The organism is Streptococcus oralis (assembly GCF_021497885.1).
In the GTDB taxonomy this organism is placed as follows: Bacteria; Bacillota; Bacilli; order Lactobacillales; family Streptococcaceae; genus Streptococcus; species Streptococcus oralis_BQ.
This window is the reverse complement of record NZ_CP046523.1, coordinates 115,344-165,000: the sequence shown is the minus strand read 5'-3', so window position 1 is coordinate 165,000 and position 49,657 is coordinate 115,344. Positions and strand designations below refer to the sequence as shown.

Annotated in this window: 36 protein-coding genes, 2 tRNA genes, 2 rRNA genes and 1 CRISPR repeat array (2 of these 41 only partly in view); of the genes, 16 read left to right on the top strand and 24 right to left on the bottom strand. The window is 41.7% G+C overall.

All coding sequences use genetic code 11. From position 1 onward, the window contains the following. From GOM48_RS00790 to GOM48_RS00745, 10 genes are all read right to left on the bottom strand, one after another. Positions 1–1,227 (bottom strand): 23S ribosomal RNA (locus tag GOM48_RS00790) (it extends 1,676 nt beyond the left edge of the window). Positions 1,228–1,348: 121 nt separating this feature from the next. Beyond that, a tRNA-Ala gene (locus GOM48_RS00785) sits at positions 1,349–1,421 on the bottom strand. 51 nt (positions 1,422–1,472) lie between these two features. Next, a 16S ribosomal RNA gene (locus GOM48_RS00780) occupies positions 1,473–3,019 on the bottom strand. The 16S and 23S rRNA genes sit together here with 2 tRNA genes alongside, the layout of an rRNA operon. Before the next feature lie 242 nt (positions 3,020–3,261). Further along, positions 3,262–3,333 (bottom strand) — tRNA-Glu (locus GOM48_RS00775). 117 nt (positions 3,334–3,450) lie between these two features. Further along, a complete protein-coding gene (locus tag GOM48_RS00770; protein WP_235097776.1) occupies positions 3,451–3,885 on the bottom strand; it encodes a cytidine deaminase family protein in 435 nt (144 codons plus the stop codon). Positions 3,886–3,897: 12 nt separating this feature from the next. Beyond that, a complete protein-coding gene (gene gltX, locus GOM48_RS00765) occupies positions 3,898–5,358 on the bottom strand; it encodes a glutamate--tRNA ligase (protein WP_235097773.1) in 1,461 nt (486 codons plus the stop codon). A 127-nt stretch (positions 5,359–5,485) separates the two neighbouring features. Then, complete coding sequence (locus GOM48_RS00760; RefSeq protein ID WP_000018244.1) at positions 5,486–6,835, bottom strand: glucose-6-phosphate isomerase; 1,350 nt, start codon at positions 6,833–6,835, stop codon at positions 5,486–5,488. A gap of 168 nt (positions 6,836–7,003) precedes the next feature. Continuing rightward, positions 7,004–7,693 (bottom strand): gamma-glutamyl-gamma-aminobutyrate hydrolase family protein, encoded by a 690-nt coding sequence (locus tag GOM48_RS00755; RefSeq protein ID WP_173259629.1) that lies wholly within the window; start codon positions 7,691–7,693, stop codon positions 7,004–7,006. Positions 7,694–7,828: 135 nt separating this feature from the next. Then, complete coding sequence (locus GOM48_RS00750; RefSeq protein ID WP_084925293.1) at positions 7,829–9,595, bottom strand: ABC transporter ATP-binding protein; 1,767 nt, start codon at positions 9,593–9,595, stop codon at positions 7,829–7,831. Between the two features lies 1 nt (position 9,596). Next, a complete protein-coding gene (locus tag GOM48_RS00745) occupies positions 9,597–11,303 on the bottom strand; it encodes an ABC transporter ATP-binding protein (protein WP_235097771.1) in 1,707 nt (568 codons plus the stop codon). A gap of 206 nt (positions 11,304–11,509) precedes the next feature. On the opposite strand from GOM48_RS00745, the gene GOM48_RS00740 reads away from it, so the two are divergent. The 6 genes from GOM48_RS00740 (at position 11,510) to csn2 (ending at position 19,822) form a co-directional block, all read left to right on the top strand. Beyond that, entirely contained in the window at positions 11,510–12,526 is a 1,017-nt protein-coding gene (locus GOM48_RS00740) for an NAD(P)H-dependent glycerol-3-phosphate dehydrogenase (RefSeq protein ID WP_084973552.1), read from the top strand. A 21-nt stretch (positions 12,527–12,547) separates the two neighbouring features. Next, on the top strand, positions 12,548–13,447 hold the full coding sequence (galU, locus tag GOM48_RS00735; protein WP_235097769.1) for a UTP--glucose-1-phosphate uridylyltransferase GalU: 900 nt from the start codon (positions 12,548–12,550) through the stop codon (positions 13,445–13,447). Between the two features lie 385 nt (positions 13,448–13,832). Beyond that, positions 13,833–17,963 carry a type II CRISPR RNA-guided endonuclease Cas9 gene (gene cas9 / locus GOM48_RS00730; RefSeq protein ID WP_235097768.1) on the top strand — a complete coding sequence of 1,377 codons (4,131 nt, stop codon included), beginning with the start codon at positions 13,833–13,835 and terminating at the stop codon, positions 17,961–17,963. Beyond that, the gene (gene cas1 / locus GOM48_RS00725) at positions 17,963–18,829 is read left to right on the top strand and encodes a type II CRISPR-associated endonuclease Cas1 (RefSeq protein ID WP_235097766.1); all 867 of its coding nucleotides are present in this window, start codon (positions 17,963–17,965) and stop codon (positions 18,827–18,829) included. Before cas9 ends, cas1 begins: the two co-directional genes overlap by 1 nt. Next, the gene (gene cas2, locus GOM48_RS00720; RefSeq protein ID WP_061587800.1) at positions 18,826–19,170 is read left to right on the top strand and encodes a CRISPR-associated endonuclease Cas2; all 345 of its coding nucleotides are present in this window, start codon (positions 18,826–18,828) and stop codon (positions 19,168–19,170) included. Before cas1 ends, cas2 begins: the two co-directional genes overlap by 4 nt. Then, entirely contained in the window at positions 19,160–19,822 is a 663-nt protein-coding gene (csn2, locus tag GOM48_RS00715; protein ID WP_235097764.1) for a type II-A CRISPR-associated protein Csn2, read from the top strand. Before cas2 ends, csn2 begins: the two co-directional genes overlap by 11 nt. Positions 19,823–19,912: 90 nt before the next feature. Beyond that, positions 19,913–22,655: a CRISPR direct-repeat array (repeat unit 36 nt; unit sequence GTTTTAGAGCTGTGTTGTTTCGAATGGTTCCAAAAC). 46 nt (positions 22,656–22,701) lie between these two features. Here csn2 and GOM48_RS00710 read toward each other — a convergent pair. The 6 genes from GOM48_RS00710 to pbp1b all read right to left on the bottom strand — a co-directional run bounded on the left by GOM48_RS00710 (position 22,702) and on the right by pbp1b (position 29,344). Next, a complete protein-coding gene (locus tag GOM48_RS00710) occupies positions 22,702–23,382 on the bottom strand; it encodes a rhomboid family intramembrane serine protease (protein ID WP_235097762.1) in 681 nt (226 codons plus the stop codon). Beyond that, positions 23,366–23,905 (bottom strand): 5-formyltetrahydrofolate cyclo-ligase, encoded by a 540-nt coding sequence (locus tag GOM48_RS00705; protein WP_235097760.1) that lies wholly within the window; start codon positions 23,903–23,905, stop codon positions 23,366–23,368. The genes GOM48_RS00710 and GOM48_RS00705 overlap by 17 nt, the downstream gene beginning before the upstream one ends. An 11-nt stretch (positions 23,906–23,916) precedes the next feature. Continuing rightward, the gene (locus tag GOM48_RS00700; protein ID WP_235097758.1) at positions 23,917–25,047 is read right to left on the bottom strand and encodes an N-acetyldiaminopimelate deacetylase; all 1,131 of its coding nucleotides are present in this window, start codon (positions 25,045–25,047) and stop codon (positions 23,917–23,919) included. 61 nt (positions 25,048–25,108) lie between these two features. After that, positions 25,109–25,807 (bottom strand): 2,3,4,5-tetrahydropyridine-2,6-dicarboxylate N-acetyltransferase, encoded by a 699-nt coding sequence (gene dapD, locus GOM48_RS00695; RefSeq protein ID WP_235097756.1) that lies wholly within the window; start codon positions 25,805–25,807, stop codon positions 25,109–25,111. An 85-nt stretch (positions 25,808–25,892) separates the two neighbouring features. Next, positions 25,893–26,801 carry a DMT family transporter gene (locus tag GOM48_RS00690; protein WP_235097754.1) on the bottom strand — a complete coding sequence of 303 codons (909 nt, stop codon included), beginning with the start codon at positions 26,799–26,801 and terminating at the stop codon, positions 25,893–25,895. A gap of 80 nt (positions 26,802–26,881) precedes the next feature. Then, positions 26,882–29,344: a penicillin-binding protein PBP1B gene (gene pbp1b / locus GOM48_RS00685; RefSeq protein WP_235097752.1), complete on the bottom strand. Its 2,463-nt coding sequence runs from the start codon at positions 29,342–29,344 to the stop codon at positions 26,882–26,884. Between the two features lie 140 nt (positions 29,345–29,484). Between pbp1b and tyrS the strand changes: the two genes are divergently transcribed. Beyond that, positions 29,485–30,741 (top strand): tyrosine--tRNA ligase, encoded by a 1,257-nt coding sequence (tyrS, locus tag GOM48_RS00680; RefSeq protein WP_235097750.1) that lies wholly within the window; start codon positions 29,485–29,487, stop codon positions 30,739–30,741. A 77-nt stretch (positions 30,742–30,818) separates the two neighbouring features. On the opposite strand, the gene GOM48_RS00675 is transcribed toward tyrS, so the two are convergent. Both GOM48_RS00675 and GOM48_RS00670 read right to left on the bottom strand, forming a co-directional pair. Further along, entirely contained in the window at positions 30,819–32,882 is a 2,064-nt protein-coding gene (locus tag GOM48_RS00675) for a heavy metal translocating P-type ATPase (protein ID WP_235097748.1), read from the bottom strand. 1 nt (position 32,883) lies between these two features. Continuing rightward, positions 32,884–33,162 carry a DUF6110 family protein gene (locus tag GOM48_RS00670; RefSeq protein WP_000910908.1) on the bottom strand — a complete coding sequence of 93 codons (279 nt, stop codon included), beginning with the start codon at positions 33,160–33,162 and terminating at the stop codon, positions 32,884–32,886. A gap of 151 nt (positions 33,163–33,313) precedes the next feature. Between GOM48_RS00670 and GOM48_RS00665 the strand changes: the two genes are divergently transcribed. Then, positions 33,314–34,162: a putative RNA methyltransferase gene (locus tag GOM48_RS00665; protein WP_235097746.1), complete on the top strand. Its 849-nt coding sequence runs from the start codon at positions 33,314–33,316 to the stop codon at positions 34,160–34,162. 62 nt (positions 34,163–34,224) lie between these two features. On the opposite strand, the gene glgP is transcribed toward GOM48_RS00665, so the two are convergent. Then, positions 34,225–36,483 (bottom strand): glycogen/starch/alpha-glucan family phosphorylase, encoded by a 2,259-nt coding sequence (gene glgP / locus GOM48_RS00660; RefSeq protein WP_235097744.1) that lies wholly within the window; start codon positions 36,481–36,483, stop codon positions 34,225–34,227. 24 nt (positions 36,484–36,507) lie between these two features. Beyond that, entirely contained in the window at positions 36,508–38,025 is a 1,518-nt protein-coding gene (malQ, locus tag GOM48_RS00655) for a 4-alpha-glucanotransferase (RefSeq protein ID WP_235097742.1), read from the bottom strand. A gap of 475 nt (positions 38,026–38,500) precedes the next feature. Between malQ and GOM48_RS00650 the strand changes: the two genes are divergently transcribed. The 8 genes from GOM48_RS00650 (at position 38,501) to GOM48_RS00615 (ending at position 46,161) form a co-directional block, all read left to right on the top strand. Continuing rightward, positions 38,501–39,772 carry an extracellular solute-binding protein gene (locus GOM48_RS00650; protein ID WP_084973527.1) on the top strand — a complete coding sequence of 424 codons (1,272 nt, stop codon included), beginning with the start codon at positions 38,501–38,503 and terminating at the stop codon, positions 39,770–39,772. Positions 39,773–39,896: 124 nt separating this feature from the next. Then, on the top strand, positions 39,897–41,189 hold the full coding sequence (locus tag GOM48_RS00645) for a sugar ABC transporter permease (protein WP_235097740.1): 1,293 nt from the start codon (positions 39,897–39,899) through the stop codon (positions 41,187–41,189). A 1-nt stretch (position 41,190) separates the two neighbouring features. Next, positions 41,191–42,033, top strand: a complete 843-nt coding sequence (locus tag GOM48_RS00640) for a sugar ABC transporter permease (protein WP_001065641.1) — start codon at positions 41,191–41,193, stop codon at positions 42,031–42,033. Between the two features lie 180 nt (positions 42,034–42,213). Then, on the top strand, positions 42,214–43,014 hold the full coding sequence (locus tag GOM48_RS00635) for a DUF1189 domain-containing protein (RefSeq protein ID WP_235097738.1): 801 nt from the start codon (positions 42,214–42,216) through the stop codon (positions 43,012–43,014). 9 nt (positions 43,015–43,023) lie between these two features. After that, positions 43,024–44,010, top strand: coding sequence for a LacI family DNA-binding transcriptional regulator (locus GOM48_RS00630; protein ID WP_084925290.1), 987 nt, complete (start codon positions 43,024–43,026; stop codon positions 44,008–44,010). A gap of 223 nt (positions 44,011–44,233) precedes the next feature. Continuing rightward, a complete protein-coding gene (locus tag GOM48_RS00625; protein ID WP_235097737.1) occupies positions 44,234–45,277 on the top strand; it encodes a hypothetical protein in 1,044 nt (347 codons plus the stop codon). Then, on the top strand, positions 45,255–45,638 hold the full coding sequence (locus GOM48_RS00620; RefSeq protein ID WP_235097735.1) for an ASCH domain-containing protein: 384 nt from the start codon (positions 45,255–45,257) through the stop codon (positions 45,636–45,638). The genes GOM48_RS00625 and GOM48_RS00620 overlap by 23 nt, the downstream gene beginning before the upstream one ends. A gap of 1 nt (position 45,639) precedes the next feature. After that, complete coding sequence (locus tag GOM48_RS00615) at positions 45,640–46,161, top strand: ATP-binding protein (RefSeq protein WP_235097733.1); 522 nt, start codon at positions 45,640–45,642, stop codon at positions 46,159–46,161. 88 nt (positions 46,162–46,249) lie between these two features. On the opposite strand, the gene GOM48_RS00610 is transcribed toward GOM48_RS00615, so the two are convergent. The 4 genes from GOM48_RS00610 to GOM48_RS00595 form a co-directional block, all read right to left on the bottom strand. After that, positions 46,250–47,191, bottom strand: coding sequence for a YitT family protein (locus GOM48_RS00610; protein ID WP_235097731.1), 942 nt, complete (start codon positions 47,189–47,191; stop codon positions 46,250–46,252). Next, the gene (gene aspS, locus GOM48_RS00605) at positions 47,169–48,932 is read right to left on the bottom strand and encodes an aspartate--tRNA ligase (protein ID WP_235097729.1); all 1,764 of its coding nucleotides are present in this window, start codon (positions 48,930–48,932) and stop codon (positions 47,169–47,171) included. Before aspS ends, GOM48_RS00610 begins: the two co-directional genes overlap by 23 nt. 151 nt (positions 48,933–49,083) lie before the next feature. Next, on the bottom strand, positions 49,084–49,302 hold the full coding sequence (locus GOM48_RS00600) for a hypothetical protein (protein ID WP_000832174.1): 219 nt from the start codon (positions 49,300–49,302) through the stop codon (positions 49,084–49,086). Positions 49,303–49,319: 17 nt separating this feature from the next. Beyond that, positions 49,320–49,657: the 3' portion of a CPBP family intramembrane glutamic endopeptidase gene (locus GOM48_RS00595; RefSeq protein WP_235097727.1), read on the bottom strand. 304 nt of this gene lie beyond the right edge of the window; 338 of the gene's 642 nt are visible here — the last part of the coding sequence; its start codon lies off the right edge, out of view; it ends in the stop codon at positions 49,320–49,322.

Below are 49,657 nucleotides of genomic sequence, written 5' to 3'. Positions count from 1 at the left end.
ACGCTCTCCTACCATACCTATAAAGGTATCCACAGCTTCGGTAAATTGTTTTAGCCCCGGTACATTTTCGGCGCAGGGTCACTCGACTAGTGAGCTATTACGCACTCTTTGAATGAATAGCTGCTTCTAAGCTAACATCCTAGTTGTCTGTGCAACCCCACATCCTTTTCCACTTAACAATTATTTTGGGACCTTAGCTGGTGGTCTGGGCTGTTTCCCTTTCGACTACGGATCTTAGCACTCGCAGTCTGACTGCCGACCATAATTCTTTGGCATTCGGAGTTTATCTGAGATTGGTAATCCGGGATGGACCCCTCACCCAAACAGTGCTCTACCTCCAAGAATCTCTAATGTCGACGCTAGCCCTAAAGCTATTTCGGAGAGAACCAGCTATCTCCAAGTTCGTTTGGAATTTCTCCGCTACCCACAAGTCATCCAAGCACTTTTCAACGTGCCCTGGTTCGGTCCTCCAGTGCGTCTTACCGCACCTTCAACCTGCTCATGGGTAGGTCACATGGTTTCGGGTCTACGACATGATACTAATGCGCCCTATTCAGACTCGGTTTCCCTGCGGCTCCGTCTCTTCAACTTAACCTCGCATCATATCGTAACTCGCCGGTTCATTCTACAAAAGGCACGCTCTCACCCATTAACGGGCTCGAACTTGTTGTAGGCACACGGTTTCAGGTTCTATTTCACTCCCCTCCCGGGGTGCTTTTCACCTTTCCCTCACGGTACTGGTTCACTATCGGTCACTAGGGAGTATTTAGGGTTGGGAGATGGTCCTCCCAGATTCCGACGGGATTTCTCGTGTCCCGCCGTACTCAGGATACTGCTAGGTACAAAGACTATTTTAAATACGAGGCTATTACTCTCTTTGGCTGATCTTCCCAAATCATTCTTCTATAATCTTTGAGTCCACATTGCAGTCCTACAACCCCGAAGAGTAAACTCTTCGGTTTGCCCTCCTGCCGTTTCGCTCGCCGCTACTAAGGCAATCGCTTTTGCTTTCTCTTCCTGCAGCTACTTAGATGTTTCAGTTCACTGCGTCTTCCTCCTCATATCCTTAACAGATATGGGTAACAGGTAGTACCTGTTGGGTTCCCCCATTCGGAAATCCCTGGATCATCGCTCACTTACAGCTACCCAAGGCATATCGTCGTTTGTCACGTCCTTCTTCGGCTCCTAGTGCCAAGGCATCCACCGTGCGCCCTTATTAACTTAACCTTATTTTTGACCTTTCAGTCATAAACTCTTTTAATACTACAGCGTTTCGGTTTATTTTCTTGTTACTATTTGATATAGATATTCAATTTTCAATGTGCATTACTTGGTGATCTCTCACCAATGGAGCCTAGCGGGATCGAACCGCTGACCTCCTGCGTGCAAAGCAGGCGCTCTCCCAGCTGAGCTAAGGCCCCACAAGACCTCTCAAGACTAAACAAGACCAATGCGCAGTTCCTTATCCTTAGAAAGGAGGTGATCCAGCCGCACCTTCCGATACGGCTACCTTGTTACGACTTCACCCCAATCATCTATCCCACCTTAGGCGGCTGGCTCCTAAAAGGTTACCTCACCGACTTCGGGTGTTACAAACTCTCGTGGTGTGACGGGCGGTGTGTACAAGGCCCGGGAACGTATTCACCGCGGCGTGCTGATCCGCGATTACTAGCGATTCCGACTTCATGTAGGCGAGTTGCAGCCTACAATCCGAACTGAGACTGGCTTTAAGAGATTAGCTTGCCGTCACCGACTTGCGACTCGTTGTACCAGCCATTGTAGCACGTGTGTAGCCCAGGTCATAAGGGGCATGATGATTTGACGTCATCCCCACCTTCCTCCGGTTTATTACCGGCAGTCTCGCTAGAGTGCCCAACTAAATGATGGCAACTAACAATAGGGGTTGCGCTCGTTGCGGGACTTAACCCAACATCTCACGACACGAGCTGACGACAACCATGCACCACCTGTCACCTCTGTCCCGAAGGAAAACTCTATCTCTAGAGCGGTCAGAGGGATGTCAAGACCTGGTAAGGTTCTTCGCGTTGCTTCGAATTAAACCACATGCTCCACCGCTTGTGCGGGCCCCCGTCAATTCCTTTGAGTTTCAACCTTGCGGTCGTACTCCCCAGGCGGAGTGCTTAATGCGTTAGCTGCGGCACTAAACCCCGGAAAGGGTCTAACACCTAGCACTCATCGTTTACGGCGTGGACTACCAGGGTATCTAATCCTGTTTGCTCCCCACGCTTTCGAGCCTCAGCGTCAGTTACAAGCCAGAGAGCCGCTTTCGCCACCGGTGTTCCTCCATATATCTACGCATTTCACCGCTACACATGGAATTCCACTCTCCCCTCTTGCACTCAAGTTAAACAGTTTCCAAAGCGTACTATGGTTAAGCCACAGCCTTTAACTTCAGACTTATCTAACCGCCTGCGCTCGCTTTACGCCCAATAAATCCGGACAACGCTCGGGACCTACGTATTACCGCGGCTGCTGGCACGTAGTTAGCCGTCCCTTTCTGGTAAGATACCGTCACAGTGTGAACTTTCCACTCTCACACTCGTTCTTCTCTTACAACAGAGCTTTACGATCCGAAAACCTTCTTCACTCACGCGGCGTTGCTCGGTCAGACTTCCGTCCATTGCCGAAGATTCCCTACTGCTGCCTCCCGTAGGAGTCTGGGCCGTGTCTCAGTCCCAGTGTGGCCGATCACCCTCTCAGGTCGGCTATGTATCGTCGCCTTGGTGAGCCGTTACCCCACCAACTAGCTAATACAACGCAGGTCCATCTGGTAGTGATGCAATTGCACCTTTCAAACAGTTATCATGCAATAACTGCTATTATGCGGTATTAGCTATCGTTTCCAATAGTTATCCCCCGCTACCAGGCAGGTTACCTACGCGTTACTCACCCGTTCGCAACTCATCCAGAGAAGCAAGCTCCTCCTTCAGCGTTCTACTTGCATGTATTAGGCACGCCGCCAGCGTTCGTCCTGAGCCAGGATCAAACTCTCATTAAAAGTTTGAGTTCTCACTCATTTCTGTCACTGACAGATTTATTGTTTTTTCATTGTTCAGTACTACAACGTCAGTTGTAGCGCCCTGCACATTGGTTCGTCTTGTTCAGTTTTCAAAGGTCTTTGTCACTCAATCTCTCTCAAGCGACAACTATATTAGTATATCACAGCTGTCGACCTATGTCAACACTTTTTTGAAACTTTTTTGAACTTTTTTCATCAAGTGTTCCATCCGCAACATACCATAGTCCGTACGGGATTCGAACCCGTGTTACCGCCGTGAAAAGGCGGTGTCTTAACCCCTTGACCAACGGACCTTGAGTTTTTCAACTCTTTCTATTATACCTACTTTTTCCTCTTTGTCAAGGACTTTTTTAATCTCCTATACAAATTTTTCTATGATAATAGAAAAGAGCCAGTTTAACTGACTCTCTCTATTTTGTTTGCCAATTAGTCGCACGTTCCTCTCCCCACCAGTAAGGGATCAATTCGGCAACTTTGATTGTTTTTCTCGTTTTGTAGTCCATCATGAACTCTGCTTCTTTATTTTCAGCATTCAATTCTAAGAGAAATTCTCTGCAGGCGCCACAGGGCATACCTGATCCTTCGCCGTAGGGAGGTTTATCTCGAAAGGCGAGGATTTTCTTAACTTTAGTTTGTCCTGAAAATTGATACATATTGAAGAGAGCTGCTCGTTCTGCACAGAGATGAAAAACGCCACAAGTGCCCTCCATACAAAATCCTGTGAATATCTGACCATCTTCCGCTTCTACCGCGGCAACGACATGGTTAGCATAAACAAAGTCAGAAACTTCATGGGGATTGTATAGTGTTCGTGCTTCTTCATACATCTTTTCCCATTTATCCATCGGAAGTCCTTTTTATTTAGAAATTTCTTTCAGCATGTTTTCGATATGCTGGATTGACTTTTCACGTCCGAGCAAGAAAATGGTGTCTGACAATTCTGGACCATGCATTTCCCCTGATACAGCAATACGAATCGGCATGAAGAGATTTTTACCCTTGATACCTGTTTCCTTTTGAACTGCTTTAATTTGCGGGAAGATATTCTCCGTCACAAATTCTTCATCTGTCATCGCTTCTAGTTTCGCTTTGAAGGCTTCTAGAACAACCGGAACGGTTTCTCCTGCCATGACCTCGCGCTCAGCGTCTGTCAACTCTGGGAAATCTGAGAAGAAAAGATCTGTCAGTGGAACAATCTCGTCTACTGATTTCATTTGTGGCTTGTAGAGTTCTACAATTTTTTCAGATTTGTCAGTCAAACGTCCTGCTTCTTCTAAGTAAGGTTTGGCCATTTCAAAGATAGTAGCTAGATCAGCTCTCTTGATGTAGTCGTTGCTCATCCAGTCAAGTTTTTTCTGGTCGAAGGCTGCTGGAGACTTGCTGAGGCGGTTTTCATCGAAAAGTTTAATGAGTTCTTCACGAGAGAAAATTTCATCTTCGCCACCTGGATTCCAACCAAGAAGAGCGATAAAGTTAAAGACAGCTTCTGGAAGATAGCCTTTCTTACGGTAATCTTCGATAAATTGAAGGGTATTGGTATCGCGTTTAGACAATTTTTTACCCGTTTCAGAGTTGATGATCAAAGTCATGTGACCGAACTCTGGAGCTTCCCACCCAAGAGCTTCATAAACCATAAGCTGTTTGGGTGTGTTGGCAATGTGGTCATCACCGCGGATAACATGAGAAATCTGCATATCGTGATCATCAATAACAACAGCAAAGTTGTAAGTTGGGTAACCGTCTTTCTTTTGAATCACCCAGTCACCGCCGATATTGCCACCTTCAAACTCGATATCACCTTTGACCATATCATGCCATTTGTAGATACCAGATTCATTAACAGCCAAACGAACAGTTGGGATGATACCGGCTGCTTCACGTTCTGCGATGTAAGTTGCTTTTTCTTCTTCGCTCATACCAAGGTATTCATTGATGTAACGTGGTGTTTCACCTGCTGCTTCTTGGCGTTCGCGTTCAGCTGCCAACTCTTCTTCTGTGACGTAAGATTTGTAGGCTTTTCCTTCAGCTAGCAATTGGTCGATGTATTTTTGATAGAGTTCCAAACGCTCTGATTGGCGGTAATTTTCATGAGTTTCTGGACTTTCATCCCAGTCAATTCCCAACCAGCGAAGATTTTCAAGCTGTGAACGTTCTCCATCCTCAACATGGCGTTTACGGTCAGTATCTTCGATACGGATGATAAAAGTTCCACCATGATGGCGTGCGTAAAGGTAGTTGAATAATGCTGTACGGGCATTTCCGATGTGTAGTAGTCCTGTTGGACTTGGTGCGTAGCGTACGCGGATATCTTTTGACATAGTTTCTCCTATAAAGTCTCTAGGCGTCTGCCTTTTTGCTTTCTATATTATATCACAAGTCTCGCCTGAGTCCAATGTCTACGAATAAAGAGAGTAAAAAGAGTGGACAAGCCACTCTTTTCTTCTATTATAGACGTGCGTTAAGCTCTTTGCTCAATTCTTCAAATCCTGGTTTTCCAAGAAGGGCAAACATGTTACGTTTGTAGGCTTCAACACCTGGTTGGTCAAATGGGTTGATGGCATTCAAGTAACCTGAAAGGGCAATAGCCAATTCGAAGAAGTAGATAGTGTAACCAAGAGTGAAGGCATCTTGCTCAGGAAGAGTCACGTACATGTTTGGCACATCACCGTCAGTGTGGGCAAGAAGAACACCATCAGTAGCTTTTTTGTTTACAAAGTCAACGTCTTTTCCTTGAAGGTAACCAAGTCCATCAAGGTCTTCTTCCAAAGTAGGGATAATCACGTTCTTACGTGGTTTGTCAACACGGACAACTGTTTCAAACATGATACGAGTTCCTTCTTGGATAAATTGACCAAGTGAGTGCAAGTCAGTTGAGAAGTTAGCTGAAGTTGGGTAGATTCCTTTTTGGTCTTTCCCTTCTGATTCACCAGCCAATTGTTTCCACCATTCTGAGAAGTATTGAAGTGATGGCTCGTAGTTTACCAAGATTTCAGTAGCGTAGCCTTTACGGTAAAGGATGTTACGAACTGCTGCGTATTGGTATGCTTCGTTTTCAGCAATCTTGTCTGAAGTATAGTCTTTACGAGCTGCGTTCGCACCTTCCATAAGAGCTTTGATGTCTGCACCTGATGCTGCGATTGGAAGCAAGCCAACTGCTGTCAATACTGAGAAACGTCCACCGATGTCATCTGGAACCACAAATGTTTCCCAACCGTTGGCATCTGCTTCAACCTTAACAGCACCTTTTTGGCGGTCAGTTGTAGCATAGATACGTTTGTTAGCTTCTTCTTGACCGTATTTCTTAACCAAGAGTTCTTTGAATACACGGAAAGCGATCGCTGGTTCTGTTGTTGTACCTGATTTAGAAATCACGTTTACTGAGAAGTCTTTGTCAGCTACGTACTCTACCAAGTCAGCAAGGTAAGTAGATGAGATTGAGTTTCCAGCGTAAAGGATTTGCGGAGCTTTGCGTTCTTCTTTTGTTTGCAAGTTCGCAAAGTGGTGGTTCAAGAAGTCGATAGCTGCTTTGGCACCAAGGTAAGATCCACCGATACCGATTACAACCAGGACATCGCTATCTGACTTGATTTGCTCAGCAGCTTTCAAGATGCGGTCGAATTCTTCGCGGTCATAATTTTCAGGAAGGTCCAACCAACCCAAAAAGTCGCTACCAGCACCAGTTCCTTTACGGATCAATTCGTCTGCAGCTGTTACTTGTGCTTGCATGTATTCCACTTCATGTGGGGCAACAAATTTGTCTAAAACTTTTGAATAATCAAATTTAATATGTGACATGATAATCCTCCAATATTTCTTCTTTTCTATCATAACGCTTACCTTCGATTTTTTCAAGCTTTTTTATTGAATTTGCCCAATTTTTATCAGAATTCAAACGTTTGCGTAAAAATGCTAAAATACAAAAAATCTGAAAGGACGAATAAAAACGGCTAGAGTCTCTAACCGTTATAATTCATTTAATAAATACTCAAATAGTTCTAAATTGCCGTCTTCTTCATTGACCAGAAACTCTGGATGCCACTGCAAACCGATAATCCGGTGCTCGTCGATAGACTCAATCGCTTCGATAGTCTGGTCTCGAGGATCCACCGCTGTCACACGGAAATTAGGCGCCAGATCTTTAATACTTTGACGATGGACTGAATTGACCTGACTTTCTTTTCCGAACAACTTAGCCACCACGCTTCCTTCTACCGTCTCAATAGAATGAGATGTTCCAAAAGGCAAACCTTGCCAGTGACCTTCAATTTCTTGGTGAAGAGTGCCGCCAAAAGCAACATTGACAAGCTGAACCCCGCGACAGATTGCCATAATTGGTTTATTCTGACGGAGCGCTTCTTTCAAGAGGGCTAGTTCAAACTCATCGCGTACAAGGTTGTAATCATCGCTCTCAATAGTCTTTTTCTCTCCATAAAACTGAGGATGGACATTTTGCCCACCTGTCAAGATGAGTTTGTCAATCATTTCCACATAATCGCGCACAATGGACTCATCCCCTACAGGAATCACTAAAGGGAGACCGCCGACTTGACGAATGCTCTCTGCAAATTTACAGGATACAGATGAGTGGATGTTTTTCCCTTCTGCATCTACAGGACATAGGTTTGCAGCAACTCCTACAACCGTTCTAGCCATGATGTGTCTCCTTTCGATTTTCTTGCGACAGTCTTATCTTATCACTCCAACCCTTTCCTGTCTAATATGTTTTTTTAAAGACCGTGATAAGTATTTTTTATGGACAAGAAAAAGCTGCCCACGAGGACAACTTTTTTATTCGAAGACAAATTGATTGTGATACAGTTCTGAGTAGAAGCCACCGAGTTTGAGCAACTCGTGATGATTTCCACGTTCAATGACCTCTCCATCTTTGAGGACAATAATCTGATCGGCATTGAGGATGGTCTTGAGACGATGGGCAATGACAAAGCTGGTTCGACCTGCTACTACTGCCTCCATGGCATGCTGAATCTTGCTTTCTGTTACAGTATCGACATTGGAAGTCGCTTCATCTAAGATTAGGACTTGAGGATCTGTCATCAAGGTTCGAGCGATGGAAATCAATTGTTTCTGCCCAGTTGAGAAGATATTTTGCTCATCATCAATAAGGGTATCATACTTATCAGGCAAGCTTTCGATGTAGTCATGAATATGAGTTGCCTTGGCAGCTGCTTCGACCATTTCCTGACTGGCATCTGGCACACCGAAGCGGATATTGTCCCGAATCGTTCCACTAAACAAGACCGAATCCTGCAGGACAATCCCGACCTTGCTCCGCAGACTGTCCAAGTCGTAGTCACGGATGTCTTTTCCATCAAAGCAAATGCTGCCTGCATCCACATCGTAGAAACGATTAATGAGGTTCATGATGGTTGTTTTCCCCGAACCAGTCGGACCGACAACTGCTATCATCTGCCCCTTAGGAGCTGAAATGCTAACATCTTTTAAAATCGGCTTATCTGGCACATAAGAGAAATCAATGTGACTGATTTCAACACCTTCTCGTAATTCCGTAAAGGCTGGTGCATTTTGCGGGCGAATCTCTTCTTCTGCATCGAACATTTCTTGGATACGATCCGCTCCAGTAAAGGCCAACTGGAGGCTCCCCCAACTCGCAGCCACCTGGATAATCGGCTGGTAGTACTGCTGAGAAAATTGGGTAAACATGACAATCAAACCTAGGGCTGTCGTTGTTTCGATACTTGGATCGTTCAGCAAGACCGCAGAACCTGCAAAAATAACGATGGCCGTATTGACCAAACTCATCCCATTCATAACTGGAAAGAGGATGCCTGAGAACATTCTTCCTTTAAAGGTTGCCTTGCGCACGCGTTCATTTCGCTCCACAAAGCCTGCTACGATGTCGTTTTGAATTCCTTGTACAATAACAGCTTTCTGCCCTGAAATACTTTCATCCATATAGGCGTTGAGTTTCCCAACCTCTTTTTGCTGGAGATTGGTGTACTTGCGGGCCATTTTCACAATGAAGACCAACATGAGAAAGGCCACTGGGGTGCTGGCTACTGTTATCAGGGCTAGTGTCACATTTCTTGAAAACATGACAAAAATTAAACCGATGTAAAGAGCAATATTGCTCATAACCTGAACTAGACTTTCATTGAAGGCTTGAAGGATATTGTCTAAGTCACTAGTGAAGCGAGAGAGGATGTCACCATCCTGGTGGCGGTCAAAGAAAGAAACCGTCAAACGTGAAAGTTTGCCAAAGAGGCCCTTACGCATCTCATTTGTCGACTCGGCAATCACACGAGTCATCAAGGCCATATAAATCAAACTGGACACTACCAAAACCAGCACAACCAGGGCTAGATTCAGCATCAGAGCTGACAAACTTTGCCAGGCTAGTTCGGAAGTCCCATTTTGATAAGCTAGAACCAGATTAGCGAGCTCCGTCACTGCTTGACCTGAAAAAACAGGAAAGAGGGCTTGGGCAATCGTCGCAACTGCAACCATCAGAATCACAATGGCAAAGGAGAGCTTGTAAACTTTAAAATAATTCCAGAAAAATCGAACGGTTTTCATTTTATTCCTCCCTTCCCTTCTGTGTTTCGTAGATTTCGCGGTAGATGGCATTGTTAGCTACCAAGTCTGCATGCCGTCCTTCTCCAATCAAGCGTCCTTGGTCCAAGACCAAAATCTTGTCCGCATGGACGACTGAACTGATTTTTTGAGCGATGATAATCGTTGTTGTCCCTTTCAGGTCTTTATTCAAAGCCTCCTGAACGAGTCTCTCTGACTTGGCATCCAAGGCTGAAGTCGAATCGTCAAAAATCAGGATACGGGGATTGCTGACAATCCCTCGAGCAATCGACATCCGTTGTTTTTGTCCACCAGAAAAGTTGGTGCCCCGTTCTTCAACCTGACTCTCAAATTTGTTTTCCATGCGTCCGATAAATTCACTGGCTTGGGCAATCCGCGCCGCACGTTCCATTTCTGACACGCTGGCATTGCCTTTTCCTTGACGAAGATTATCTGCAATGGTCCCACTAAAGAGAATAGCACGTTGCAAGACAATGGAAACTGTTTTACGCAAGGTTCCCTCGCTGACGTCTCGAATGTCCTTGCCACCAATCTTGATAGAACCCTCCTGTGGATCAAAAAGTCGTGGGATTAACTGGGCAAGGGTGGACTTACCTGCTCCAGTCGCCCCAACCACACCGACCATCTGACCTGGTGCAACTTCAAAGCTTACATTCTTAAGCATGGGCTCTTCATCGGTAGGATAAGTGAAGGTCACATTTTCAAAAGAGAGACTTCCTTCTAGATCCTCATCTGGAAGATCCTTAAAAGTCATCGCTGGCTCGGTATCTAGAACCTCACGGATACGCATCATCGAAATCATAGCCCGACTGACAGAATTCCCTAAAAATCCAACCATGACGATTGTAAAGATAATCTGACTGAGATAGTTAACAAAGGAAGCAATAGAACCAACGACTGACGGATCCGACTGAGCCATTCCCGCAACCAACCAGATGGAGAGGAAAACCGCTCCGTACCCAATGAGCATCATAAAAGGTTCCACTACTGAAAAGGCATAGCCAATATAAATATTTTGTCCCAGAAGCTCATCTGAGACCTCAGTAAACTTGTCAAATTGCTCTTTTTCCTGCACAAAGGATTTGACAACGCGCACACCACGTAGATTTTCCTTGGCGATGGCATTAATTCGTTCAAGAAGAGTTTGAAACTTGGCGAAGCGCGGCCCCATCATCCCCATCATGATACCTGTAAGCGCAAAAATCAGCACTACCATAAGGACAATTACCCACCAAAGTGAAGGCAGGGTGTGAACCGCTAAGATAAAGGAACCAATAAAAAGCAAAGGAAGACGGAAAAGGATTTGGAAAACCATCATCACCATGTTCTGAATTTGGTTGATATCATTGGTCATGCGGACAACCAGATTCCCAGCATTAAACCGCTCAATGTTGGCATAAGAAAAGGTTTGGATCTTACGAAAAGCATCTTCCCGAAGATCCGAAGATACTCCCTGAGCGATATAGGCTGCAAGAATAACATTGACACCACCTGCAACCAGACCCACGAGGGCTACTCCTATCAACCATGCCCCAATACTATAAATAGCCTCATGTTGGCCAGCCAGTAGAGCATCTAAAACCTCCTGCAAATAGCGAGGTTGCAAGAGCGAGCTCGCAACCATCAAGCCTGTCATCACAAAGGATGCCAAGGCTTGCCATTTATAGGCTTTAATTTTTTCAATTAGCATACTTCCTCCTAATCAGATAGACAAAAGGGAGTGACGAAATTCGCCAGCTCCTCTCATTCTTTCATGTTGATGCTATTCTAGCAAAAAAGAGGAATCTTGTCAAAGGCGTTTTCTTATTACAAATTAGTGCGCTTTCACTCGCAAGTAATGCATGAAAAGGCTTTTTATGGTAAAATGAAAAGAAGAACTCTTAAAAGGAGGAGAAGATGAAGAAACAAACCATCGCTGTCTTGGGTCCTGGTTCTTGGGGTACTGCCCTTTCGCAGGTCCTAAACGACAATGGACACGAGGTTCGCATTTGGGGAAATATTCCCGACCAGATCGATGAAATCAATAGCCAACATACAAACAAACGCTACTTTAAAGACATCCTACTCGACGAAAACATCAAGGCATACCATGACTTAGGAGAAACATTGAAAAATGTAGACGCTGTTTTATTTGTTGTCCCAACAAAAGTAACGAGACTGGTTGCCCAACAAGTAGCAAAGGTACTTGATCACAAAGTTGTCATCATGCATGCCTCCAAAGGCTTGGAACCAGATAGCCACAAACGTCTATCAACTATTCTTGAAGAGGAAATCCCAGCTGACCTTCGTAGTGACATTGTCGTTGTTTCAGGTCCTAGCCACGCTGAGGAAACTATTGTGCGGGATATTACCTTGATCACTGCAGCCTCTAAAGACCTTGAAACTGCCCAGTACGTCCAAAATCTCTTTAGCAATCACTACTTCCGCCTCTATACTAATACGGATGTTATCGGGGTTGAAACCGCTGGTGCTCTCAAAAACATCATCGCAGTTGGGGCGGGTGCATTACATGGTCTAGGGTTTGGCGACAATGCCAAGGCGGCCATCATCGCACGTGGCTTGGCAGAAATCACCCGTCTAGGGGTCGCTCTTGGAGCTAATCCTCTGACTTATAGCGGTCTTTCTGGAGTTGGTGATTTGATCGTAACGGGGACATCTGTCCACTCTCGTAACTGGAGGGCAGGTGACGCTCTCGGTCGTGGAGAATCTCTCGCAGACATCGAAGCCAACATGGGCATGGTCATCGAAGGCATTTCAACGACTCGAGCAGCTTACGAATTAGCTCAGGAATTGGGTGTCTACATGCCAATCACACAAGCCATTTACCGAGTCATCTACGAAGGTGTCAATATCAAAGAAGCAATCACTGACATCATGAACAACGAATTTAAAGCAGAAAACGAATGGTCTTAGACCCTTATAGAAAGGAACATTATGAAACAAAAAGTCAGAAAAGCAGTCATCCCTGCCGCTGGATTGGGAACTCGTTTCCTCCCTGCAACTAAGGCCTTGGCCAAGGAAATGTTACCAATCGTAGACAAACCTACCATCCAATTTATCGTTGAAGAAGCTCTCAAATCTGGAATCGAAGATATCTTGGTTGTTACAGGTAAGTCAAAACGTTCCATTGAGGACCACTTCGACTCAAACTTCGAATTGGAATACAACCTCAAAGAAAAAGGGAAAACAGATCTTTTGAAGCTAGTTGATGAAACAACTGGCATGCGTCTGCATTTTATCCGCCAAACTCATCCACGTGGTCTCGGAGATGCTGTTTTGCAAGCCAAAGCTTTCGTCGGAAATGAACCTTTTGTCGTGATGCTTGGGGATGACTTGATGGATATCACTAATGAAAAGGCTGTTCCGCTCACCAAACAACTCATGGATGACTATGAACGTACCCACGCGTCTACTATCGCTGTCATGCCTGTCCCTCACGATGAAGTATCTGCCTATGGAGTTATTGATCCACAAGGCGAAGGAAAAGATGGTCTTTACAGCGTTGAAACCTTCGTTGAAAAACCAGCCCCAGAGGACGCTCCTAGCGATCTCGCTATCATCGGACGCTACCTCCTCACACCTGAGATTTTCCAAATTCTGGAAAACCAAGCTCCAGGTGCTGGAAATGAAATCCAGTTGACGGATGCGATTGACACCCTCAATAAAACACAACGTGTATTTGCTCGTGAGTTCAAGGGAGCTCGTTACGATGTCGGAGACAAGTTTGGCTTTATGAAAACATCCATCGACTACGCTCTGAGACACCCTCAAGTCAAAGATGATTTGAAAGACTACCTCATCCAACTTGGAAAAGAGTTATCTGAGGGGAAATAAAAAATACCTTATATACAAAGAAGAACTAGGGTGGTTGACTATCCTAGTTCTTCTTTTGTTTATCTGACTATTAGTCACATAATAAAAAGCACCGAATCGGTGCGCACTTTTTCAAGTTGTGTACGGACAAAAGCCTTATTTTAACTTTGCTGTGTTGTTTCGAATGGTTCCAACATCTAAATTATATACCATTCTTTTAAAAATAGCAAGAGAACATCTATATAAAATAGAATGACATTTTATTTTTACAACTATAAAAAATTATATTGAAAACGTTTTATAATTTGTTGCTTTTAATAGTAAAAAGATATATAATTTAGCTAAAGTTAATATATTAGCACTTGCTGATACGACTCTTAGATCACAATAAAACGGAGAGCAATAGATGACTAAAAAACCTTACTCTATCGGACTTGATATCGGAACTAACAGCGTCGGATGGGCCGTCATTACAGATGACTATAAAGTCCCATCCAAAAAGATGAAAGTTTTGGGCAATACCGATAAACACTTTATCAAGAAAAATCTCATCGGGGCTCTATTGTTTGATGAGGGGACTACTGCTGAGGCTAGACGCCTTAAACGAACAGCACGTCGTCGCTATACCCGTCGGAAAAATCGTCTTCGCTATCTTCAAGAAATCTTTGCTGAGGAAATGAGCAAGGTGGATAGTAGTTTCTTTCATCGATTGGATGACTCCTTTTTAATTCCTGAGGATAAGAGAGGAAGTAAATATCCTATTTTTGCTACCTTGGCAGAAGAAAAAGAATACCATAAGCAATTTCCAACTATCTATCATTTGAGAAAACATCTGGCAGACTCAAAAGAGAAAGCTGACTTGCGCTTGATTTATCTAGCATTAGCTCATATGATTAAATACCGTGGGCATTTTTTATATGAAGAAGCTTTCGATATTAAAAACAATGATACCCAAAAAATCTTTAACGAGTTTACAAGCATTTACGACAACACCTTTGAAGGAAGTTCACTTAGTGAGCAAAGTGTACAAGTTGAAGCAATTTTTACTGATAAAATTAGTAAATCTGCAAAGAGAGAACGCGTTCTAGAACTCTTTCCAGATGAAAAGTCCACTGGTCTCTTTTCAGAATTTCTCAAACTAATCGTAGGAAATCAAGCTGATTTTAAAAAACATTTTAACTTAGAAGAAAAGGCACCATTACAATTTTCTAAAGACACCTATGATGAGGATTTGGAAAACTTACTTGGACAAATTGGAGATGACTTTGCAGACCTTTTCCTAGTTGCCAAAAAACTCTATGATGCCATTCTTCTATCAGGAATCTTAACTGTCACAGATCTATCTACTAAGGCACCACTGTCAGCATCTATGATTGAGCGCTATGAAAATCATCAAAAAGACTTGGCAACTTTAAAACAATTCATCAAAAACAATCTTCAAGAAAAATATGCTGAAGTTTTTTCTGACCAATCTAAAGATGGGTATGCTGGATATATCGAGGGCAAGACCACACAAGAAGCCTTTTACAAATATATCAAAAATCTTCTCTCTAAATTCGAAGGAGCTGACTATTTCCTTGATAAAATTGAACGTGAAGATTTCTTGAGAAAACAACGTACCTTTGATAATGGTTCTATTCCTCATCAAATTCATCTTCAAGAAATGAATGCCATTCTCCGTCGACAAGAGGAACATTATCCATTTCTGAAGGAAAACAAAGAAAAGATTGAAAAAATCTTAACCTTCCGTATCCCTTACTACGTCGGCCCATTAGCTCGTGGCAATCGTGATTTTGCTTGGCTGACTCGAAATTCTGACCAAGCAATCCGACCTTGGAATTTCGAAGAAATTGTTGATAAAGCAAGCTCTGCGGAATCCTTCATCAATAAAATGACTAACTATGACTTGTATCTCCCAGAGGAAAAAGTTTTGCCTAAGCATAGTCTGTTGTATGAAACATTTGCTGTCTACAATGAATTAACAAAAGTAAAATTTATTGCAGAAGGATTGAGAGACTATCAATTCCTTGATAGTGTACAGAAAAAACAAATTGTCAATCAATTATTCAAAGAGAAAAGAAAAGTAACTGAAAAAGACATCATCCATTATCTACACACTGTTGATGGCTACGATGGAATCGAACTAAAAGGAATGGAGAAGCAATTTAACGCAAGTCTCTCTACTTATCATGATTTACTCAAAATCATCAAGGATAAAGAGTTTATGGATGACCCTAAAAATGAAGAGATTCTTGAAAATATTGTCCATACTCTAACTATCTTTGAAGACCGCGAGATGATTAAGCAACGCCTTGCTCAATATAATTCTCTCTTTGATGAAAAAGTAATCAAGGCACTGACTCGTCGACATTATACTGGTTGGGGAAAACTCTCTGCTAAGCTAATTAACGGCATCTGCGATAAACAAACTGGCAAAACGATTCTTGATTATCTGATCAATGACGATTACAACAATCGTAACTTTATGCAGTTAATCAATGATGACAGACTTTCTTTCAAGGAAATTATCCAAAAGGCACAAGTCGTTGGCAAAACAGATGATTTGAAGCAAGTTGTTCAAGAACTTCCAGGAAGCCCTGCCATTAAAAAGGGAATTTTACAAAGTATCAAGATCGTTGATGAACTTGTTAAGGTTATGGGGCATGCTCCTGAATCCATTGTGATTGAAATGGCTCGAGAAAATCAAACTACTGCCAGAGGGAAAAAGAATTCCCAACAAAGATATAAACGCATTGAAGATTCACTGAAAATATTAGCATCTGGGCTTGATTCAAATATATTAAAAGAAAAGCCAACAGATAATAATCAACTTCAAAACGACCGCCTCTTCCTTTACTATCTCCAAAATGGAAAAGATATGTACACAGGGGAAGCTCTTGACATCAATCAATTAAGTAGCTATGACATTGACCACATCATCCCTCAGGCCTTTATAAAGGACGATTCTCTCGATAACCGCGTCTTAACCAAATCAAAGGAAAATCGTGGTAAATCTGATAATGTTCCTAGTCTGGAGGTTGTTCAAAAAAGAAAAGCTTTTTGGCAACAATTGTTGGATTCTAAGTTGATTTCAGAACGTAAATTTAATAATTTAACCAAAGCTGAACGTGGTGGACTAGATGAACGTGATAAAGTTGGCTTTATCAAGCGTCAGTTGGTTGAAACGCGTCAAATCACAAAACATGTTGCACAGATTTTGGATGCCCGCTTCAATACAGAAGTGAATGAGAAAAACCAGAAGATTCGTACCGTCAAAATCATCACTTTGAAATCCAATCTAGTTTCCAACTTCCGTAAAGAATTTAGGTTATACAAGGTGCGGGAAATCAATGACTACCACCACGCGCATGATGCCTATTTAAATGCAGTGGTTGCTAAGGCTATCCTTAAGAAATATCCTAAACTAGAGCCTGAATTCGTCTATGGGAACTATCAAAAGTACGATCTTAAGAGATACATCTCAAGATCCAAAGACCCTAAAGAAATCGAAAAAGCAACTGAAAAGTATTTCTTCTACTCAAACTTGTTGAACTTTTTTAAAGAAGAGGTGCATTACGCAGACGGAACTATCGTAAAAAGAGAAACTATCGAATACTCCAAAGATAATGGAGAAATCGCTTGGAATAAAGAAAGAGATTTCGCAACCATCAAAAAAGTACTTTCCTATCCACAGGTGAATATTGTGAAGAAGGCAGAAGAACAAACCGTTGGACAAAATGGTGGTCTGTTTGATAACAATATTGTGTCCAAGGAAAAAGTAGTTGACGCAAGTAAACTAATCCCTATCAAATCTGGTTTATCACCTGAAAAATATGGTGGCTATGCAAGACCTACAATCGCTTATTCAGTTCTTGTTATAGCAGATATTGAAAAAGGAAAGACCAAAAAATTAAAGCGAATCAAAGAGATGGTTGGAATAACCATTCAAGATAAAAAGAAATTTGAAGCAAATCCAATCGCCCACCTTGAAAAATGTGGATATAAAAATATCAATCCTAATCTTATTATAAAACTACCTAAGTATAGTCTCTTTGAGTTCAATGGTGGACAACGAAGATTATTAGCAAGCTCTATTGAGTTGCAAAAAGGTAACGAATTGATTTTACCTTACCATTTCACCGCTTTGCTTTACCACGCACAGCGAATTAATAAAATTAGTGAACCAATTCATAAACAGTATGTGGAAGCACATCAAAATGAATTTGAAGAATTACTAACAACAATCATTTCTTTATCTAAAAAATACATCCAAAAATCAAATGTTGAATCATTATTACAACAAGCGTTTGAGCAAGCCGATAAAGATATTTATCAGTTAAGCGAATCCTTTATCTCGCTCTTGAAACTTACATCATTTGGAGCTCCTGGAGCCTTTAAATTCCTTGGTGTTGAAATTAGTCAATCAAGTGTAAGATATAAGCCAAATTCACAATTTTTAGATACTACCCTCATCCACCAGTCCATCACTGGTCTCTACGAGACTCGGATTGATTTAAGCAAACTAGGAGAAGACTAATGGGATGGAGAACCGTTGTTGTCAATACACACTCTAAACTTTCCTACAAGAACAATCACTTAATTTTTAAAGATGCCTCTCGGACAGAGTTGATTCACCTGTCCGAGGTGGACATCCTTCTTTTGGAGACGACGGATGTTGTTCTCTCCACTATGCTGATAAAACGCTTGGTGGATGAAAATATTCTGGTCATCTTTTGTGATGATAAACGCCTGCCAACTGCATACTTAATGCCCTACTACGGTCGACATGATTCCAGTTTGCAACTCTCTCGTCAAATCACATGGAATGAGGAGGCTAAAGCTCAAGTTTGGACGACTATTATTGCACAAAAAATTCTCAATCAGGCTTTTTATCTGGGGAGTTGTGGTTTTCTGGAAAAATCTCAGTCCGTCATCGATCTCTATCATGGTTTGGATTTATTTGATCCTAGTAACCGCGAGGGGCACGCAGCTCGCATTTATTTCAACACCTTGTTTGGAAATGATTTTAGCCGTGAGCAAGATAGTGATGTCAACGCCGCCTTGGACTACGGCTATACCTTGATTTTGAGTATGTTTGCGCGTGAGATTGTGCTATCTGGCTGTATGACTCAGTTTGGCTTGAAACATGCTAATCAGTTTAATCAATTCAACCTAGCTAGCGATATTATGGAGCCTTTTCGTCCGATTATTGACAGAATCGTCTATGAAAATAGAAGCAGTTCTTTTGTCAAAATCAAGCGAGAACTTTTCACTATTTTCTCAGATACCTTCCACTACAATGGCAAAGATATGTACCTGTCCAATATCGTCAGTGACTATACTAAAAAAGTCATTCAAGCTCTCAATCAACCCGAGAAAGGAGTTCCTGAGTTTAGGATATGAGTTATCGATATATGCGTATGATTTTAATGTTTGATATGCCGGTTGATACTGTAGAGGAACGCAAGGCCTATCGGAAATTTCGGAAGTTCCTCATAGATGAGGGATTTATCATGCACCAATTCTCCATCTATAGCAAGCTTTTGCTCAATAACTCTGCTAATAATGCCATGATTGAGCGACTCAAAACTCATAATCCAAAAAAAGGAAACATTACTCTCTTAACCGTTACAGAAAAGCAATTTTCTCGCATGATTTACTTAAATGGTGAGCGAAATACCAGCGTAGCAAACTCCGACGCACGTTTAGTTTTTCTAGGAGAGGAGCCTGGAGATGAAGATTAATTTCCCATTATTGGATGAACCATTGGCTATTGAAAATGCAACCTTTTTAGTATTGGAAGACCAGCTTACCTTTTCAACTATCGTCAAGCGGTTCTACCAGTACACTGATGATGGAGAATTAAAGTTGTTTAATAGAAATCTAAAAGCTCTGAAAGAATCTGAATTACTAGTGATAACGGATGTCTTAGGATACAATCTAAACTCACCTGCTATGCTTAAACTGATACATGCCGATCTTGAAAATCAGCTTAATGACAAGCCCAAAGTCAAATCCATGATTGAAAAGCTGGTTGCTACGATTACAGAATTGCTGGCATTTGAGTGTTTGGAAAACGAATTGGACCTAGAGTACGACGAAATCACCATTCTAGAGTTGATCGATGCTCTAGGGGTCAAAGTTGAAACTCTGAGTGATACACCTTTCGAAAAGATGCTAGAAATTGTCCAAGTTTTTAAATATCTTTCAAAAAAGAAACTCCTTGTTTTCATCAATGCGACCGCCTATCTATCAAAGGATGAGTTAGTCAATCTAATTGAGTATATCCAACTCAATCAACTAAGAGTCTTATTTGTCGAACCTCGGAAAGTCTATGATTTCCCGCAGTATGTGCTGGATCAAGACTATTTCTTGAACCCTGAAAATATGGTATAATAAGAGTAACAATTGGAACCTGACGAGCTGAAGTCCAGCTGGGACAAATGGCGCGATTACGAAATTTCGTGAGAAAAATTTTTCTACGAGGTTTTAGAGCTGTGTTGTTTCGAATGGTTCCAAAACTTCCTGTCCCGTCTTTGTTCTTAGATACCAGTTTTAGAGCTGTGTTGTTTCGAATGGTTCCAAAACTTTCCACCTCAAAATCAAACGACCGCTCAAGTTTTAGAGCTGTGTTGTTTCGAATGGTTCCAAAACAAACTCGTCTGATACTGCTGTGATGTCATGGTTTTAGAGCTGTGTTGTTTCGAATGGTTCCAAAACTTATCCTCCATTAGTATTAGTAACTTTAAGGTTTTAGAGCTGTGTTGTTTCGAATGGTTCCAAAACAATGAAGCCGACAATCAATGAAGATTTATTAGTTTTAGAGCTGTGTTGTTTCGAATGGTTCCAAAACCAGTTTATAACTACGCAGAACAATTCGAACGTTTTAGAGCTGTGTTGTTTCGAATGGTTCCAAAACACATTCAAGCGAACACAAGGACAGGATTGTGTTTTAGAGCTGTGTTGTTTCGAATGGTTCCAAAACCTCGTGTTACGCCAATTTCTCTAGCTACCTGTTTTAGAGCTGTGTTGTTTCGAATGGTTCCAAAACTCTGGATCATTTTCGTCCTTCTTGTAATAGGTTTTAGAGCTGTGTTGTTTCGAATGGTTCCAAAACCAGTCCTTGGATGGCTGCTTCAGCGTTGTCGTTTTAGAGCTGTGTTGTTTCGAATGGTTCCAAAACCGCAAGCGGGTTATCGAGTTCTTCGGGCCTGTTTTAGAGCTGTGTTGTTTCGAATGGTTCCAAAACAACGTTCAAAAGTTGCTTTTGAAACCTTAAGTTTTAGAGCTGTGTTGTTTCGAATGGTTCCAAAACATGCGCTAAAATTATCCTCTTCTTCGTTAGGTTTTAGAGCTGTGTTGTTTCGAATGGTTCCAAAACATCACACCACAATCACTATTGGAACAATCGGTTTTAGAGCTGTGTTGTTTCGAATGGTTCCAAAACACTATTTTATACTGTATTTGTTAGATAGTAGTTTTAGAGCTGTGTTGTTTCGAATGGTTCCAAAACATCACACCACAATCACTATTGGAACAATCGGTTTTAGAGCTGTGTTGTTTCGAATGGTTCCAAAACACTATTTTATACTGTATTTGTTAGATAGTAGTTTTAGAGCTGTGTTGTTTCGAATGGTTCCAAAACTTGACTTTCTATACTTCTAAAGTCGAGGAGGTTTTAGAGCTGTGTTGTTTCGAATGGTTCCAAAACCGACGTTCCATGGCTGGGTCTTTTTCAATTGTTTTAGAGCTGTGTTGTTTCGAATGGTTCCAAAACACGGACGAATAGGAGGTAATAGGTTGGGCAGTTTTAGAGCTGTGTTGTTTCGAATGGTTCCAAAACTGCCCTATTTATTATAGAAAGGAGCATCATGTTTTAGAGCTGTGTTGTTTCGAATGGTTCCAAAACTGCAAAAAGTTGCTACGTACCCAACAAGTCGTTTTAGAGCTGTGTTGTTTCGAATGGTTCCAAAACCATGCTTACAATAAAGTAGCTGGGTTCATCGTTTTAGAGCTGTGTTGTTTCGAATGGTTCCAAAACGCGTTGCTTGGATGCAAGCCCGCAAGGGTCGTTTTAGAGCTGTGTTGTTTCGAATGGTTCCAAAACATTAAAAATACGACTAGAGGCCTGTTTGGGGTTTTAGAGCTGTGTTGTTTCGAATGGTTCCAAAACATTTCGTACCTATTTTCGCGTTTAACGTGGGTTTTAGAGCTGTGTTGTTTCGAATGGTTCCAAAACACGAATTGCTGGATCTTGGGCTAACGTCCAGTTTTAGAGCTGTGTTGTTTCGAATGGTTCCAAAACTTGGCTGGGTATTCGATTGTCCTGGCGTGGGTTTTAGAGCTGTGTTGTTTCGAATGGTTCCAAAACGTCTTCATCTGTTAATAACCCCTTTTCATTGTTTTAGAGCTGTGTTGTTTCGAATGGTTCCAAAACCCGAAAGGATTCAGTCGAACTAACCTACATGTTTTAGAGCTGTGTTGTTTCGAATGGTTCCAAAACGAACAATACATAGATCCAAAAGCTCGTAAAGTTTTAGAGCTGTGTTGTTTCGAATGGTTCCAAAACTCGAGTTAGTTGATAAGGAGCATCGACTTTGTTTTAGAGCTGTGTTGTTTCGAATGGTTCCAAAACCGTTTTGTAAGGCTTCTATAGCCTTACGTTGTTTTAGAGCTGTGTTGTTTCGAATGGTTCCAAAACACACTATAATCGGATTAACCAAATTCGCTTGTTTTAGAGCTGTGTTGTTTCGAATGGTTCCAAAACGACCCAAAGGAGAAAAAATAAAGCCGAGTGGTTTTAGAGCTGTGTTGTTTCGAATGGTTCCAAAACCCTTATCTGAGTAATCACGATGCCCTTCAAGTTTTAGAGCTGTGTTGTTTCGAATGGTTCCAAAACTGACTTTGCAAACGACATTCCAAACTCAGCGTTTTAGAGCTGTGTTGTTTCGAATGGTTCCAAAACCTGCTGTCGCTTGACGGGCACTCTCATCACGTTTTAGAGCTGTGTTGTTTCGAATGGTTCCAAAACATAAAGAACGAGGAGCGGGCAGACATGAAAGTTTTAGAGCTGTGTTGTTTCGAATGGTTCCAAAACTAGACAGTAAGAATTCAGCGTATTGCTTCCGTTTTAGAGCTGTGTTGTTTCGAATGGTTCCAAAACACTTTTATCATTCCAGAGATTGAGGGTAAAGTTTTAGAGCTGTGTTGTTTCGAATAGTTCAAATTTACATAAAAAGCTACTCATTTTTTGAGTAGCTTTTTAACTATCCCCCCTACACATAGCTCATTCCCTTATAGCATAGGAAAACGGCTAGTGCGATAAAAAGTACGGTTGCTCCGATTCGCTGGCTGGTACTGTACATCCTTCTCTCCCATCTGACTGGGAAGATGACTGCTAGAAAAGCACCGCCTACTGCGCCACCAATATGCCCTGCTAGGCTGATTCCTGGAATCAGAACACTTCCAATGATATTTATAACGAAAAGCGTCAGATAGGATTGCCCTAACTGCTGGATATAGGGGCTGCGAGTCGCATAGCGCAAAACGATAATCGCAGCAAATAATCCATAGAGAGAAGTGGAGGCACCTGCTGCTAGGACTTTCGGTGTGAAAGCAAAAACAAAGAGATTGCCCATCATTCCTGATAAGAGATATAGAAGGAAAAATTGCTTAGAGCCGAAAATCTCCTCCACTTGTCGTCCAAGAAAGTAGAGTGAAATCATATTGACAATGAAATGCTCCCAACCGATATGTACAAAGATAGCTGAAAAAAGACGCCAAATCTGCTCAGGGAACAAGCGAATGATCGGTCCATACATAGCTCCAAACTGAAAAAGAGTTTTTGCCTGATCAAAGTTGATACCCGTAGTAATCAGCATCAAGAGAAATACCAAAGCTGTCACTAGGAGGAAAAAACTAGTCACAGGGTAGCGTTTATCAAAGATTTCCTTCATAGATTAGCACCTCCTGGACGGGAATATCATGGTCTTCCAAGTTAAACTCCTGAATTTGGCAAGGATAAACCGTACTCAAAGTATGACCAGTAAAATGTTCCAGATAGCGGTCATAATAACCTCCACCATATCCAATCCGATAGCCCTCTGTTGTAAAAGCCAAGCCCGGAACATGAATTAAATCAATCTGAGACGGATCCACAACTTCCAAGTCTCCTTTCGGTTCCAGTAAACCAAAGGAAGTTTTTACCAATTGCTGCGGATTATAGACCACAAACTCCATGCGCCCCTTGGGATAGGTTTTGGGTATCAGAACCTTTTTGCCCTCCTTCAGCGCCTGCTTGATCAATTCTTGCGTTTGAAATTCATGAGGGAAAGAGAGATAGGTTGCGATGGTCTTGGCTTCTTGGTAAAAAGGATGTTGCAAAAGCCGATCCGTTAAAGCTCGATCCACAGCCTGTTTTTGTTCCTGAGATAGAGCCTTCATTTCTTGCAAAATTTTCTTGCGTAGTTCTGCTTTCATAGATAATACCTCTACTCTGCCGCCTTCTTTTTCAGGAAACTAGAGACCGCATCAACCCCAATAGCTAAGGCCTCTTCCTTAGGGCTCATCTGAGGGTGATGAAGGGCGTAGGGACTATCGATACCCAGCCAGAACATAACGCCATCAACCTTCGAAAGGAGATAACCAAAGTCTTCACCTGTCATAGCAGGCTCGATATCAATCAACTCAATTCCCTCTTTTTCTTCAAAGAAGTCCATCAGTTCACGCGCCAATGCAGGATGGTTCTCCACAGGTAGGTAGCCTCCTTGCTTGAGTTCTACTTCGACTTTCATATCAAAGGCTGCTGCAACCCCTTCTGCGACTGTCTTGACTCTTTTTTGTACCAAGAGGCTCATTTCCTGAGTCAAGGCGCGAATGGTTCCGTGTAAAAATGCTGTGTCTGTAATGACATTGTTGGTTGTTCCAGCTTGGAAAAGGCCAAAGGTCACCACCGCTCCCTCGATTGGGTTGACATTGCGGCTAACAACTGACTGCACTTGGGTCACAAAGTAACTAGCAGCCACCAAGGCATCATTGGCCTCATGCGGGAAGGCTGCGTGCCCGCCTTTTCCTTTAAAACGAATCTTCACCTCACAAGTCCCTGCAAAGAGCGTATGGGTATTGGTCGCAATCTGACCGACCTTCAAATCTGGACGAACATGGAGACCATAAAATTGGTCTGGTAGCCAGTCCCCAAAAGCACCATCCTCATACATGAGCATACCACCAGCTTCATTTTCTTCAGCAGGCTGAAATAGGAAGAGCAGATTATTCTTAGGTTGTTCCTCAAGGGCGCGTTCTAGACAGCCCAAGGCAATGGTCATATGAAAATCATGGCCACAAGCATGCATACGACCTTGGTGTTGAGAGGCGAAAGGCAGTCCTGTTTGTTCGACGATAGGCAGACCGTCAATGTCTGTTCGCCAACCAATGATTCGCTCCGGCTGACTTCCCTGCAGGTAGACCAAAATTCCTGTCCGCCAAGTACGAACTTGAACAAAGTCCTTGCCCGTAGTCAATTTTTTAATCACATCCAACAAATAAGCCTGAGTCTTGAATTCCTCCAAGCCAATCTCTGGAATCTGGTGCAAATCTCGTCTAGTCTGAATCAAATCTAACATCTATCTATCCTCCAATATAGCAGAAAGAGGCTGGAAAAAGGGTTCCGCCTCTTTTTTACTTTTACAAGGTACGAAGCGCATCCTCTAGCGCTGTTTTTTGTTGGGTTTGGGCATCAATTTCTTTAATGATACGAGCTGGAACACCTGCTACCACCACATTTTCTGGGACATCTTGGGTAACGATAGCTCCTGCCGCAACGACTGAACCGCTGCCGATTTGGACTCCTTCGATGACCACTGCATTGGCACCGATAAGAACATTGTCTCCGACACGAACTGGATCGGCACTGGCTGGTTCAACCACACCTGCCAAAACTGCACCCGCACCAACGTGGCTGTTCTTCCCAACGATAGCGCGGCCACCAAGGATAGCACCCATGTCAATCATGGTTCCTGCACCGATTTCAGCACCTATATTGATAACAGCTCCCATCATGATAACAGCATTGTCACCAATTTCAACTTGGTCACGGATAATAGCACCTGGCTCGATACGAGCGTTGATAGCACGTTTATCTAGCAAAGGAACTGCAGAATTACGAGCATCTTGCTCGACAACATAGTCTTGATTTTCTACTAAACCTTCGAGAAGCGGAGCAACATCCTTCCAGTCTCCGAATAGGACATTTCCTAGTTTGACAACAGAGCTAGGCACAGCAGATGCGAGTTGCCCCTCAAAGGTTACTTTGACACTGGTTTTCTTTTCCGCATTGGCGATAAATTGGATGATTTCTTGGGCATTCATTTTTGTGGCAGTCATAGGCGCCTCCTAGTTCGTTATAATGATACCTATTCTACCAAAAAAGGCTTCAAATTTGAAGCCTTAAGCACTCGAACAGAACATTTTACCTTTCCTTCGTTTCCTCAATTGATAAGAAAACCATCGGAACGATAATCAAAATCATAGCCAAAGCTAGAAAACCATCCAAAACCATACCTAGAAATAGCACACTTAACAATGCGGAAGATAAAGGTTCACTGGCACTCACAACTGACACAACTAACGGTGAGACGAGTAGCACAGCCTTCATCGAAAGGAAAAAAGCGAAAGCCGTTCCAAACACAGCAATAGTAAAACAAATCAAAAGGCTCGTCACATCAAGTTGGAAGGTAATCTGATGAATAGGATAAAGAAAATTGCTAAAAACACCTGCTAGCAACATCCCCCAACCAACGGTTGGCACAAAACCATAGTCACGTGCAAAACGCTGAGGCAGGATAACGTTGAACATAACACCTACAGCACTGAGGAGTCCAGTGACCAAAGCTAAGGGAGTCATGGACAACTGGGACAAATCTCCTTTTGTGGCCATCAAAAAAACACCTAACATGGCAATTAAAACATAGAGAATGGCTGTGATAGAAGCCTTCTTTTTATAGACGATACGATTATAAAACAAGATAAAAACTGGACTGATAAATTGCAAAATGGTCGCCGTCGTCGCATTGGAATACTCAACACAGAGATAAAAGAAAAACTGCACAGAAAAAATACCTAGAATAGCATAGGCTAAAAAAGGCAGATAATTTTTCTTGTCCCGCCAGATATCCAATAACTGGGTGCGTAACTGAAAGGCTGATAAAACTAAAACCAAACTCCCTGCCACTAGCAAGCGCATGGAAGTGATCCAGCCAGACGACACCTGATAATGGGCGAAAAAATATTCTCCTAAAATACCACAAATCCCCCAGATTAGACCTGACAACAGTGAATATAGAGTTCCCTTAAAAATCTTCTTTTGATACTTATTCATTCTCCTATTGTAACACGAAATGAAAAAAGAAAAAAGTAGCATGAAAAATATTATTGAATGAATCATGCTACTTTTTTATTCTATCGATTTGATTGATTTGAGCGAGTTGATGAGCTTGTTCCCGAACTGCTACTTGAGCTTGGGAGAGTTGGGGTAGGAAGAGTGGGTAAACTTCCTAAAATACTCTTCCAAGCATTTTGATAATCGGCATCGCTCCCTCCGATGGCAAAGCGGTAAGTGGTTACTGGCGCCCCTTCTTTAGTAGCCCAATAGCTCGTTACTGTAGAACCTGAAACGGTGACTTCTTTGCCATTGATTGTGACCTTGCCAGGTTTCTCTCCTGTCGATTTGAGGACTTGAGACTTGGTCACGCTTGGATCTAGACTAAAGCGCTCATTTCCCCATATGCCAGGTTCGGCTTGTTGAATGGCATTGACCAAGTGGGCCATATAATTGGCGTTGCGGTAGTGACCTGCTCCTTTAGCTAACGGTCGGTTGTCGTCGTGACCTAACCAGCCCCCTAGAGTCAAGCGTGGCGTAGAAAGCATGAGCCACATATTTTCATCTTCATTGGTCGTACCAGTTTTTCCAATCCAGTCGGCGCGAGCTAGGCTTGGATTGATGGAAGCCAAGTCGGTCTGGAAGCTCGAAGTAATTCGAGATGAGATCACCTCCCGAAGCAGATTCTGCATGATGGTCGCTGTCGCTTTTGAATAAACTTGGACAGGTTGACTTTTATGCTCATAAATCACTTGTCCCGTCGTCGATTCAATCTTCGCAATCATATGTTTCTTATGGTAAACTCCGTTGTTGGCCAGAGTCTGATATCCGTTGGTATGCTGGGCAACTGTAACATCAATCCCCCCACCCATCGGTAAACTTTCGATACCATATTCTGGGATTTCATAACCCATTTTTTCCATATATCCCTTGACATCGACACCCTTCTCTCGGAGCGTACGATAAGTCCAGTAGGCTGGGATATTCCATGAATAGTTGAGGGCTTCTCCTAAGGTCATCATCCCTGTACCAGGACTATTGACATACATGATGGGATTGCCGTTTGAAAAGTTTGTCGGGTAGTTAGACAAGATGCTTGCACTTCCCATCAAACCTTGGTCAATCGCGATACCATAGGCCAGTATAGGCTTAGTGGTTGAAGCTGGAGAACGCTTGGTATCGATAGCGTGATTGTTCTGATTTTCTTGGTAATTACGGCCACCAACAAATCCAAGGATGGCTCCCGTTTGGTTGTCCATGAGGACATTCCCCACCTCAGGCTGACCTGTCGAATCATCTAGCAGGTAGCCGTAGGTCGCAACCGCATTTTGCATCGCAGCATGAACATTTTTATTGATAGTTGTCGTAATCTTATATCCACCATTTTCAATTTCCTTGGTTGCTAGGTCATGATAAGCTTTCTGGATGAACTCATTCTTTAACTCTTGAGCAGAGACATGATCTCTCTCAACTAGATAGTCGTACATTCGATCGGTAGCTTCTGCCAAGGTTGCATAGTAGAGATAGTCACGCGCCGTACCGTTGACACTACCTGATGGTAGAAAGTCTTGCTTAAAGTCATAATTCTTGTACTTGTCGTAATCTTCCTGACTCAGAGCTCCTGTCCGATACATATTGTAGAGGACATCCTTGGCACGCTTGATTCCCAAAGCCATATCCTCATCACTCTTCATACTGCCATCAGATTCATAAGGGGAATAACTAATCGGACTCTGTGGCAAGCCTGCGATAAAGGCAGCTTGAGGTATCGTCAAATCTGAAGCATTAACACCGAAAATTCCTTCTGCAGCCTGCTGGGCACCTGCAATATTTTGACCTTTGTGATTGCGGCCAAAAGGAGCAATGTTAAGGTAGGTTGTTAAAATCTCATCCTTACCCATAACCCGTTCTAAAGCTAGAGCATCTATGATTTCTGTCGCCTTACGAGCTAGAGTGGGAGCATCCCCTACCACTTGCTGCTTGATAACCTGCTGGGTCAAGGTCGAACCACCACTGGACGACCCTAGACCGACAAAGGTTCCCAAGGTCGCACGAATAACGGCCTTAGGCACAACTCCCTTGTGCTCGTTGAAATTCTCGTCCTCTGTCGCAATGATAGCCTTTTTAAGATTATCCGAAATAGCACCTGAAGCGACTGAAGTGCGCAACAAATCGCCCTCAATCGAAGCAATGGTACTGCCGTCAGAATAAGTGATTTCTGAGATAGAGGCAATATCCTTCACTTGCTTGACCAGTTCTTCTGTTTGAGGTACCTGGGCCTTGTCAAATAGAGCCACTCCATATCCCATAGCCACCCCAGCACCAAACAGTCCACCGATAAAGGCCAGAATAAAGAGAGTGTTGAAGGTCACTTTAAAAGCACTCAAAACCTTAGCCAAAATAGACCCAACCCTTCTGACTTTGTCAGAAGAAGCTACTTTCTTATCAGTCTTTTTACTTGCTTGCTTTTTCTCCCATTTGGCAGTTAGTTGCTGGAAAAAATGCAGCATTTTAGTTTTTAATTCATCAATTCTTTTTTTCATGAATGTCCTCGCTTTCTTTATTATACCATAAAAGGGAAACTTTCAATAAAATAGCCACTTTCTTCCCTATTCTACTAGGCTATTGACCAAGTTTGTGATACAATAGGTAGAAACAATATTTTATAAAGGAGAAAAGACACATGCACATTTTTGATGAGCTAAAAGAGCGTGGTTTGATCTTTCAAACGACTGATGAAGAAGCTTTGCGCAAAGCCCTAGAAGAAGGTCAAGTTTCTTATTATACTGGCTACGATCCAACTGCTGACAGCCTTCACCTAGGTCACCTTGTCGCAATCTTGACAAGTCGTCGTTTGCAACTAGCAGGTCACAAACCTTATGCGCTCGTTGGCGGTGCTACAGGTCTCATCGGAGATCCGTCCTTCAAAGATGCTGAACGTAGTCTCCAAACAAAAGACACAGTAGAGGGCTGGGTCAAGTCTATCCAAGGACAACTTTCTCGTTTTCTTGATTTTGAAAATGGGGAAAATAAAGCTGTCATGGTCAACAACTACGACTGGTTTGGCAGCATCAGCTTCATTGACTTCCTCCGTGATATCGGAAAATACTTCACTGTCAACTACATGATGAGTAAGGAGTCTGTGAAAAAACGGATTGAAACAGGAATTTCTTACACTGAGTTTGCCTACCAAATCATGCAAGGTTATGACTTCTTTGTCCTTAACCAAGAGCACAACGTAACGCTACAAATCGGTGGTTCTGACCAGTGGGGAAATATGACCGCAGGTACCGAATTGCTTCGCCGTAAGGCTGATAAGACTGGCCACGTGATCACAGTGCCACTCATTACAGACGCAACTGGTAAGAAATTTGGTAAATCAGAAGGAAACGCAGTCTGGCTCAATCCTGAAAAGACTTCCCCATACGAAATGTACCAATTCTGGATGAACGTCATGGATGCTGACGCCGTTCGCTTCTTGAAAATCTTTACTTTCTTGTCACTGGATGAGATCGAAGACATCCGTAAACAGTTTGAAGCGGCGCCACACGAACGCTTGGCTCAGAAAGTCTTGGCTCGTGAAGTCGTCACACTTGTTCACGGAGAAGAAGCCTACAAAGAAGCCCTCAACATCACTGAGCAACTCTTTGCAGGAAACATCAAAAACCTTTCTGTTAAAGAACTCAAACAAGGACTTCGTGGAGTGCCAAACTACCAAGTTCAAGCAGATGAAAACCACAATATCGTAGAACTTCTCGTGTCATCTGGTGTAGTTAACTCAAAACGCCAAGCCCGTGAAGACGTTCAAAACGGTGCTATCTACGTAAATGGTGACCGTATCCAAGACCTTGACTATGTCTTGACTGACGCAGATAAGTTAGAAAACGAACTAACTGTTATCCGTCGCGGGAAGAAAAAATACTTCGTATTGACTTACTAAACTCTTCAACATTTACCTATAAACAAAGGAGTTAACCTCAAGAAAGGTAACTCCTTTTTTCTGTTAATAACTCTCATCTATCTATTTTTAATAGACAGACTACGCAAGACAATGCGCAAGGTTGTTAGATTATGTAAGATAGAGAGATTTGAAGGACTGAGCCAATTAAATAAGCCAAAGCCAATCAAACTACTATTTACGACAATGGTATCTTGAATATTCTTCTTGATGAGTATTTGCAAAGATGATGATAGCGAATCCAACTCTTGGAAGAAATCCAAGCGATTATCTAACAATAAGATATCACTCATCTGCTTAGAAATATCTGCGCTCTCATTCATCACCACACCGATATCTGATAGGGTTAGAGCCGCTGAGTCATTCAACCCATCTCCAACCATCAAAATAGTATGACCTGCTTTCTGCAGTTCCTCTACTAACTCAAATTTCCCATCAGGTTTCAAGTCTGTATAGACCTGATCAAACGGCAAATCTTTTACTAATTCCTCTGTCCTAACCAGGGTGTCCCCTGTGGCCAGAATCAATTTTTTCCCTTGTGCCTTAAGTTTCTCCAAGGCTACTTTTGCTTCTTTTCTCAAAGGAGTATGAATGCAGAACATTCCAATCAATTCATTCTGATAAGCTAAGAATAAGAGATTGTAGTGACTCTTGTACTCTTCAATTAAAGCATTTTGCTCCGAACTGATATGAATCTGCTCATCCTGCATCAAGACATAATTTCCAATAAGAACTGGTTGCCCATCAATATGGGACTTAATTCCCTTGCTTGCAATATATTGGAGTTTCCCATGCATTTCCTCATGTTCAATCCCCTCTATCTCAGCTTGCTTGACAATGGCATTAGCAATAGGATGATAAATGTGTTCCTCAAGACAGGCACTGATTCTGAGAATATCTTCCTCGCTATAATCCCCAAAAGGTAACACCTTTTCAACTATAGGATAGCTAGTTGTGATTGTTCCTGTCTTATCAAACAAGAAAGTATCAACTTCCAGATATTTCTCTAGAACATCTCCATCCTTAATCACCATTTCACGGTTCAACCCCTCTTTGATAGCTGTCAAATAAGCTACAGGAGTAGAGATTTTCAAAGCGCAGGAGAAATCGACCAATAGGAATGAAATAGCCTTAGAAAAAGAGCCCGTTAATAGGTAAGTCAGACCAGCCCCCAAGAAATTATATTTGACGACCTTGTCCGCCATCTTGATGAAATAGCGTTGTTTCGTTTTCTTATTTTCTTCAGATTTCTTCATCAACTCAATCAGCTGTAAAATACGGCTGTTCATCTGATTATCGGTTACACGAATGCGTAGCTCCCCAGTCTCCAAGACTGTGTTTGCACAAACCAAATCAGACTCTCTTTTTTCAACTGGAAAACTCTCTCCCGTCAAGGAACTTTCGTTGACCATACCTAAACCTGAAACTACTTGTCCATCAAACAGAATTTCATTTCCTTGAGATAGGACCAAGACATCTCCTATTTGAACATCGGAACTCTTGATACTAACGACCGTATCACCCTGTACCAAGAATACATCGCTTTCTTTTGCAAGAAGGCTTTGTTCTAAATCTGTTGCAGTTTTTTTCAAGGACCACTGATCTAAATGATTCCCCAAATCAAGCATAAACATGATGTTGCTGGCAGTCTTGGATTGATTCATGAACAAAGACAATAAAATCGCCGAACAGTCCAAGACCTCCATCGTTAGTTCCTTACGCGCTAGGGTCTGATAGGCTTCTCTAACATAACCCAAAGCCTGGTAACAGGTCCAGATATATCGAATAGGATAAGGTACAAAACTACGAAAAAGCACACGCTTAATCGCTGCACCTGAAACGATAGAATAGGCACTCTCTTCTCTACGAACAGGAAGAGTCATCAACTCAGAAACTTTCCCTTTATCAATTCTTTTTAAAAAGGCTTCTGCATTGTCTAATACAGAGAAGCCTTCTTTTATACGTAGGGTAAAGTGCTGTTGATCCATGTAAAACTGAATAGACTCAATTCCCTTCTCATCTCTCGCCAAGGAACGAAGATAGTCTTGAATATCCAAGGTGAGTGAAAAAGAAGATGATAGTCGGATATGTTGATATCCTCTATATAGCACTTTAAAAGACATATTATTCTCCTATAAGGCTATCTAATTGCTCTTCTTTTTTCTCTTGCTCATACAAATATTTAGCATCTTGCAAAACATCGTCTCCATGTTGCTTCACAACAGAAACAGATGCATCTAGCTCATCTTTAAACTTGTAAGCCTTAGCCAAAGCTTTAGAATAACCTTTTTTAGCTTCCTTACTTGCTAAGATTTTCAAACCAAGGGTACCAAATGCGACACCACCCAAAAATAATGAAGATTTTTTCGCAACTTTTGCAACGGTTAGTACTTCTTTTAACATACTTATTTCCTCCTTATCATTATTATATAGCAATTTAGATATAAAAGCAATTTCATTTTATAAATTGAAGAATTAGTTTTATTTCTACTGAATCTCCCATCTACTTACTCCTGAAGTTGCTTTCACTTGTCTCTTTTGATACACTTAAACTATGAATACAAACCTCAAACCAAAACTCCAGCGCTTTGTTGCTGCTAGCTCCTTTGCCTGCCCCATCTGCCAAGAAAATCTGACCTTGGTCGAAACTAGTCTCAAGTGTAGCAATCGCCATTCTTTTGATCTGGCAAAATTCGGCTATGTCAACTTGGCTCCTCAGATCAAGCAATCTGCCAACTACAACAAAGAAAACTTTCAAAATCGCCAGCAAATTCTTGAAGCTGGTTTTTATCAGGCTATTTTAGAAGGTATCTCGGACTTACTAACAACTAATCCATCCGCAAAAACAGTCTTGGATATCGGCTGTGGCGAAGGATTCTACTCTCGCAAGCTCCAAGAAAAACACTCTGATAAAACCTTCTATGCCTTTGATATTTCCAAAGATTCCGTTCAAATCGCTGCCAAAAGCGAACCCAACTGGGCGGTTAATTGGTTTGTCGGTGACCTGGCTCGTCTTCCTATAAAAGACGCTAGCATGGATATCCTGCTTGATATCTTTTCCCCTGCCAACTATGGGGAATTTCGTCGCGTTTTATCCAAAGATGGTATCTTGATCAAGGTCATCCCAACTGAAAATCACCTCACAGAAATCCGTCAAATGGTGCAGGACCAGCTGACAAAGAAGGACTATTCCAACCAAGATATCAGAGAACATTTCCAAGAACACTTCAGCATCCAATCTAGCCAAATAGCCTCCCTGACAAAACTCATCACAGAAGAGCAACGCCAAGCCCTGCTTGCCATGACACCCTTACTCTTTCACGTTGACCAAACCAAGATTGACTGGAGTCAACTGACAGAGATTACCATTGAGGCAGAGATTTTGGTTGGGAAAGTACTGTAAATAAAACTTTCAGATAAGACAAAACCCGCACCTTCAAGGTACGGGTTTAAATTATGTAATTATTAGTTCAAGTGCCAGATATCTTCGTTGTACTGAGCGATTGTACGGTCAGATGAGAAGAATCCTGCTTTAGAAATGTTAACGATGACTTTATCCAACCATGCGTCACGGTCTTCGTAGTCAGCAAGCATTTGCTCTTTCACTTTGATGTAATCTTCCAAGTCAAGAAGAGTCATGAACCAGTCTTTGTTGATCAATTCGTTGTAAAGACGTTCCAAGCGTTCTTTCTTACCTACTGCAAGAACAGCATCGCTCACGATGAAGTCAACCAATGGTTTGATAGCTTTACGAGCGTAGAATTCGCTTGATTTGTAAGCTGCTTTTGCGTAAAGATCGATAACAGTTTCTGAATCTTCACCGAAGATGTAGATGTTTTCGTCGCCAACCAATTCAGCGATTTCCACGTTAGCTCCGTCCATAGTACCAAGAGTCAAAGCTCCATTCAACATGAATTTCATGTTACCAGTACCTGAAGCTTCTTTAGAAGCAAGTGAGATTTGTTCTGAGATGTCACATGCTGGGATAAGGAAGCTTGCCGCAGTAACGTTGTAGTTTTCAACCATTACGACTTGCAAGTGTGGAGCTACAGCTGGGTCGTTAGCAATCACTTCTGACAAGCAAAGGATCAAGTGAATGATGTCTTGGGCAATTGTGTAGGCAGGAGCTGCTTTACCACCAAAGAAGACTGTGATTGGACGAGCAGGGATGTTACCAGCCTTGATATCAAGGTATTTGTGGATCACATACAAAGCGTTCATTTGTTGGCGTTTGTACTCGTGAAGACGTTTGATTTGGATATCAAAGATAGAGTTTGTATTGATTTCCACACCTTGGTGTTCTTTCAAGTGACGAGCCAATTTACGTTTGTTGTGAGCCTTGATGCTTTCCAATTTTTCTTTGACAGCAGCCTTGTCTTCGTATGACAAGAGTTTTTCAAGCTCATCTGCTTCATGGTGCCAACCACGGCCAATAATCTCATCCAAGTAGTGAGACAAGCTTGGGTTAGCATGCATGAGCCAACGACGGAATGTGATACCGTTTGTTTTGTTATTGAATTTTTCTGGGTAGATGTCGTAGAAGGCTTTCAACTCAGAGTTCTTCAAGATCTCAGTGTGAAGAGCCGCAACCCCGTTTACGCTGTATCCGTAGTGGATATCCATGTGAGCCATGTGAACACGTCCGCTCTCGTCGATGATTTGAACAGCTGGATCTTTGTATTCTGCCTTCACACGGCGGTCCAATTCTTCGATGATTGGTACCAAGTGAGGAACCACTTCTTCCAAGAATTCAAGAGGCCATTTTTCAAGGGCTTCAGCAAGGATTGTGTGGTTAGTGTAGGCAGTCATGCTACGAACGATAGAGATTGCTTCATCAAGTTCGATACCACGCGCAGTCAAGAGACGGATCAATTCAGGGATCACCATTGATGGGTGAGTATCGTTGATTTGTACAACTGCATAGTCTGCAAGGTCATGCAAGTTGCTTCCTTTCTCGATTGCTTCGTCGATGATTAATTGTGCACCGTTTGAAACCATGAAGTATTGTTGGAAGATACGGAGCAATTCACCTTGCTTGTCGCTATCGTCTGGGTAAAGGAAGAGAGTCAAGTTGCGAGCGATATCTGTCTTGTCAAAGTTGATACCATCTTCGATGATAGAAGAATCAACTGAATCCAAGTCAAACAAACGCAAGCGGTTTTTAGTAGCTGTCTTGTAACCAGGTACATCGATATCGTAAAGAGTAGATGTCAATGTGAAGTGTGCAAATGGCACTTGGTAGCTACGGCTTGAGCGTACCAACCAGTTTTGCTCTGTCAACCAAGCGTTAGGAATTGTTTCTTGTTGGTTGTTTTTAAGAACTTGTTGGAAAAGACCAAAGTGGTAGTTCAATCCAACACCATCACCATTCAAACCAAGTGTAGCGATTGAGTCGATAAAGCAGGCTGCCAAACGTCCCAAACCACCGTTACCAAGCGATGGTTCCAATTCTACTTCTTCGATTTCGATCAACTCTTTACCTGCAGCAGCAAGTTCTTTTTTCACATCGTCGTAAAGACCAAGGTTAATCAAGTTGTTTGACAAGAGTTTACCGATCAAGAACTCAGCTGAGATGTAGTAAACTTTTTTCTTACCAGTGTTGACTGGCTTTTGGCTACTAGCAAGCTTGCTGTAGTTGAGAAGAGCAAGGTAAAGCTCTTCATTGCTACATTCTGCAATAGTTTTATTGTAACGTTTTTGTACAAATTCGTTTAATGGTAACATGTTTATGTGTCTCCTGATATTGTCTTATTTCTTTAATTCTACCAAATTTTCATTAATTCGGCGATAAATTGTAGTCAAGTCAAGCAAAGTTTCTTCAACAGCTGGTGTCAATTGATCTGCTGTCATACGCCATGACCAGTTTCCGCCAAGAGTAGATGGGAAGTTCATACGAGCTGACTCATCTAGTTCTAGCAAGTCTTGCATGGTTGCAATAGCCATGAAGCTAACGGATGAAAATACTGTGCGAAGCATTGCGTGTGGCACTGTTTCGTACTCTTTACGGTTCGTGTAACGAGCCATGTATTCACGAGTTGGATCGTCAATCTCATTACGGTACCAACCAAGGACTGTATTGTTATCGTGTGTTCCTGTGTACATAACAGAGTTGGCAGGTGCCAAGTGCGGGCTATCGATACTTTCGTCTTCTGGGTTGAAGGCGAATTGAAGAATCTTCATTCCTGGGAAGCCAGTGCGTTCACGCAATTCGATGACTTCATCTGTCATGAAACCAAGGTCTTCTGCGATGATGTTTAAGTCACCAAGTTCTTTCTTAACGGCTGCAAAGAGTTTGTAGCCAGGACCTTTCACCCATTTACCAGGTGCCGCTGTATCGGAACCAGCAGGAATTTCCCAGTAAGATTCGAAACCACGGAAATGGTCGATACGAACGATATCATAGATCTTGAAGCTTTCGCGCAAGCGTTCAACCCACCATTTGTAACCGTCTTTGTCCATCGCTTCCCAGTCATAGATTGGGTTCCCCCAAAGCTGACCAGTGGCAGAAAACTCATCTGGTGGGCATCCTGCGATGCAAGTTGCTTTACCATTGGCATCTGTCTTGAAGAGATGTGGATTTGCCCACATGTCGCTTGAATCTTCCGCTACGTAGATAGGCATGTCACCAACGATTTCGATGTGGTTGTCGTTAGCGTAGGCTTTCAATTTCAACCATTGTTGGAAGAAGAAGTATTGAGTCACACGATGGTAAATCAACTTGTCTGCCAATTTCTCACGGTAGCTTTCAAGTGCTGAAGCTTTACGGGCACGAGCATCTGCATCTGGCCATTCTGTCCAAGCAAGATTGTCAAAATGCTCTTTGATCGCCATATATTCTGCAAAGAGTTCAAGCCATGATTGGTTGTCTTGAGCAAACTTCTCAAAGTCTTTGACATCACCCACTTCCAAGAAACGTTTAACTGCTTTTTCTAAAAGCGGACGACGTGCGTAATAAATCTTCGCATAGTCAACTTCAGATGCATCGCTACCAAAGTCAACACCTTCAAGGTCACTAGCTTCGAGCAAGCCTTGTTCTACCAAGATATCAAGGTCGATAAAATGCGTATTTCCAGCAAAGGCTGAGAATGATTGGTATGGAGAATCTCCATAGCTTGTTGTCCCAAGAGGGAGGATTTGCCAGTAACGTTGCTTCGTACGAACCAAGAAGTCAACGAAATCATAGGCAGTCTGACCAAATGAACCAATCCCGTATGCTCCTGGTAGAGAAGAGATGTGCATCAACACACCACTTTGACGTTTTTTCATAATAGCACCTCATGTGTTTGTTATAAAACGTTGCGCAATCAAGGCGCAAACGTTTGCGTTAAGTTAAGTATAGCGCATTTTAAACACAAATGCAAGCGTTTTTAAAAAATTTTTTTGAATTATTTTAATCAACCAAAACTTGTTCCCACTGATATTTTATGAAATGAGCGAAAAATTTTTTAAAAATTTTCTAATTTAAGATAATTCATTCCAAACTTCTGCTCTATTTTCTGAAAAATCGAGCCAAATTTACGCAATCGTTTCCCTAATATATTTTCAATTCAAGAAAAACAAATATTTTAAGTTCTTTCTTATATAAGGGCTTTAACAAATGTTTGAAACCTTAAAATTTTTTTAAAATTTTTTCTAAAAATACTTGCAACCGTTTTCCGTTTGTGCTATACTAGGCACATAAAAGAAAACGTTTGCGTTTTCTCATTAAATTATTTTTGTTATTCTTTAGGAGGAATACACTATGTCATCTAAATTCATGAAGAGCGCTGCTGTGCTCGGAACTGCTACTCTTGCTAGCTTGCTTTTGGTAGCTTGCGGAAGCAAAACTGCTGATAAAGCTGCTGATACTAGCTCATCTGAAGCAAAAGAAATCACTCTTTACGTTGAAGACCAATACAAAGCCTACGCTGAAAAAGTTGCTGCAGCTTATGAAAAAGAATCAGGAACAAAAGTTAACATCAAATCTGGTGACCAAATGGGTGGTCTTGACAAACTTTCTCTTGACAACCAATCAGGTCAAGCTGCTGACGTTATGATGGCACCATACGACCGCGTAGGTAGCCTTGGTACTGACGGACAACTTTCAGAAGTGAAATTGAGCGACGGCGCTAAAACAGATGATAAAACTAAATCTCTTGTAACAGCTGCTGACGGTAAAGTCTATGGTGCTCCAGCTGTTATCGAATCACTCGTTTTGTACTATAACAAAGATTTGCTTAAAGAAGCTCCTAAAACATTTGCTGATTTGGAAAACCTTGCTAAAGACAGCAAATACGCTTTCGCTGGTGAAGATGGCAAAACCACTGCATTCCTAGCCGACTGGACAAACTTCTACTACGCATACGGACTCCTTGCTGGTAATGGCGGTTATGTATTTGGCCAAAACGGTAAAGATCCTAAAGATATCGGACTTGCAAACGAAGGTTCAATTACAGCTATCAACTATGCTAAATCTTGGTATGAAAAATGGCCTAAAGGTATGCAAGATACTGAAGGAGCTCCAAACTTAATCCAAACTCAATTCCAAGAAGGTAAAACTGCTGCTATCATTGACGGCCCTTGGAAAGCTCAAGCATTCAAAGATGCTAAAGTAAACTACGGTGTTGCGACTATCCCAACTCTTCCAAACGGAAAAGACTACTCAGCATTCGGTGGTGGTAAAGCTTGGATCATCCCATCAAGCACTAAGAATCTTGAAGCTGCACAAAAATTTGTAGACTTCCTTGTATCAACTGAACAACAAAAAGCGTTCTACGACACTACAAACGAAATCCCAGCTAATACTGAAGCTCGTACTTATGCTGAAGGCAAAAAAGATGAGTTGACAACAGCCGTGATTGAACAGTTCAAGAACGCTCAACCAATGCCAAACATCTCACAAATGTCAGCTGTTTGGGACCCAGCTAAAACAATGCTCTTTGAAGCTGTAAGTGGTAAGAAAGATGCGAAAACAGCTGCTAACGATGCTGTAACATTGATCAAGGAAACAATCAAACAAAAATTTGGTGAATAATTGATTTGTTCAAGGGGGGTGGAAGCAAAATCCCCCTTTGAATGTATAGATACGCCTATTATCATACGCACGTATCTTACGATCGAATCCGAGTTTTATCTCGCATCCTATGAAAGGAGTAATCATGGAAAAACAACAGCCTCGCAAAGCAGCCTTGCTGTCAATCATTCCTGGTTTAGGACAAATTTATAACAAACAAAAAGCTAAAGGATTTATTTTTCTTGGTGTTACCGTTTTATTTGTTCTGTATTTTCTAACACTTGCAAGCCCTGAATTGAGCAATTTGATCACACTTGGTGACAAACCTGGTCGTGATAATTCACTTTTCATGCTGATTCGTGGTGCCTTCCATTTAATCTTTGTAGTCGTTTACCTGCTCTTTTATATCTTTAATATCAAGGACGCACATACGACTGCTAAACGTATCAACAACGGTATTCCTGTAGCTCGTACCTTCAAGGATATGATTAAAGGCATTTATGAGAATGGATTCCCATACCTTTTGATTATCCCATCGTATGTAGCGATGACATTTGCAATTATCTTCCCAGTTATCGTAACCTTGATGATTGCCTTTACCAACTATGACTTCCAACACTTGCCACCAAACAAATTGTTGGACTGGGTTGGTTTGACTAACTTCACAAACATCTGGAGCTTAAGTACCTTCCGTTCAGCCTTTGGTTCCGTTCTTTCTTGGACCATCATCTGGGCCTTGTCTGCTTCTACTTTGCAGATTGTGATTGGTATCTTCACCGCTATCATTGCTAACCAACCATTTATCAAAGGAAAACGTATCTTTGGTGTTATTTTCCTTCTTCCTTGGGCTGTTCCAGCCTTCATCACTATCTTGACATTCTCAAATATGTTTAACGATAGTGTTGGTGCCATCAATACGCAAGTCTTGCCTCTTTTGTCTAAGGTCCTTCCTTTCCTAGATGGAGCTCTTATCCCTTGGAAAACAAATCCAACTTGGACTAAGATTGCATTGATTATGATGCAGGGTTGGCTGGGATTCCCATACATCTACGTTTTGACCTTGGGTATCTTGCAGTCTATTCCTAACGACCTCTACGAAGCGGCTTACATCGATGGTGCCAATGCTTGGCAAAAATTCCGCAACATCACTTTCCCTATGATTTTAGCTGTTGCAGCTCCAACATTGATCAGCCAATACACCTTCAACTTTAACAACTTCTCTATCATGTACCTCTTCAACGGCGGAGGTCCTGGTAGCGTTGGTGGCGGAGCCGGTTCAACTGATATCTTGATCTCATGGATTTACCGTTTGACAACAGGTACATCTCCTCAATACTCAATGGCGGCAGCTGTTACCTTGATCATCTCTATCATTGTCATCTCAATCTCTATGATCGCATTCAAGAAACTACACGCATTTGATATGGAGGACGTCTAAGATGAATAACTCAATCAAACTCAAACGTAGACTGACTCAAACCCTCACTTACCTCTACTTGATTGGCCTATCAATTGTCATTATCTATCCACTTTTGATTACCATCATGTCAGCCTTTAAAGCAGGTAACGTCGCAGCCTTTAAACTAGATACTAACATCGACTTCAATTTTGATAACTTTAAAGGACTCTTTACTGAAACCTTATACGGTACTTGGTATCTCAATACCTTGATTATCGCCTTGATTACCATGGTTGTTCAAACAAGTATCATCGTACTTGCTGGTTATGCTTACAGCCGTTACAACTTCTTGGCTCGTAAACAAAGTTTGGTCTTCTTCTTGATCATCCAAATGGTGCCAACTATGGCCGCCTTGACTGCCTTCTTCGTTATGGCACTTATGTTGAACGCCCTTAACCACAGCTGGTTCCTCATCTTCCTCTACGTCGGTGGAGGTATTCCGATGAATGCTTGGCTCATGAAAGGTTACTTTGATACCGTGCCAATGTCTCTTGACGAATCTGCGAAACTAGATGGTGCAGGACACTTCCGTCGCTTCTGGCAAATTGTTCTCCCACTTGTTCGCCCAATGGTAGCTGTACAAGCTCTCTGGGCCTTCATGGGGCCTTTCGGAGACTACATCCTCTCTAGTTTCTTGCTTCGTGAGAAAGAATACTTTACTGTTGCCGTCGGTCTCCAAACCTTCGTTAGCAATGTGAAAAACATGAAGATCGCCTACTTCTCAGCAGGTGCTATCCTCATCGCGCTTCCAATCTGTATTCTCTTCTTCTTCCTACAAAAGAACTTTGTTTCAGGACTTACAAGTGGTGGCGACAAGGGATAATCTATCCCCGCCACCCTTTTTCATTTTGGATCTTGTTTCTAAAGTTGAAAGATTAGACTCAAGACGACAAATAGTAATAAGAGCCGCTTTTCAATAAGCACTTTATCTACTAGACTTGAAATAAAGTACATTTCTCTATATAATATTACTCATATAGAAAACACTTTTAGAAAGATGCCTATGCTTCCATATCCATTCTCGTATTTTACTAGTATCTGGGGATTTCGTAAGCCCCTGTCAAAACGTTTCGGACTCAACTGGTTTCAACTCCTCTTTACTAGCATTTTCCTCATCAGCTTGTCTATGGTTCCAATTGCCATTCAAAACAGCTCACAGGAAACGTATCCATTGGATACGTTTATAGATAATGTCTACACACCCCTGACAGATGAAGCTATCATGGACTTGTCAGAGAATACGCAGATAGTAGATGGAAAACTGAGCTATTCTGGGACTAAAAATCAGCAAGCTTCCCTTCTGATTGGACCAAGCCCAAGCAAGGAATTGCCAAAGGATTTGCAACTTCATTTTGATACCGAAGAACTCGTCATCAGCAAGGAAAGCAAGGAACTGACCCGCATTCGCTACCACGTCATTCAAACGGAGAGTTTCCAGAGTAAGGAAACTTTAACTCAGGCTATTTCTAAAGACTGGTACCAGCAGAACCGTGTCTATATCAGTCTCTTTCTCGTCCTTGGTGCTAGCTTCCTCTTTGGATTGAATTTCTTCATTGTCTCTCTTGGAGCTAGTCTTCTCCTTTATATCACCAAAAAATCACGCCTCTTTTCATTTAGAAGCTTTAAAGAGTGCTACCATTTTATCTTGAACTGTTTAGGATTGCCAACTTTGATTACGCTTGTTTTGGGACTTTTTGGCCAAAATATGTCAACCCTTATCACTGTACAAAACATTCTTTTTGTTCTTTATCTGGTCACTATTTTTTACAAAACACATTTCCGTGATCCAGATTATCATAAATAGGAGATTTTTATGCCCGTTACGATTAAAGATGTGGCCAAGGCTGCAGGTGTCTCACCTTCAACCGTAACCCGCGTTATTCAAAACAAATCAACCATTAGTGATGAAACAAAAAAACGAGTTCGCAAGGCTATGAAGGAACTCAATTACCATCCCAATCTCAATGCTCGTAGTTTGGTGAGTAGCTATACTCAGGTTATCGGTCTGGTATTGCCTGACGACTCAGATGCCTTCTACCAAAATCCTTTCTTCCCATCTGTCCTACGAGGGATCGCCCAAGTCGCATCTGAAAACCACTATGCTATTCAGATTGCGACTGGTAAAGATGAGAAGGAGCGTCTCAATGCCATTTCTCAAATGGTCTATGGGAAACGTGTCGATGGTCTAATCTTCCTCTACGCTCAGGAAGAAGATCCACTAGTGAAGCTCGTAGCGGAAGAACAGTTTCCTTTCCTCATCCTCGGAAAATCTCTCTCACCCTTTATCCCACTTGTCGACAATGATAATGTCCAAGCCGGTTTTGATGCAACTGAGTATTTCATCAAAAAGGGCTGTAGCAGAATTGCCTTTATCGGAGGAACCAAGAAACTTTTCGTTACACAAGACCGTCTAAAAGGTTACGAATTGGCACTCAAACAACACCAACTTTCGATTGATACGAACCTGACTTACTTTGCAAATGAATTTCTAGAAGAAAAGGGGTATCAATTCAGCAAACTCCTGTTTAAGCATGATCCGCAGATTGATGCCATCATCACAACCGACAGCCTTTTGGCTGAAGGGGTTTGTGACTACATCAGTAAGCATCAGTTAACTGTTCCTGTCTTGAGTTTCGACTCTGTCAATCCTCGACTCGACCTAGTAGCCTATGTTGATATCAATAGTCTTGAACTTGGACGAACATCATTTGAAACAATTTTGCAGATTATCAATGACGCGAAAAATAATAGACAGATTTGTTACCGTCAGTTGATTGCTCACAAAATTATCGAAAAATAAAGACCAGCTCCGAATAATTCAAATATCGCCCTATAAGTTAGGTGAAGAAAATATAACTTATAGGGCGATATTTGAATATTGAAAGACATATACAAAATTATACTACTAAAAATCATTCCCAAGCTGATAATTGATATAAATACTCTAATTATGAACATTATTTTTTAACGGGCATTGTGAAGTTATGGTATAATTAGTTATATAAATTTTTGAGAGGCAAATTATGACAAACGATGTGATTCAAAAGGTTAGAATTGATAGTCTCGATGTTGAGAATCCTTTTTTTAATTCTTTAAGAGCTGACTATCCCGGATTCAATTCATGGCTTAGTAGAAAAGGCGGAGAAGACGCCTATGTTTTGGTGGATAACAATCAATTACTGGGCTTTTTGTATCTTAAAGATGAAAAGGAGGCTGATGACAGTATTACTCCTTCTTTTGATATGCGACGCCGTTTGAAAATTGGAACCTTTAAAATTGATTCTCATGGCACTGTTCTTGGACAGCGTTTCTTAAGCATTATCTTAAGAAAAATGTTGAATGATGGTCATGATTTTACTTATGTTACTTTGTTTCCTAGACAGACAGGTTTAATTAATCTTTTTGAGAAATTTGGTTTTCGTCAATGGGGAACAAAGAATAATGGAGAGTTAGTTTATTTTAAAGATTTAGCAGTCCTTAATGATATCTATAAAGATTTTCCTCGTTTGTCACTTCAATGTCCTACTAAAAAATATTTGCTTTCTATATTTCCTCAGTATCATACAAAGATGTTCCCAGAGTCTCAATTACGTACTGAGAGACATCACTATGTTGAAGACTTATCCGTAACAAATTCTAGTGAAAAGATTTATATTAGTGCTGCTAGACAGGTTCTTGAAATGCGACCTGGGGACCATATTGTTATATATAGAACAGCAGAAGGGGACATACCTGCAGAATTTAGCTCCGTTGCTTCAACAATATGTACTGTTAGCGAGATTAGGCAGATAACAGATTTTGAAAATTTTGATAAATTCCAAGAATATTGTGGTAAAGGGACAATTTTTAGTCAAGAAGAACTGCAAAAGTTTTGGTATAATCAATATCCTAAATATATTATAAAAATGCTTTATAATATCTCTTTGAACAAAAGAATTATTCGGAGAGACTTAAGAGATATCGTTGGGATTAATGCTCAACGATGGACTTGTGTAGAGTTATCGGATAATCAATTTAGAGATATTTTAGAAATGGGTGAGATAAATGAAAGCTTTATTATCAATTAAACCAGAGTTCGTAGAAGAAATTATAGAGGGGAGGAAAAAATTTGAATATCGAAAGAAAGTTTTTAAGCGTTCGGACATTTCCTCTATTGTTGTTTACGCAACGAAGCCATATGGTAAAGTAGTTGGAGAATTCGAAATTGAAACTATTTTAGAAGAAAATATTGATAAATTATGGAGTGATACTAAGCACCTATCTGGTATTTCAGAAGAATTTTTCTATGAGTATTTTAAAGATAGAGATAGTGGTTTTGCTATTCAGATTAAAAAATTTAAAGAATATAATAAACATCTCGAACTATCAGAATTTGATTCTACAATAAAAGCGGCACCTCAATCTTTTTGTTATATAAGGAGGTACTAGTTTGGAATATATTTTATTAGTAGGTGTCCATGGTGTTGGTAAAACAACTTTGTTAGAAAATCTAAAAAAGGATATGCAATTTGTTGCCTTATCAATCAGCGACCTAATTCGTCAAGCAGGAAATAAAATACAGTCTTTCGATAAGTTTACAAAAAATATTACTAACAATCAAGAACTGTGGAAACAAGAATTAGCGACCTATCCATTTAAGGATAATGATGTTGTAATATTGGATGGACATTTTACACTTTTAAATCATTCGAAGGAAATCGTCAAATTACCTTTTTCTACTTTTGATGGTTTGGAAATCAGTAAAATTATATTGAAGAAAGAGCATCCTGTCGTTATTCGAGAGAGATTAGAGCAAAGGGATAATCAGTACTGGAAACAAGAATTGATTGAGTCTTTTCAAGACAGTGAGGAAAATCAAGCTTTGGAATTCTCTCGTTTAAAAAATATTCCCATTTTTATTTATGATAATGATTCGAAATTAGACGAACTCAAAAATCTATTAAATGGCTAGAAATGAATTTTGAAATATGAACAGCACCCCATAAGTTGAACAAAAATCTAACTTATGGGGCGCTGTTCTATATTGCTGTCTTGCATGTCTAATTGTCTGTTTCTACGAATCGTCCTAGGATGTGGACATTTTCAGATACAGAGACGAAGGCTGTCGGATCGACTTGTTTCATGATGTGTTTAAAATCATTAAACTCTGCTCGCGTGATAACAGTAATCAAGACTGCTTTTCTTTCATGATTATAAGTCCCTTCTGCATCGTGGATCATGGTAGCGCCTCGGTGCAATTTTTTATGGATTTTTTCGATTACCTTGTCAGGATTACTGGTCACAATCATAGCCTGCATCCGTTTTTGCTTGGTAAAGACCGCATCTGTCACACGACTGGATACAAAAATGGTAATCATGGAGTAGAGGGCGTATTTCCAACCGAAGGTCAACCCAGCAATCAACATGATGGTCCCATTGACCAAGAAAGAAATACTACCGACATTTTTCCCCGTTTTCTTGCGAATGGTGAGGCTGACAATATCTGTACCTCCACTGGAAATACTATTGCGCAAAGCAAAGCCGATTCCCAAGCCCATGACAACACCCCCAAAAAGGGCATTGATGATGGGATCCTCTGTCAGCGTCACAACGGGCACAAACTGGATAAAAAGGGAACTCATGGATACCGTGATAAAGGTAAAGACCGTAAACTTATGTCCAATCTGATACCAAGCCAAAATCATCAACGGAAAATTGATAGCATAAAAGGTTAGCGATATCGGAATGTAAAAACCAAACCAGTGATGACTCAAGGCAGAGATAATCTGTGCCAGACCCGTCGCGCCACTGGAGTAAACGTGTCCTGGTTGAAAAAAGAAATTGACTGCTACTGCTGACAAAAAGCCATAAACCAGAGAAGCCGATACTTTCTCATCATATTTTTCCCGAGAGATACTTTGTAAAACTCGTAAGATTTTTATCTGATAAGCAAAGCGGCGCAGATAATAGCGCCACCGCTTAATTCGTTTTGCTTGTTTCATCTTCTTCTACTTGTAAGCTGAGTTCCTTCAGTTGTTTGAGAGCGACTGTTGATGGAGCTTGAGTCATTGGATCAGTCGCCTTGTTATTCTTAGGAAAGGCAATGACTTCACGGATATTTTCTTCTCCTGCTAAGAGCATCACAAAGCGGTCAAGACCGATAGCCAAACCACCATGTGGTGGGAAACCATAATCCATAGCTTCCAATAGGAAACCAAACTGGTCATTTGCTTCTTCAACTGAGAAACCAAGAGCCTTGAACATGCGTTCTTGAAGGTCTTTTTGGTTGATACGAAGGCTACCACCACCAAGCTCATAACCGTTCAAGACAATATCGTAAGCAATGGCACGAACCTTAGCCAAATCACCTTCTAATTCGTGAGCTGTTTCTTCCTGTGGAAGGGTAAATGGATGGTGGGCGCTCATGTAGCGGCCTTCTTCTTCAGACCATTCAAACATTGGCCAATCAACCACCCAAAGGAAGTTGAACTTATCATTATCAATCAAGCCAAGCTCTTTGGCGATACGGCCACGAAGGGAGCCAAGGGTTGCATTAGCTACCTCAAGCGTATCCGCCACAAAGAGAACTAAATCCTTGTCTTCAAGGCCGAGTGCTGCAGTCAATTCTGCTTGGATACCAGTCAAGAATTTGGCAACTGGTCCGTTTAATTCTCCATCAACCACCTTGACCCAAGCAAGACCTTTGGCACCGTACTGCTTGGCTACTTCAGTCATCTTGTCGATGTCTTTACGTGAGTAGTTATCTGCTGCTCCTTTAACCACAATGGCTTTTACAGTAGGTGCTTCTGAGAAGACTTTAAAATCAACACCCTTGACAACTTCTGTCAAGTCCTGAAGCAACATATCAAAACGAGTATCTGGTTTGTCAGAACCGTAAAGAGCCATCGCGTCATCATACTTCATACGAGGGAATGGAAGCGTCACGTCAATGCCTTTGGTTTCTTTCATCACGCGCGCAATCAAGCCTTCTGTAATATCTTGGATTTCTTGCTCCGTAAGGAAGGATGTTTCCAAGTCGACCTGAGTAAACTCAGGCTGACGATCGCCACGCAAGTCTTCGTCACGGAAACATTTGACGATTTGGTAATAACGGTCAAAACCAGCATTCATCAAGAGCTGTTTAGTAATTTGTGGACTTTGAGGAAGCGCGTAGAAATGCCCTTTATTGACACGAGATGGCACCAAATAGTCACGCGCCCCTTCTGGCGTTGATTTAGAAAGGAATGGCGTCTCCACATCGATAAACTCCAACTCATCCAAGTAGTTGCGGATAGAGTGAGTCACCTTGGCACGAAGCTTAAGGTTTTCCAACATCTCTGGACGGCGAAGGTCAAGGTAACGGTAACGCAAACGCGTATCGTCATTGGCCTCAATCCCATCCTTAATCTCAAATGGTGTTGTTTTAGCTGTATTAAGCACTGTCAATGCTGTCACGTTTAACTCAACTGCACCAGTCGGCAATTTATCATTTGCCTGTTCACGCGCAGCGACTTGTCCAGTCACCTCAATGACAAATTCGCTACGAAGACTTTCAGCCGTTGCCATGACCTCTGCAGATACTTTTTCAGGGTTGATAACCAACTGCATGATCCCTTCACGGTCACGAAGGTCGATAAAGATCAAACCACCCAAGTCACGACGACGCCCAACCCATCCTTTCAAGGTCATTTCTTGTCCGATGTGTTCCTCACGAACACGACCAGCATACATACTACGTTTCATTGTTTCTCTCCTCTTTTATTCTGTTACTATTTTACCATAAAAGCGCAGGCTCTTCATGAAAATCAGCAGAAAAGTTTGATTGTCTTTAGGAATCAAAACGAACAGACAAAAAATCCGATGAAAACGTCATCGGATTCTCTGATTATGATTCTTAACCTTTTTTACGCTTTTCAGCAATCTCAGCTGCCTTTTTAGGTAGAACAATCTCCGTCGCATAAGCCGAAGCAAAACGCAAGACACCTGCAATAGGCGCAAAGACAATCGCTAGATAGTTGTAAAAGAAGTCGCCTTTAAAGGCATAGGCAAGTGCCCCGATGATAAAGAAGAGAACGACCGCCTGTATCACTGCTAATAAAATTACTCGTTTCATGTGACCTCCTGACTCTATTATAGCATGAGTATCATCAAAAAGCCGATTAAATTATTCAAAGCGTGTAAAGAAATACTGTAAAGAAGACCTTTTCGACTCACATAAGCCAGACCCAAACTCAATCCCAGACTGGCATAAACTAAAAACTGTTGCAAAGTTCCTGGAAAATGAATCAAGGCAAAAAGCACACTCGATACGAGGAGAAACAGAGTTGTCTGTTTGCTGTTGTTCTGTTTAGGAAAGAGATAGCGCGCTAACATCCCTCTAAAAATTAGTTCTTCTGTCAGAGGAGCAAAGACCACCACCATAAAGAAACCAAAGACAGGCTGAGCCAATGTCAATTGTGATACAGTCT

Excerpts from the sequence above, each read along its gene's own strand:
- GOM48_RS00770 (WP_235097776.1), bottom strand. The coding sequence starts at position 3,885 with ATGGATAAATGGGAAAAGATGTATGAAGAAGCACGAACACTATACAAT.
- gltX (WP_235097773.1), bottom strand. The coding sequence starts at position 5,358 with ATGTCAAAAGATATCCGCGTACGCTACGCACCAAGTCCAACAGGACTA.
- GOM48_RS00760 (WP_000018244.1), bottom strand. The coding sequence starts at position 6,835 with ATGTCACATATTAAATTTGATTATTCAAAAGTTTTAGACAAATTTGTT.
- GOM48_RS00755 (WP_173259629.1), bottom strand. The coding sequence starts at position 7,693 with ATGGCTAGAACGGTTGTAGGAGTTGCTGCAAACCTATGTCCTGTAGAT.
- GOM48_RS00750 (WP_084925293.1), bottom strand. The coding sequence starts at position 9,595 with ATGAAAACCGTTCGATTTTTCTGGAATTATTTTAAAGTTTACAAGCTC.
- GOM48_RS00745 (WP_235097771.1), bottom strand. The coding sequence starts at position 11,303 with ATGCTAATTGAAAAAATTAAAGCCTATAAATGGCAAGCCTTGGCATCC.
- GOM48_RS00740 (WP_084973552.1), top strand. The coding sequence starts at position 11,510 with ATGAAGAAACAAACCATCGCTGTCTTGGGTCCTGGTTCTTGGGGTACT.
- galU (WP_235097769.1), top strand. The coding sequence starts at position 12,548 with ATGAAACAAAAAGTCAGAAAAGCAGTCATCCCTGCCGCTGGATTGGGA.
- cas9 (WP_235097768.1), top strand. The coding sequence starts at position 13,833 with ATGACTAAAAAACCTTACTCTATCGGACTTGATATCGGAACTAACAGC.
- cas1 (WP_235097766.1), top strand. The coding sequence starts at position 17,963 with ATGGGATGGAGAACCGTTGTTGTCAATACACACTCTAAACTTTCCTAC.
- cas2 (WP_061587800.1), top strand. The coding sequence starts at position 18,826 with ATGAGTTATCGATATATGCGTATGATTTTAATGTTTGATATGCCGGTT.
- csn2 (WP_235097764.1), top strand. The coding sequence starts at position 19,160 with ATGAAGATTAATTTCCCATTATTGGATGAACCATTGGCTATTGAAAAT.
- GOM48_RS00710 (WP_235097762.1), bottom strand. The coding sequence starts at position 23,382 with ATGAAGGAAATCTTTGATAAACGCTACCCTGTGACTAGTTTTTTCCTC.
- GOM48_RS00705 (WP_235097760.1), bottom strand. The coding sequence starts at position 23,905 with ATGAAAGCAGAACTACGCAAGAAAATTTTGCAAGAAATGAAGGCTCTA.
- GOM48_RS00700 (WP_235097758.1), bottom strand. The coding sequence starts at position 25,047 with ATGTTAGATTTGATTCAGACTAGACGAGATTTGCACCAGATTCCAGAG.
- dapD (WP_235097756.1), bottom strand. The coding sequence starts at position 25,807 with ATGACTGCCACAAAAATGAATGCCCAAGAAATCATCCAATTTATCGCC.
- GOM48_RS00690 (WP_235097754.1), bottom strand. The coding sequence starts at position 26,801 with ATGAATAAGTATCAAAAGAAGATTTTTAAGGGAACTCTATATTCACTG.
- pbp1b (WP_235097752.1), bottom strand. The coding sequence starts at position 29,344 with ATGAAAAAAAGAATTGATGAATTAAAAACTAAAATGCTGCATTTTTTC.
- tyrS (WP_235097750.1), top strand. The coding sequence starts at position 29,485 with ATGCACATTTTTGATGAGCTAAAAGAGCGTGGTTTGATCTTTCAAACG.
- GOM48_RS00675 (WP_235097748.1), bottom strand. The coding sequence starts at position 32,882 with ATGTCTTTTAAAGTGCTATATAGAGGATATCAACATATCCGACTATCA.
- GOM48_RS00670 (WP_000910908.1), bottom strand. The coding sequence starts at position 33,162 with ATGTTAAAAGAAGTACTAACCGTTGCAAAAGTTGCGAAAAAATCTTCA.
- GOM48_RS00665 (WP_235097746.1), top strand. The coding sequence starts at position 33,314 with ATGAATACAAACCTCAAACCAAAACTCCAGCGCTTTGTTGCTGCTAGC.
- glgP (WP_235097744.1), bottom strand. The coding sequence starts at position 36,483 with ATGTTACCATTAAACGAATTTGTACAAAAACGTTACAATAAAACTATT.
- malQ (WP_235097742.1), bottom strand. The coding sequence starts at position 38,025 with ATGAAAAAACGTCAAAGTGGTGTGTTGATGCACATCTCTTCTCTACCA.
- GOM48_RS00650 (WP_084973527.1), top strand. The coding sequence starts at position 38,501 with ATGTCATCTAAATTCATGAAGAGCGCTGCTGTGCTCGGAACTGCTACT.
- GOM48_RS00645 (WP_235097740.1), top strand. The coding sequence starts at position 39,897 with ATGGAAAAACAACAGCCTCGCAAAGCAGCCTTGCTGTCAATCATTCCT.
- GOM48_RS00640 (WP_001065641.1), top strand. The coding sequence starts at position 41,191 with ATGAATAACTCAATCAAACTCAAACGTAGACTGACTCAAACCCTCACT.
- GOM48_RS00635 (WP_235097738.1), top strand. The coding sequence starts at position 42,214 with ATGCTTCCATATCCATTCTCGTATTTTACTAGTATCTGGGGATTTCGT.
- GOM48_RS00630 (WP_084925290.1), top strand. The coding sequence starts at position 43,024 with ATGCCCGTTACGATTAAAGATGTGGCCAAGGCTGCAGGTGTCTCACCT.
- GOM48_RS00625 (WP_235097737.1), top strand. The coding sequence starts at position 44,234 with ATGACAAACGATGTGATTCAAAAGGTTAGAATTGATAGTCTCGATGTT.
- GOM48_RS00620 (WP_235097735.1), top strand. The coding sequence starts at position 45,255 with ATGAAAGCTTTATTATCAATTAAACCAGAGTTCGTAGAAGAAATTATA.
- GOM48_RS00610 (WP_235097731.1), bottom strand. The coding sequence starts at position 47,191 with ATGAAACAAGCAAAACGAATTAAGCGGTGGCGCTATTATCTGCGCCGC.
- aspS (WP_235097729.1), bottom strand. The coding sequence starts at position 48,932 with ATGAAACGTAGTATGTATGCTGGTCGTGTTCGTGAGGAACACATCGGA.
- GOM48_RS00600 (WP_000832174.1), bottom strand. The coding sequence starts at position 49,302 with ATGAAACGAGTAATTTTATTAGCAGTGATACAGGCGGTCGTTCTCTTC.